Raw genomic sequence first — 57,671 nt, 5'->3', positions numbered from 1 at the left:
ATTTAAGTTAAATGCGATAGAGTTATATCAAACAAGTGAGATGTCCTATCGAGAAGTTGCCAGCACTTTAGAAATGAACAACCCTGCGCTTATTGCCAATTGGATGCGTAATTTCAGAGAAGCAGGTATTGAGGGGATCTCAAAAGAGAAAGGACGACCACTTACTTTGGCTAGAAAAAAAGAGAACAAAAAAGAAAATACAACAACTGAAGAACGCGATCGTATCAAGGCATTAGAAAAGCAAGTCCGATCCCTTCAAATTGAGAATGCCTTTTTAAAAGAGTTGAGGAAGCTGCGAAAACAGGAAGCCCAGCAAAGACGCAAGAATCAATCGCACGAATCATCGCCAGCCTCCGAGGATCATTCAAACTAGTTGAGCTTCTTGAAACATTGAAATTTCCTAAAGCAACCTATATGTATTGGCAGAAACGGTTTGACAGACCAAACCCAGACCAAGAAATTGAAGAAAAAATGCTTGAAATTCGCAAGGAGCATAAAGACTATGGCTGTCTGCGACTAAAAAAAGAATTAGAGAATCAAGGGATTCATGTCAATAAAAAGAAGATTCAACGTCTGATAAAAAAACTAGGTATCGAAGTAAAGTCTTACACTCGAAAATCTCGACGGTACAATTCTTATCGTGGGAAGGTTGGCACTGTCGCCAAAAATCGTATTCATCGTCGGTTTTATACAAATATCTGTCACCAAAAAATTACAACTGATACCACAGAGTTTAAGTATTATGAAGTAGACACCACAGGTGTCGTTCGTCAGAAAAAGCTGTATTTAGATCCTTTCATGGATTTCTACAATAGTGAAATTCTATCTTATCGGATTTCTGAAAAACCAAACGCACTAGCCATAATGGAAGGATTAGAAGAAGCAATCCAGATGACAAATGATTGTCCATTTCGTAGAACCTTCCATTCAGATCAAGGATGGGCCTATCAAATGAATGCTTATAAGAATAAATTGAAGCAGCATAAAATCTTCCAGAGTATGTCTCGTAAAGGGAATTGTTTAGATAACTCACCTATGGAAAACTTCTTTGGTTTATTAAAGCAAGAGATTTTTCATGGAGAAGTCTATCGGAGTTTAGATGAATTGAAAACAAAAATTGACCAATATATCTATTATTACAACCATAAACGCATCAAAAAGAAATTAAATTGGCGAAGTCCAGTTCAGTTTCGAGAAGCTGTAAAAACAGCTGTTTAACAGTTAATTTTATCGTACAAAAAAGGAGTGGATTTCTCCACTCCATAAAAGTCTAACTTTTTGGGGTCACTACAAAGATCACGAGGATCTTGTGGGTCTTTTCAATTAGGCTGTTTGCTCAGGCGCTTTTTTCAACAAACCGAATACGACTCCAGAAACGATCGCACCGATCAAGATGAATAGCAAGAACAAAATTGGTTTAGATAATAATAGGACAACGAAGATCCCACCATGTGGCGCCATCAATTGGATATCAAAGGCACCGACAAGTGCACCAGTCAGGGCAGAACCGACGATAAAGCTTGGGATCGCTCGCAGTGGATCTGCTGCTGCAAATGGAATCGCACCTTCTGTGACGAAGGACAGCCCCATGACGATATTTGTCAAACCTGCTTCTTTTTGGTCTTTTGTAAATTTATTTTTGAACAATAACGTTGCGACAAAGATTGCTAATGGAGGAACCATTCCGCCCGCCATTACAGATGCCATCACGACGCTACCACCTTCAGCAACGGTCGTTGCCAATGTTGCAGTACCAAAAACATAAGCGGCTTTGTTGATTGGGCCGCCTAGATCGGCTGCCATCATCGCTGCTAACAAAGCGCCAAGTAAAGCTGCGTTGGTACCACTTAAGCCAGTCAAGAAGCTGTTCAAACCGTCGTTGATAGCTTTCATTGGCACGTTGATCAGTAACATCAAGAAGCCAGTGATCAATAGGCCGAAAACAGGGTAGAAGAGGATCGTTTTGATTCCTTCTAATGATTTTGGTAAGCCTTTGAATAATGAACGTAAGAACTTGATGACGTAACCAGCTAAGAAACCGCCGATCAAGGCACCTAAGAAACCAGCACCACCTGTATTTGCTAACGCACCTGCTGCGAAACCGACGATCAATCCAGGTCGGTCACTGATACTTGAAGCGATAAATCCAGCTAAGACAGGTAGCATAAAACCAAATGCCGCGCTACCGATTTGATTGAACCAAGAAGCTGCTTGGTTGTAGTTTCCTAATTGACTCAAGGCATCTTGAGGGACACCCATGAACTGGTCCACCATGAAGGAAATAGCGATCATGATTCCACCGGCAATAACAAATGGCAGCATATGAGAAACACCATTCATCAAATCTTTATAGATTCGTTGACCGACTGAACCATCAGCAGAAGCGTCCTCTTTATCAGAAGCTTGGCCGCTACCATGAAAAACAGGAGCAGTTCCGCTCATTGCTTCATTGATTAATTGCTCGGTTTTACGGATCCCATCACTGACAGGACGGTTTACTAAATGTTTGCCGTCAAAGCGATCCATTTCTACTTTTTTATCAGCAGCTACGATTACACCAGTAGCTCGAGCGATATCAGCTTCTGTTAGGCGATTTTTGATTCCTTCTGAACCATTTGTTTCGACTTTGATGTCAACACCCAGCTCTTTGGCTTTCTTTTTCAAAGCATCTTCTGCCATGTAGGTATGGGCGATTCCTGTCGGGCAAGCTGTAACTGCGACGATATAGGGACGTTCGCTAGCGGGTGCTGCTTCTTGGTTTGCCGCTTCTTCTGCTAAAGCATCGGCTTCTTGCTGTGCCTCAGCTTCTGAGAAAAGGTGCTGTACTTGATCAGCAGTCGTCGCTGTTTTTAATTTAGCAACGAAATCCGGATCGATCAACAAGCGAGATAGCGCTGCTAATGCTTGTAAATGAGTATCATTTGCTCCTTCTGGTGCTGCGATCATAAAGAAGAGGTACGTTGGTTGTCCATCTAACGCCTCATAGTCAACACCCGCATTACTTTTTGCGAATAAGACCGTCGCTTCTTTGACCGCACTGTTTTTGGCATGAGGCATTGCGATGCCGTCACCTAGCCCTGTTGATGTTTGAGCTTCTCGGGCAAGAATTCCTTCTTTGTAGACCTCGATATCTGAAATTCGTCCGACAGCATATAATTTTGCTACCATTTCATCAATGGCACCTTTTTTGTCTGTTGCTTGTAAGTCCATGATCATGGCATCTTTCAGCATCAACTCATTGATTTTCATTTTTTCCATCCTCCTATAGATTCACTTGTTCAATTATGACTTCAGGTAGTAATTCTTCGATAAATGACGCCTCAGCTAAATCATCTGAAAACGCAGTGGCACTGCCACAAGCGACTCCCCATTTGAATGCTTCAACCACATCTTTGGTCTTTGCATAACGCCCAATGAATCCAGCAATCATGGAATCTCCAGCGCCGACTGAATTTTTCAAAGGTCGTTTCAACACATTGGATCGATAGATCTCATTGCCAGTAAAGAGCAGGGCGCCATCGCCGCCTAGAGAGACAATGACATTTTTAGCGCCATCCTTTAGCATTCTTTGACCATAAGGCAAAATATCTTCGATTGTTGAAAAAGAAGTTTCATAAAGTTCGGCTAATTCATGATTATTTGGTTTGATCAGCAAAGGCTGATCGGATAAAGCATCAAAAAGTTCCGCGCCGGTCGTATCAATGACAAATTCCGCACCCGCTTCTTTAACGATTTTGATCAATTCTTTATAAAAGTCGGTTGGAAGACCAGCTGGTTTACTTCCTGATAGGATGACGATGTCTTCGGCAGAAAGAGTGGCTAATTGGTGTTTCAATTCAGCAATTTCTTGCTGGCGAATGACTGGGCCAAGACCGTTGATTTCTGTTTCTTCGCCGGATTTTAGTTTGATATTGATTCGTGTGTCCGCAGCGACTTGGGTAAAGTTGCTGTTGATTTCCTCTTTGGTCAGCCACTCTTCAATAAAACGACCAGTAAATCCGCCAACGAAACCAAGGGCAGTCGAGGCGATGCCGATGCGTTTCAAAATCCGTGAGACATTGATTCCTTTGCCGCCAGGTAGTTTAAAGTCTTGTTTCATTCGATTAAGGGCGCCGATTTCCAAATGATCGACATGGACGATAAAGTCGATCGATGGATTGAGTGTTACTGTGTAAATCATTGTATTACCTCCATAATGGTTGTTTTTGCTCTGAATTTCGCTAAATAGTTTTTTGGGCAATAATCGGTGATGATCGTCGCACCTTCGATAAAGGCAACTTGAGCAAAAGTCGTTTGCTGAAATTTGGAATGGTCTAGCAAGACATAGGCTTGTTGACTGTGCTCTAAAGCGATCTGCTTGATCAGGGCTTCTTCAGGATCAGGTGTTGTGAATCCAGCCTCAGAATGAGCCCCGTTCATGCCCATAAAGCAACGATTAAAGCGTAGTTTTCGCAGTTGTTCACCAGCATTGATCCCTAACACAGCGTTCGTCGATATCTTAATGGTTCCCCCTAAAATCATGGTGTCGATCCCGTGATCGATCAATAGGGAAGCGTGTTTGACGGAGTTTGTGACCACCTTAAGGCCTGTGATAGCCGATAGGAAAGGAATCATTTCGAGGGTCGTTGTACCAGCATCTAAGTAAATGACTTCACCATTTTTGATCGTCTGGGCAGCTGCTCTTGCTATCTTTTGCTTTTCCGTTTGAAACTTCGCCGTTTTTTCTGACATGTTTGGTTCGAAGCCTAATTGCTGACTTTTCTTGGCTCCACCGTGAATTCTGACTAAAAATCCTTTGTCTTCCAACTCTTGCAGGTCTCGACGGATCGTTGATTCTGAAGCATCCAACAGTTGAATCAGTTCACTGACCTTGACGATCTCTTCTTGTTCCAATCGTGCCAAAATCGCTTGATGACGCTCCTCTGTAAGCATTTTCATCACCTCTTCACCTGCCATGATACCATATGATTCGTTCAAAATCAATCATAAACAGTAAAAAACATTCAAAATGAAAGCGTGAATAAATAGAATCGGTCATAAACGGTCATGATAACCGTCATTTTGATTTAATAGCTATCCTTATATTTGACAATTTTTACTATTATTTGGCTTAATTAAAGTAAGGGGGGATAAATAAATGAATAACAAAGTCATTTTACAAGGGTTCGAATGGGACCTGCCGGCAGATAGCCAGCACTGGAACAAATTGAAAGAAATGAGTAAAGAAATCAAAGAGTATGGATTTACCGCAATTTGGCTGCCGCCTGCCTATAAAGGGACAGCTGGGTCCGAAGACGTTGGGTATGGTGTCTATGATTATTATGATCTAGGCGAATTCGATCAAAAGGGGTCGGTGCCAACAAAATATGGGACAAAGGATGAATACCTAGAAGCCATCAAAGCACTGCAAGAACAAGGAATAGAGGTTTATGCCGACATCGTTTTCAATCACTTGATTGGTGCCGATGAAAAAGAAGTCGTTCCAGCGGTTAAATACAATACCGAAAACCGTAATGAACCGATCAGTGATGAGGAAGAAATCGAAGCTTGGACCAAGTTCACATTCCCAGGACGTCAGGGGACGTACAATGATTACGTTTGGACGTGGCATAATTTTTCTGGTGTCGATTATGATGACCGCAACAAAGACCACGGGATTTTTAACTTCGCTGATAAGGGCTGGGAAAACCAAGTGGATGATGAGATGGGCAATTACGACTACTTAATGGGTTGTGATTTGGACATGGAAAATCCCGAAACAGTGGAACAACTCAATAAATGGGGCCAATGGTACCAAGAACTGACCGGCGTTGACGGGTATCGACTAGATGCGGTCAAACACATTGAGTTTAACTATTACGCGGATTGGATCTTAAACCGACGCGAGGAAAAAGGCAAACCACTATTTGTTGTCGGAGAATATTGGTCAGGGGATCTGCCAAAATTAGAAGAGTATTTAGATTCTTCAGGAAATTTGATTTATTTATTTGATGTGCCATTGCACTACAATTTATATGAAGCATCTCACTCAAATGGCGAATACGATATGAGCCAAATTTTTGCAGGGACGTTGACCGCCGCTCGCGAAGATTATGCAGTGACTTTTGTGGATAATCATGACACGCAGGTTGGGCAAAGTTTACAATCTTGGATAGACGGATGGTTCAAAGTCCATGCCTATTCATTGATCCTTTTACGTAAAGCTGGCGTACCAGTAGTTTTCTGGGGGGATTTATTTGGGATTCCCGCGCAAGAAATCGCCCCTGTCGGGGATGCGCTGGTCCATATGCTGAAACTTCGGGAGAAGCTTGCATTCGGGAATCAAGTCGATTATTTCGATGATCCTAATTGCATTGGCTGGGTATTAACTGGCGATTATGAACATGAGCTTTCTGGATTAGCGGTCGTGATGACCAATGCCCAAGGAGCGGAAAAAGAAATGACTATCAGTGCGATCCATGGTGGAGAGACATTCGTGGATATATTGAGAAACAATGAAGCGAAAGTTGTTTTAGATGATACCGGAAAAGGTGTTTTCCCGGTCAATGATGGGCAAGTCTCGATTTATGTAAATGAAAAACTAGTGGAGAAGTACTTTAGTTAACCAAGATCTTCAACGAATAAAAAGGCTGGTAGGTTTACAGCCTTTTTATTATGTAAACAAATCAAGCCTGCTTTCTCTTGAAAAAATCGCATGAATCGTAAGGGAAAAAATCAAAGCGCTTTTAATTAAAAGTTTTCAAAGCGTTCGGTTTTCCCCTTTCCCGGATAATGCTATAATTGAGAAGATTGAGAAAGAAAGGATGTTTAAAATCATGTCATCCAAAAGTGAATTACTTGAACGCATGAACCCACGGCAAAAAGAAGCCGTTATTCATACGGAAGGACCGTTGCTGCTGATGGCAGGTGCAGGAAGCGGGAAGACCCGTGTCCTAACCCACCGAATCGCCTATTTAATAGAAGAAAAAAATGTGAATCCATGGAATATTTTAGCCATCACATTTACCAATAAAGCGGCACGTGAAATGAAGGAACGGGTCAGTCAACTATTAGGATCGGGTGGAGAAGACGTTTGGGTTTCAACCTTCCACTCGATGTGTGTCAGAATCTTGCGCAGGGACGTTGATCGTATTGGCTATTCGAAGAATTTTACCATCATTGACTCTTCTGAGCAAAATACACTGATGAAACGGGTATTAAAAGAATTGAATATCGATCCCAAAAAATATGATCCTCGTTCTATTTTGGGAACGATCTCTCATGCCAAGAACGAGCTGTTGACACCTGAAGCTTACCAAGCCATGGAAGGTAGTCTATTTGAGCAGATCGTAGGTCGTTGTTATGAAAAATATCAAAAAGAGCTGCGCAATAATCAATGCATGGACTTCGATGATTTAATCATGAATACGATCCGCCTCTTCCAAGACAATGAAGATGCGCTGCAATTTTATCAACGGAAATTCCACTATATCCATGTCGATGAATACCAAGATACCAACCACGCCCAATACACACTGGTCAATTTATTGGCCGCTCGTTTTCGAAATCTTTGTGTTGTTGGGGATGCGGACCAAAGTATTTACGGTTGGCGTGGTGCCAACATGCAAAATATTTTAGACTTTGAAAAGGACTATCCAGATGCCGCAACGATTTTGTTAGAGCAAAACTATCGTTCAACGCAAACGATTTTAAATGCGGCAAACCAAGTAATCAAAAATAACCGCAACCGTCCAGATAAAAATCTATGGACAGAAAATCATGATGGGGAAAAGATCACTTATTATCGCGGGGATAGTGAACGAGATGAAGCACGATTTATCGTCAGTGAAATGCAAAAACAAATTGCAGAAAAGAACCGTAAATTCGGTGATTTTGCGATATTGTATCGGACCAATGCCCAGTCACGGATCATTGAAGAAATGCTTTTAAAGGCCAACGTTCCTTATACGATGGTCGGCGGCAGAAAATTCTATGACCGCAAAGAAATCCGTGATATTTTGGCCTATTTATCGGCGATCGCCAATCCGCGAGATTCCATCAGCTTAGAGCGTATCATCAATGTACCAAAACGTGGGATCGGTGCGACATCCGTCGAGAAACTACGAGCGTTTGCGAATCTTCATGAATGGTCATTGTTAGAAGCAGCCATGAACGTCGAGTTAGCGAATATTTCTGGAAAGGCTGGCAAAGAATTAGGAAGCTTTGGGATGATGATGGATGGCTTCGCCCAGATGGTTCCTTACCTATCAGTAACCGAACTGACAAAAGAAATATTAGAAAAAACGGGTTATCGTCAAGAGTTAGTCAACCAGAATAATTTAGAAGCACAAGCTAGACTTGAAAACTTGGAAGAATTTTTATCGGTTACCCAAGAATTCGACAAACGATTTGAGGCGCAAAACGAAGACGATGCAGATGCACCAGATGAGAAGTTGAGTGTTTTCTTAAATGACTTAGCTTTATTGTCAGACGTCGATAGTTATGAAGAAGAAAGTAGTCAAGTGACTTTGATGACCTTGCATGCTGCAAAAGGACTAGAGTTTCCAGTGGTATTTTTGATTGGGTTGGAAGAAAATATCTTCCCGCTTTCTCGTGCCTTAATGGAAGAAAGCGAGCTCGAAGAAGAACGGCGCCTTGCTTACGTGGGAATCACTCGTGCCGAGGAAGAGCTCTTTATGACCAACGCTTTTTCCAGAACATTATACGGTCGGACCCAATACAATCGTCCGTCTCGGTTTATCGAAGAGATCGAACAAGATCTGCTGCAATCATTAGGCGAGCGTTCACAGCCGAAAGCTGCTGCACCGTTTCAACCAAAAGTGTTCAAACCGAGCTATACACAGCCGCGTCAAACGACTGTCGCTTCTAAACAACAGACTTCTGCAGCTGGTAATACATGGCAAGTTGGCGAGAAAGTTCAACATAAAAAATGGGGAATCGGTACCGTCGTTCGGACGACTGGCAGCGCGCAAGATGTTGAATTAGATGTGGCGTTCCCACAACAAGGAGTCAAACGATTGTTGGCGGCCTTTGCGCCGATTGAAAAAGTTGAAAAATAAGGAGGATATTAGGATGGATGTCCCTTCAAAAGAAATCCAATCACGAGCAGAAGAGCTGCGCACACAATTAAATCAGTATGCTTACGAATACTATGTAAAAGATCAGCCTTCCGTGGAAGATTATCTCTATGATCAGCTATATGCAGAACTGGTTGAAATTGAAACCAATTATCCGCAGCTAGTAACCGAAGACTCACCCACCCAACGAGTAGGCGGTATCATTTTACCTGGCTTTGAAAAGGTCACGCATGATATTCCGCTATATAGCCTGAACGATGTCTTTGACAAAGAAGGAATCGTGGCTTTTGATGCCCGTGTTCAAAAAGCACTGGGGAAAGCGGTAGATTATGTCTGCGAGTTAAAGATCGATGGATTGTCAATTTCCTTGAAATATGAAGAAGGGCGCTTTGTTCGTGGAGCAACTCGAGGAGATGGTACGGTAGGTGAAAACATTACAGAAAACCTAAAGACCGTCAAATCGATTCCACTGAAATTAAAAGAACCGATCTCGTTGGAAGTTCGCGGCGAATGCTATATGCCAAAGGCTTCGTTTTTGAAATTGAATCAACAGCGAGAAGAAGAAGGGGCGGAAGTTTTTGCCAATCCTAGAAACGCAGCGGCTGGAAGCTTGCGACAATTAGACACACGGATCGCAGCCCAAAGAAACTTAAGCACCTTCTTGTACACACTAGCTGACTTTGGACCAATTGAAGCCAATGATCAATTTTCAGCATTGAATGAACTGGATCAATTAGGCTTTCGTACAAATCACGAACGCAGAGTGTGCCACACCATCGATGAGGTTTGGGCATATATCGAAGAGTTTCATGACAAGCGCAGTGAGCTTCCCTATGAGATTGACGGCGTAGTCATCAAAGTCAATAATTTCAAAGATCAAGATGCGCTAGGCTTTACCGTAAAAGCACCCCGATGGGCGGCGGCATATAAGTTTCCACCGGAAGAAGCGGAAACAGTGATCGAAACGATCGAATGGACCGTGGGACGGACGGGTGTTGTGACACCGACCGCTGTTATGACCCCTGTTCGTGTTGCTGGAACGACGGTCAGCCGTGCCAGTCTCCATAATGTAGATTTCATTAAAATGAAAGACATCCGCATTGGCGATTCGGTCATCATCTATAAGGCGGGGGACATTATTCCAGAGGTTGCGAAAGTCTTGGAAGAAAAACGAACAGAAGCAAGTCAACCCTTTGAATCGCCTACACATTGTCCCGAATGTGGGAGTGAGCTGATCCATTTAGATGAAGAAGTTGCCTTGCGTTGTATCAATCCAAAGTGTCCAGCACAGATCAAAGAAGGACTAAGCCATTTCGTTTCACGGAATGCTATGAACATTGACGGTTTAGGGCCCCGTGTTTTAGAGCAAATGTTCGATAAATCCTTAGTTAAAGATGTGGCCGACTTGTACTTTTTAACAGAAGAACAATTGTTGACCCTTGATAAAATCAAAGAGAAATCAGCCAATAACCTGTTGCGGGCGATTCATCAAAGTAAAGGAAATTCGGTTGAACGTTTGATTTTTGGGCTAGGCATCCGTCATGTTGGTGCGAAAGCGGCTCGGATTTTAGCAGAACATTTCGGTGATCTGCGGGCGCTCAGCAAAGCCAAGGAAGAAGAAATCATTTCACTAGAAGCTATCGGCGCAACGATTGCTGAAAGTGTCGTCACGTATTTTGACAATCAAGAAGTTCACGACCTGTTAGATGAACTTGAAAGAGCGGGTGTCAACTTTGCTTATTTGGGGCTTAGAAATGAACAGTTGGAAGACGTCGAATCACCATTTAAAGAGAAAACCGTCGTTTTAACAGGAAAATTAAGTCACTTCACTCGTGAAGAAGCCAAGGAACGAATTGAAAATCTCGGTGGGAAGGTAACAGGCAGTGTATCGAAAAAGACCGATATCGTTGTTGCTGGGGAAGAAGCAGGCAGCAAACTGACCAAAGCACAATCCCTAGGTGTCACCGTTTGGGATGAAGCTCAAATGGTGGCTGCGATCGAAGGCAGTCATTCGGCAGATCAATAACCTTTAAGCATTGTCACAGACGAGAAGCAGTTGTTTTTTCTTGTCTAATTGAAATCATTTCTTCCCTTCACTACGAGGAAAGAAATGATTTCTGCTTTTATTTGCAATTATATTTGATAATTTTCAAATTCTATTTCATGATTTGTTAAAAAAATGATACAATACATTGGAAAAACGTAAACGTAGATTACGGATACGAGAAAGAGGAGGATTTTATGGCGATCAGCGAAGAACAAGTCAAACACGTTGCCAAACTAGCAAAACTTTCATTCTCAGACGATGAATTACATGAGTTTACCTCTCAGCTAGGGAAAATTATTGATATGGTTGAAACACTTGAAGAAGTGGACACCACAGGAGTACCATTCACATCGAATGTCGCAGAAACGATTAACGTGATGCGTGAAGATGTAACGACCGGCGGCTGGGACCGTGATGAATTAATGAAAAATGTTCCAGAATCCGAAGAAGGCTTTATCAAAGTGCCTGCAATCATTGATAATGGGGAGGCGGGTGCCTAATGACTGAATTATATAAAAAAAGCTTAGAAGAATTACACAGCTTATTAGTGTCAAAGGAAATTACTGCAACAGACTTAACGAGCGAAACCTTTGCTCGCATTAAAGAAACAGAGCCGAAAGTCGATGCGTTTCTAGCGTTGAATGAAGAAAAAGCGCAGGAATTGGCACAAGCCATCGATCAAAAAGGCATCACTGAAAGCAATGTGTTGGCGGGAATTCCAATCGGAATCAAAGACAACATCGTTACCAAAGATTTGCGGACAACAGCTGCTTCAAAAATCTTAGGTAATTTTGATCCAATTTACGATGCGACCGTTATGGACAAAGTTTATCAAGCAGACATGATTCCAGTTGGTAAGTTAAATATGGATGAATTTGCCATGGGCGCAAGTACCGAAACATCGTTCTTTAAGAAAACGAAAAACGCTTGGGACGAAACAAAAGTACCTGGTGGTTCATCAGGTGGCTCGGCGGCTGCCGTTGCAGCTGGACAAGTCCCCCTATCATTAGGTAGCGATACGGGTGGTTCGATTCGTCAACCAGCAGCTTTCAATGGGATCGTCGGGATGAAACCAACCTACGGACGGGTTTCTCGTTTTGGTCTGATCGCGTTTGCATCATCTTTAGATCAAATTGGTCCGATGACGCGTGGTGTGAAAGACAATGCCTTTGCATTAAATGCCATCAGTGGGTTTGATGCGAAAGATAGTACGTCAGCAGGCGCTGCTGTTCCTGATTTTACAGCAGGTTTGACGGGTGATATCAAAGGTATGAAAGTCGCTTTGCCAAAAGAATACTTAGGTGAAGGGATCCAAGCAGGCGTTCGAGAAGCAATCTTAAAAGCAGCGGACACTTTCCGTGCGTTAGGAGCGACTGTGGAAGAAGTCAGCTTGCCACACTCAAAATACGGGGTAGCCGTTTACTATATCATCGCTTCTTCTGAAGCAAGTTCTAATTTGCAACGTTTTGACGGTATTCGTTATGGTTTCCGTTCAGAAAATGTCAGCAATCTAGAAGATGTCTATGTCAATTCTCGCAGTGAAGGATTCGGGGAAGAAGTAAAACGCCGGATCATGTTAGGTACGTTTTCACTAAGTGCTGGCTACTACGATGCCTACTTCAAAAAAGCCGGTCAAGTACGGACGTTGATCAAACAAGATTTCGATAAGGTCTTCAGCCAATACGACTTGATCATTGGCCCAGCTTCCCCAACGGTAGCATTTGGTATTGGAGAAAACATCAATGATCCGATCACCATGTACTTGAATGATATTTTAACCATTCCTGTGAACTTAGCAGGACTGCCAGGGATGTCGATCCCAGCAGGTTTTTCTGAAGGACTGCCAGTCGGCTTGCAGATCATTGGGAAACATTTTGATGAAGCAACCATGTATAAAGCGGCTTATGCCTTTGAACAAGCAACTGATTTCCACACGAAAAAACCAGTGATTTTAGGAGGGGATAAGGCATGAACTTCGAAACAGTCATTGGGCTTGAAGTCCACGTAGAATTAAAAACAGAATCAAAGATTTTTTCTCCAGCACCTGCTCACTTTGGCGCTGAACCAAATAGCAACACGAATGTGATCGACTGGGGCTATCCAGGTGTTTTACCAGTAATGAACAAAGCGGCTATCGAATTTGGGATGAAAGCTGCGCTTGCGCTGAATTGTGAAATCTCAAAAGAAACGCATTTCGACCGCAAAAACTATTTCTATCCCGACAATCCAAAAGCGTATCAAATTTCGCAATTCGATCAACCGATCGGTCATGATGGGTGGATCGAGATCGAAGTGGAAGGCAAAAAGAAAAAGATTCGCATCGAGCGAGTTCATTTGGAAGAAGATGCTGGGAAAAACATGCACGGCAAAGGCGGTTATTCTTATGTTGATCTAAATCGTCAAGGAACCCCTTTAATCGAGATCGTTTCCGAAGCGGATATGCGTTCACCAGAAGAAGCATATGCGTATCTAGAAGCGTTGCGTTCAATCATCTTGTTTACAGAAGTATCCGATGTGAAGATGGAAGAAGGTTCCATGCGTTGTGATGCGAATATTTCGTTGCGACCTTACGGCCAAGAACAATTCGGAACAAAAACAGAACTGAAAAACTTAAACTCTATGTCCTTCGTGAAAAAAGGGTTGGCATTTGAAGAAAAACGCCAAGCCAAAGTATTGCTTTCTGGAGGCGAGATCCAACAAGAAACTCGACGTTTTGATGAAGCAACCAGCAAAACCTTATTGATGCGTGTCAAAGAAGGTTCTTCTGATTATCGTTACTTCCCAGAACCAGATATCCCACGGTTTGTGATCGATGATGAATGGATCGAACGTGTACGTCAAAGCTTGCCAGAAATGCCGCAAAAACGTCGTGCCCGTTACATCTCTGAATTGGGCTTACCAGAATATGATGCAATGGTCTTGACTTTATCAAAAGAAATGTCCGATTTCTTTGAAAAAACCATCGATGCTGGTGCTGATCCTAAACAAGCTTCTAACTGGTTGATGGGTGAAGTTTCAGCGTATCTGAACAGCGAGAAATTGGAACTGCCAGAAACGAAATTAACCCCAGACAATTTAGCGGGAATGATTCGTTTGATCGCCGATGGCACGATCAGTTCGAAGATTGCGAAAAAAGTCTTCAAAGAGTTGATCACAAACGGCGGTGACGCTGAAGAAGTCGTAAAAGCCAAAGGATTGATCCAATTATCAGATCCTGCGCAATTACTACCAATGATCAATGAAGTATTAGATAACAACCAACAATCCGTCGATGACTTCAAAAACGGAAAAGACCGCGCAGTCGGTTTCTTAGTTGGTCAAATCATGAAAGCAACCAAAGGACAAGCGAATCCAGGTGTTGTGAACAAGCTGTTGCAAGAAGAACTAGCAAAGCGATAAGAGGCAAGCGATGAAAAGAGCAAGAGTAATCTACAACCCGACATCTGGGAAAGAATTGATTCGAAAAAACTTAGCAGATATTTTAGATGTTTTGGAAACTGGCGGTTATGAGGCGAGTGCATTTGCCACGACCGCTGCGCCATTTTCCGCTCGTGATGAAGCAAGAAGAGCCGGCGAAGCTGGTTTTGATTTGGTGGTAGCTGCCGGTGGGGATGGCACGATCAATGAAGTCGTCAATGGGATCGCTCCTTTAGAAAAGCGACCAAAAATGGCGATCATTCCTGGAGGCACGACCAATGACTACGCACGAGCACTAAAGATTCCCCGTACGGATATCAAAGCAGCTGCGGAAGTGATTTTGAAGCAGCAGACAGTGAAAATGGATGTCGGAAAAACACCCAACACGTATTTTATCAACATTGCTGCTGGTGGGCACTTAACGGAATTGACCTACGATGTTCCTTCTGAACTGAAAAGTGTTTTTGGCTACTTAGCTTATCTAGCAAAAGGAGCGGAATTACTCCCTCGTGTCAAACCAATCAAAATGCATCTAAAGTATGAAGACGGAGAATACATTGGCGGAGCGTCGATGTTCTTTTTAGGGCTGACGAATTCTGTGGGGGGCTTTGAACAGATTGCGCCTGATGCAAAGCTTGACGATGGGAAATTTTCGTTGATCATTGTCAAAACGGCCAATATTTTTGAGATCGTCCACTTAGTTGCTTTAATGATGAATGGTGGAAAACACATCAACGATCGTCGTCTGATTTATACGAAAACATCTTTTCTTGAAGTAGACGCACCAGAACAGGTCAATCGTTTAATGATCAACCTTGATGGCGAATACGGCGGAGATGCTCCTATGCGCTTTGAAAACCTACACAATCATATTGAGTTTTTTGCAAATGTCGATCAAATCCCTGACGATGCGGTCGTTGGTGAGCAAAATTATCAAGAGATGAGCGAAGGTTTTATTAAAGAAGTCGAACGTCTTTCCGATGAGGACATCAATGGGGATGGCAAGATCGGCGACGAAACAAAGTAAACGATTTTTCTTTTCATGCGAGTTGAAAGAACAGGGACTTTTGGACCTGTTCTTTTTTTAAAACGTAATTGTGGAAAAGCAGGCACCGATTTTTTTTCGAATACTTGATAGAATAGCTTTTCTTAAATTTTAGTAAAGGACGTTTTTTATAAAGTGTTTCACGATATGCCTTTGTTTCACGAGATCGGGCGCGGATCATATAAATAAAACGAATAAAATTTCCAAAACACGAATGATAATCATCAAAAAGCGAACTTTTCGAATATATGCTCATTAAAGTTCGTTATTTCCGTATTTCTATCCAATCTATGGATGCAAAAGCGAATAAGAATATGCTATAATGGTGAAACGAAGAAATGGGGGGACCGGAATGGAGCAAATCGATTCTACAAAAGCGCTTGATCTGCTGAGAGATGACGCAGAACGAATCAAAAAGCTGATCCGAAACCAAGAAAATAGTTTATGTATCGCACAATGCAAAGCATTTGAAGAAGTGGTTGATACCCAGATGTATGGTCTATCACGACAAGTGGCATTTGCGATCCGCTTGGGGATCGTTGATAATCAAACAGGGCAGCAATTGATGGCGGATCTTGAAAAAGATTTGAACCAATTGTATAGCGAGGTCTACGAGGACCAGCGGACACCTGACATCGGCAAGGAGGCATAAACTTGCCAGAGAAAGTAAAGAAAAGACATTTATTAGATTATAGTATTTTGTTACCATATATTGTTATGTGTGTCACGGGCTTGATGATGGTTTATAGTTCCACATCTTATGTTGCGATGACCGCCACACAACCGACGACAGCTGCTTCTTACGTCATCAATCAAGCGATTTTCTGGTTGTTGAGTCTAGTAGCGATCACTGTCATGTATAAAATGAAAACGGATGTTTTTCGGAATAAAAAATTTGTCCAGATCGCCATGATCGTCATCTTGTTTTTATTGATCGCAGCCTTCTTTTTCCCAAGAAGAAACGGGGCCCATGGTTGGTTAACGATTGCGGGCTTTTCTATTCAACCAGCAGAGTATTTAAAATTTATTGTGATTTGGTTTTTATCGGTGACGCTATCTTATCGTCAAAAAGGCATCCAACAAGAGTTTTGGAAAACGGTTTGGCGTCCAATCGGAATCGTTTTCGTCTACACAGGGATCATGGCCTTTTATCCCGACTTAGGGAATGCTGTAATCGTTATGTTGCTGGCTTTTGTCGTGTTATTATCTAGTGGCCTGAATTACCTGTATACCTTGATATTAGGGGTGGCAGGAATTGTAGGTAGTACATTGATCGTCTTCTTAGTAAATCTAACTGGTGGTAAGCTTTTACCCGACTATGTCTATAGTCGCTTTTCATCCTTTTTGAACCCGTTTGCTGATGAATACAATACAGGTCATCAAATGGTTAATGGGTATTACGCAATGTTCAACGGTGGGCTGTTCGGGCGCGGGCTTGGAAATAGTATCCAAAAACGTGGTTTCTTAAACGAAGCGCACACCGATTATATATTTTCGATCGTTATGGAAGAATTAGGGCTGATTCCATCGATCATCATTTTAGGTGTTTTATTCTATATGGTGGGACGAATCTTTCTTGTCGGTATTCGTTCAAGAGATCCCTTTAATTCCATGATGTGTATAGGTATAGGGACATTATTTATGTCTCAGATTTTTATCAATTTAGGTGGAATCACTGGTTTGATCCCATTGACGGGAATCACGTTCCCATTTCTAAGTCAAGGTGGATCAAGCTTGCTGATGCTATCGATTTGTATCGGTTTTGTGTTAAATATCAGTGCCGAAGAAAAGAGGAAACAGGTTTATTTGAATTATTGATCAATTGAATGGAGTGGATTAGATGAAGAAAATTCTTGTTGCCAATCGTGGAGAAATCGCGATCCGTGTCTTCCGCGCATGTGCGGAACTTGGGATCAAAACTGTCGGAATTTATGCTGCGGAGGATGAATACTCCGTCCATCGCTTTAAAGCAGACGAAGCGTATTTAGTGGGGAAAGGCAAACGTCCGATCGATGCGTATTTAGACATTGAAGATATCATTCGCACGGCGAAAAAGGCCGGTGCCGAAGGAATCCATCCTGGATACGGCTTTTTATCAGAAAATCTGGGATTTGCTCAACGCTGTGAAGAAGAAGGTTTGATTTTCATCGGACCATCCACCCATCATTTAGATATTTTTGGCGACAAGATCAAAGCAAAAGCAGCAGCGATCGAGGCCGGGATTCAATCAATTCCTGGCTCTGACGGTCCAGTTGCATCGATCGATGACGTTTTAGCTTTTGCAAACGAACATGATTATCCAATCATGATCAAAGCAGCCCTTGGGGGCGGTGGGCGAGGCATGCGTGTCGCTCATGATGAAAAAGAAGCAAGAGACGGCTACGAACGTGCCAAAAGTGAAGCCAAAGCGGCATTTGGTAGCGATGAAGTCTACGTTGAAAAATACATTAGTAATCCAAAACATATTGAAGTCCAAATTTTAGGAGATACGCACGGAAACGTCGTTCACTTATTTGAACGTGATTGCTCGGTTCAGCGCCGCCACCAAAAAGTAGTCGAGGTGGCACCTTGTGTGTCAATGACTGATGAACAACGGGAAAAAATATGCCAAGCAGCCGTTCAACTAATGAAGCATGTCGGGTATATCAATGCTGGAACCGTGGAATTTTTAGTAGAGGGCGACAAATTCTACTTTATCGAAGTAAACCCACGGGTCCAAGTGGAACATACGATCACTGAAATGATCACTAATTTAGACATCGTGACGACACAAATTTTGATTGCACAAGGCAAAGACTTGCATAAAGAAATCGGAATTCCTGAACAAAAAGACATTCGCTTTGAGGGTGTTGCGATCCAATGTCGCGTGACGACAGAAGATCCAGCGAATAATTTTATGCCAGATACTGGTAAGATCGATACCTACCGCTCTCCGGGTGGATTTGGGGTTCGTTTAGATGTCGGAAATGCTTATGCTGGTGCAGTGGTAACCCCTTATTTCGACTCGCTACTAGTAAAAGTCTGTACGCATGCTGCTTCGTTCGACCAAGCAATTCAAAAAATGATGCGCTGTCTGAAAGAATTCCGAGTACGTGGTGTAAAAACAAACATTCTCTTTATGCGTAATGTTGTTTCTCATCCAGCCTTTCGTTCAGGGGAAGCCAAAACCACCTTTATCGACAATACGCCGGAATTATTCAATTTCCCTCGGATTCGTGACCGTGGAAACAAAACCATGAAGTATATCGGTGAAATCACGATCAATGGATTCCCGGGAATCGAAAAACAAAAGAAACCTTTCTACAATGAACCACGGATGCCACAACACATCCAAGCAACGCCTGATTTTGTCAGCGCCAAAAATATTTTAGATACGAAAGGTGCCGAGGGTGTCGTTGAATGGATCGGTCAACAAAAGAATGTCTTACTGACGGATACAACCTTCCGAGATGCCCATCAAAGTTTGTTGGCAACTCGTGTAAGAACCCATGACTTTAAGAAAATTGCCGCGATGACGGAAGCTGGCCTACCACAATTGTTCTCAAGTGAAATGTGGGGTGGAGCAACCTTTGACGTTGCGTACCGTTTCTTAACAGAAGATCCATGGGAAAGATTGCGGATGTTCAGGAAAAAAATGCCGAATACCCTGTTGCAAATGTTGTTTAGAGGTTCTAATGCCGTGGGGTACTCCAATTATCCAGACAATGTATTGGAAGAATTCATTAAAGAATCTGCAGAGCAAGGAATTGATGTGTTCCGAATCTTTGATAGTTTGAACTGGGTCCCACAAATGGAGAAAAGTATCCAAGCCGTTCGCGATACGGGGAAAATTGCAGAAGCGACGATTTGTTATACAGGGGATATCAATGATTCATCCCGCCAAAAATATTCGGTACAATATTACAAAGACATGGCAAAAGAATTGCAAAATCTTGGTGCCCATATTATTGCGATCAAGGATATGGCTGGATTATTAAAACCGCAAGCGGCTTATCGTTTGATCAGTGAGTTAAAAGATACGATCGATGTACCGATCCATCTGCACACGCATGATACCAGCGGGAATGGGATTATCACTTACTCAGCAGCTACCAAAGCTGGCGTTGATATCGTGGATGTCGCTATGTCAGCTATCAGTGGCGCAACGAGTCAGCCAAGTATGAGTAGTTTGTATTATGCTCTTTTAAACGGCGAGCGTTGCCCTGAGATCAATGTGGATAATATCCAACAATTGAATCACTATTGGGAAGATGTCCGTATGTACTACCATTCCTTTGAAAATGGCTTGAACGCCCCTCAAACGGAAGTGTACAAGCATGAGATGCCAGGAGGACAATATACCAATCTCCAGCAACAAGCCAAAGCCGTTGGTTTAGGCGAAAAATGGGATGAAATCAAAGAAATGTATCATGAAGTCAATATGATGTTTGGAGACATCGTGAAAGTGACACCTTCTTCGAAAGTCGTGGGCGATATGGCGCTCTTCATGGTACAAAATGGCTTGTCAGAAAAAGATATTTTTGAAAAAGGCGATACATTGAGTTTCCCAGAATCAGTGATCACCTTCTTCCAAGGGGAGTTAGGTCAGCCAGTCGGTGGTTTCCCGAAAGAATTGCAACGCATTATCTTAAAAGGACGCCCAGCCTTTACGGAACGTCCAGGAGCCTTTGCCAAACCAGTTGATTTTGCCGAAGTGAAACAAGAACTAGCTGAAAAAATCGGCTATGAACCAAAACACGAAGAAGTCTTGAGCTACTTGATGTATCCGCAAGTCTTCCTTGATTATCGAAAAGCGTATGAGCAGTTTGCCGATGTAAAAGTCCTTGATACACCAACCTTCTTTAATGGTATGCGCTTAGGCGAAACGATCAATGTCGAATTAGAAAAAGGCAAAATCTTGATCATTCGTCTCGATGAAATCGGTGAACCAGATATCGAAGGCAATCGGACCCTCTTCTTTAACTTAAACGGTCAACGACGAGAAATCGTTGTGAAAGATAGTTCGATCATCAGTTCTGTTCAAACAAAACGCAAAGCAGAGCCAACGAACAAAGAACAAATCGGTGCGTCCATGAGTGGTTCAGTTTTAGAAGTATTAGTCAAAAAAGGTGACCGAGTAGCACGTGGACAGACGTTGATGGTCACTGAAGCGATGAAGATGGAAACTTCCGTCGAAGCTCGCTTTTCTGGTGTAGTTGAGCATGTTTACGTGACCGATGGGGAACCAATCCAGTCAGGAGACCTTCTGATTGAAGTCAAAGAAAAATAAGGAGTCGATCAGCAGATGAAGCGAAGGGGATTATTATTTTGCGGCTTATTTGTCCTAGCCCTGATAATCGTGTATTTGCAGCCAGTATTCATGCAAAACGCTTCAGATTCAAGAATGACGATCGAAAACCCAATCAAAGCACCAACGACCATGAATTACGAACCAATCGCAGCCCAAGGATTAGCTGAATTGATTGGGGAGCCTGTTTCTGATTTTGAAGAAATCTACGGGCTTCCAGTTCAAACGTATCGCTCGGGCTACGAGTTTGAAATTCGGGTCTACAATCAATTAGACGATCAGCAATATGTTGAGATCAATACTGATGGTGAGAGTGTGCAGGCAATCAAAGTGATCGGCGCCGGGGGATCTTCCCTAGCGCCCTTTACAATGGGCATGACCTTGACTGACTTGACTGAGCTGACCATGATTTATCCAAATTTTACCTTGACACAAAATGATCGCACCATCAGTTTTGAATTGATGGAAGAAGATATGAACTACCGACCCTTAGTAGCGTTTGATAATGGGACATTTGCTGTTTTATTCTTTGATCAAGAGACGGCTCAACTGCAGGCGATCACTTATTTGGATCAGACGACCCTGCTTAAGTTAGCGCCCTATCCCTTGACAGAAGGAGAACGACCGCTGTTTCAAGTTTCGCAAACGATTGACCAAGCACAAGCTGATCTTGAAAAAGAGACGTTAGCCTTTGTCATTATTGATAAGCTTCGTAATCAAATCGGTTTGGAAAGCTTTGTACAAGATACCCAGACGCATCAAGATGCGGTCGGACTTTTAGCGGATTTGACGAATAATCTATCGGATCATTTGACCTCTCAACGCATCCATTCCTATCAACGTGCTCTTTCTTCGGAAAAAACGAGTAATTTTGTTTTGACGAACGATGAGTGGCAGGAGTTATTAGCAGCGAAGGAGTTAGAGGCTTCTGCTTCGATTTTTGAAGCGCCTGTCTATGATCCAACCTTTACTATTTTATCTTGGTTCAGTAACCCAAGATTTACTGAACGTTTGACCCATGAACAATCAGAAAAGATAGGAATTGCTTTTTCTGAAGCAAATATGGTAGTCTTAGTGCAAGAAGATGTAGAAGGGACCGAGGATAGTACATCAGATGATTTACGATGAAGCCTTTTTCGAGATTGAAGATCAAATCGATTCACTTGTAACGGCAATCAAAGCGAGTGAAACGTGTAGAAACTATCAAATAGCGAAACAAACCATGCATCAAGATCCTGTTGCTCAGGAATTGATGCGAGCGTTTTTAGAAAAAAAGCTGGATTTTGAAAGAATTGAAGCGTACGGCGCATATGCCCCTGATTTCAAAGAGAAAAAGCGTGCGATGCGCACAGCTAAGCGACAGCTGGATCTCAATGAGCAAGTGAGCGAGTACCGCTGGAGTGAAACGCAGCTGCAGCGTTTGCTGGATGAACTGACCGTAGCGATTTCTACGTGTTTTTCACCAACTGTCAAAGTGGATGCTGGAAGTCCTTTTTTTCAATCAAAATCAAGTTGTGGAGGAAATTGTCATGCACGAAGATAAAACGCCTTTTACGATGCAGAAGCGTCGAGGATTGATCGTATGGGTCTACAGCCTACGTCAACTAAAAAATTTGCGTCGTTTTGGCTTCGTTCATTATGTGTCACGCAAAATGAAATACGTGGTCATGTATTTGAACGAAGAAGAATACGAAAGCAAAAAAACAAAAATCGAGCAGTTTCACTTTGTTCGACAAGTTGAAGCTTCCTATCGACCAGATGTCGAAATGGATTTTGCTGAAAAAATTGGTACATCAGCAGCCTATCCAGTGAAAGATGAAGGGTTTGATATCGAAGAAAAAAATACGATGATTCGATTGGCAGAAAACGTGTAATAGAAAAGTGGGGGTGCCTTGAGTCACCGCCATTTTTTTATTGCTATTTATAGAAACAGTGCTATATTTGTATTTACGAAGATCTTGGAGGGAAAAACGCATGCGTGTAGTAGCCGGAGAATATGGTGGCCGCAGATTAAAAAGTCTTGCTGGAGATAACACTCGCCCCACGACAGACAAAGTAAAAGGGGCGATCTTTAACATGTTAGGGCAATATTTAGATGGAGGAGTTGTACTGGATCTGTTTAGTGGGAGCGGGGGCTTAGCGATCGAAGCGGTCTCTCGTGGTGCGGAGCATGCCGTTTGTGTCGACCGTAGTTTTCCAGCTATCAAAGTGATCCGTGAAAATATTGCAATAACCAAAGAACCAGAAAAGTTCACGGTACTAAAAATGGATGCCAATCAAGCCTTACGCCAGTTTGCAGCTGAGGGACAAAGTTTTGACTATCTATTTTTAGATCCACCTTACGCAAAGCAAGAGATCCTGCAACAGCTAGAAGCTATGCTGAAGGATGAATTGATTCGTCCGTTTGCTTATGTGGTTTGCGAAACAGATAAGTCCATCGTCTTGCCAGAAAAGATTGGTTCTTTGCATTTGATGCGCGCCCAAACCTATGGCATATCTGCGGTGACGATCTATAGAAATGAGGGATAACATGAAAAAGATTGCTTTATTTCCAGGAAGTTTTGATCCGCTGACGTCAGGTCATGTGGATCTGATTGAGCGAGGCGCAACGCTTTTTGATGAACTGATCGTGGGTGTTTTTACAAATACCAATAAAAAAAGTTTTTTTACAAGTGAAGAAAAAGTTCATCTAATTGAAGAAGCCCTCGCTCATATTCCAAACGTCAAGATTCTGGCGCAAGAAACGGAGCTGACGGTCACGATCGCGAAAAAACTAGGCGCACAGTTTCTGCTTAGAGGCATTCGCAGTGTGAAAGATTATGAGTATGAGCGGGACATCATGGAAATGAATCATCACTTAGAACCTTCCCTAGAGACCGTCTTTCTTTTAGCAGATGCAAAGCATAGTTTCATCAGCTCCAGTTTGTTGAAAGAAATCTTAACCTTTAACGGCGATGTGGCGGAATATTTACCACAAAATATCTACGATGCTATAGTAAAGAAGCGTGATACCAATGAATCTTAAATCAACGATCAAATATGTTCTCTTGTTTGTTTTAGCACTGATCATCGCAGCCTGTGCCTTTTTGCCGATTCCTTATTATATCGAGCAACCTGGTGCAACGATCGATTTAAAAGAATTGATTACCGTCAATCAAAAAGAAGACACCTCAGCTGGCTCCTTTTCTTTAACCAGTGTCGGGATTCGACAGGCTACCGTGTTTACGGCGATTGGAACAAAATTCAATGAATTTCAAGACTTGATCAGTGAGGAAGAACTTTTAGGCGGTGCGACAGATGAGGAGTACAATCGCATCCAGCGCTATTATATGGAATCCTCGCAAAATAGTGCGATTGAGCAAGCATTAAAGCTGGCAGACTTGCCTTATGAAATGACCTATAAAGGGGTCTATGTCATGGGGATCGATCCAAATTCCAGTTTTGCGGGGAAAATATCCGTTGGAGATACCGTCACCGCTGTCAATGGCAAAGAATTTAAAAGTAGCCAAGACTTTATCGACTATGTACAAAGTCAAACCATTGGTGATGAGATCACCGTAACTTACTTGCAAGATGGTGAAGAAAAAGAAGCAACAGGCAAATTAATTGAACTGGAAAGCAATCAAAAAGCAGGTATCGGTATCTCACTCGTCGATCATACAGAGATCACTTCTGATGAAGAGATCGTGATCGATTCTGGCAATATCGGTGGGCCTTCAGCTGGGTTGATGTTCACCCTTGAAATCTATGAACAGCTAACTGGAGATAACTTGCGTAAAGGCCATAATATTGCTGGAACCGGAACGATCTCAGCTGATGGGACGGTTGGTCGAATCGGTGGGATTGACAAAAAAGTAGCGAGTGCCAGCGAAAGTGGAGCAGAAATCTTTTTTGCTCCGGACGATGAAATCACTGATGAAGAGCGTGAAATAGATCCTTCCATTAAAACGAATTACGAAGAGGCAGTGGCAGCAGCGAAGAAGTTAGACACAGACATGAAAATCGTTCCGATCGCCAATGTTCAAGATGCATTGGACTACCTAGCAACACTAAAAGAAGCAAATTAAAACGGCACTTGCCGTTTTTTTTATTGTCTAAAGAATACAGTAGGCTCAAAGAAAAGGTTATGCTATACTTTTAGATAAGGAGTGTGAATCTAGTGGAATTAAAAAGACAACAACCGATCGTTGAAGCATATCATTTTGATATGAAACCGAAAGACAAAGAAATGGAAACAAAATTGAATGTCGGCTTTGCGCCGTTAAAAGTCAAAGATGAAGAATATATGGAAAAAAACAGTATTATTGGTGCCCGCTTAGAATTCCAATTGGTGTTCCCTGATTACGTTTTGTCAGGACGTGTCGGACAAGTCAATCATATTTTGAATCGCAAAGTCAATTCTGGAGAGGATTTGACGAAAGCCGAAACTGATCGCTTGGTTGAGCCCTTGTTTGATATCGTCAAACGCTTGACTTATGAAGTAACAGAGATCGTGACCGACAAACCAGGTTTACAATTGAACTTTAATACCAATTCGAACGCTGCGCAAGAAGCGAAGGAAGCAGACGAATAACGAGAAATAGGAGGGATGCCCATTGTTTTCCAATCAAATGCAAGTGATGCTATACGTCGACGATGTGACGAAAGCAGTTGAGTTTTGGCAAGAACTAGGGTTTGTGACCATTGAACAACAAACCGTTGATGGAACATCCGTCGTTGAAATCGCGCCATCAAAAGAGGCGGAGGCACATTTTGTCTTATATGACCGTGAGTTTATCGAAACACATTCACCTGAAGTCGCTTTGAATTCCCCATCGATCATGTTTTTTGCAGAAGATATTACGACACTTTATAAGAAGCTTTTAGAGATGGAAGCAGAAGTGGGTGAATTGATTCAGATGGAAGAACAACTGGTTTTCAATTTTGCCGATCCGGATGGCAATTATTTTGCTGTTTCAGGAAAATAGCTTTTGTCGATCGTAACCAATCATTCGTCCTTTTGAACCCGACTTTATGTTGTCGTACTGTTCAGGACAAATGGTTGGTTTTTTCGTTTTATTGCAAGACATTTTACAGGCAAAGGTCTAAAATTGATAACAAGAGAATCAATTGCCTTTAAGGAGGAAATGACTATGCAAAACTATCTATATGCAATCAGTGATATTCATGGAATGGCCGATCTGTTTAAAAAACTTCTTACCGATTATGACCCTAAGCTCCATCAGCTGCTTTTGATTGGAGACTTAAATGATCGGGGGCCGAAGTCAAAAGAGTGTTTTTTTCTGGGAAAAAAGTTAGTCGAAGAATACCAAGCGATTTATTTACGCGGCAATCACGAGGAGTATTTTCTGCAATTTCTAAATGCCCCTGAGGATTGGTTTGCCGCTTACGTACGCAATGGCGGCAAAGAAACGATTGAAAGTCTTTTGCATACAGGCGCTACTGAGGAGTATTCGCCGACGGAAATCGCCTTAATGATCCGCAGTAGCTATCGAGACTTAATAGAGTTTTTGATGGGGCGACCGCTTTATTACGAATGGGGAAAGTATCTCTTTGTTCATGCGGGCGTGGATTTAAGTAAAAAAGATTGGCGTAAGACCGCAGACCATGATTTTATCTGGATTCGCGAGCCATTTCATAAAGGAAAAAACCGTACAGGAAAAACGATCGTTTTTGGCCATACCATCACGCCCATGCTGCATGGAGATATGCAGACGACGGATCTATGGCAACAAGACGACAAAATCGGCATCGATGGCGGGGCAGTATTTGGTGGATCGGTGCATGGCGTGATTTTTGATGACAAAGGGATCGTTCAGGACATCGAATACCAAAATTTAGCAGGTCCTTGGCAACCAGACTTTTAAAAGTCTTTTTGAGAAAAGACAAAAGCAGCCATAACAAGAGTCGCGAAAGCAACATTGTTTTCGTGCAATCTTGTTCGCTCAATGGCTGTCTTTTTTATGTTAAAATAGCCAAAGCAACAAAGGAAAGGTGAGAACAAATGGCAGAAATGAATCAAGAGGTACTTGATTTAGTAAAACAAGAATTAACCGCTTTTACCCAAAAACAAATCAGTACGGTGTTGCAGTTATTGCAAGAAGGAAATACCGTCCCCTTTATTGCCCGCTACCGTAAAGAAATGACGAATGGACTTGACGAAGTTCAGATTCGAGAAATTGAAGAGCGATACCAGTACTTAGAAAACTTAGAGAAGCGCAAGCAAGAGGTTTTGCGTTTGATAGAAGAACAAGAAAAGCTAACGCCTGAACTATCTCAGGCGATTTTAGCTGCAACAAAAATGCAGGCCGTCGAAGACCTGTATCGTCCTTATAAACAAAAACGACGCACCAAAGCGACGATCGCCAAAGAGAACGGCTTGGAACCATTTGCTCAGTGGCTGTTAAGCTTCCCAAAAGCAGGTGACGTTCAAGAAAAAGCGGCCGAATTTATCAGTGATGCTGTTCCTACTGTAGAAGATGCCTTAGCAGGCGCGCACGAGATCATTGCAGAAAGCGTTGGTGATACTGCAGAGTTTCGTAGTTGGATCCGCAGCTATTACACAAACAAAGGACTGTATCAAAGCACGGTCAAAAATGCTGAAAAAGATGAAAAAGGCGTTTATGAAATGTATTACGATTTCCAGCATCCTATCAATAAGATGGTATCCCACCGAATTTTAGCCACTAATCGTGGGGAACAAGAAGACATCTTGAAGGTTGCACTTGTGGCAGATGAAGAAAAAATCATGGATTACCTACGTCGCAAATTGATCACGAATAGGGATTCACCCGCAGCCGGTTTTGTTGAAGCTGCAGCTGCTGATGCGCTGAAACGGTTTATTTCACCAGCCATCGAACGAGAGATCCGCAATGAATTGACAGAAAAAGCTGACGAACAAGCAATTGCGATTTTTGGAGAAAATCTTCGCAATCTGTTGCTGCAGCCGCCATTGAAGGGCAAAGTCGTTTTAGGTTTTGATCCAGCGTATCGTACAGGCTGTAAACTAGCCGTCATTGATGAGACTGGAAAAGTACTAGCGATCGAAGTGATCTATCCTCATAAACCAGCGCCTATGAATAAGCGAGAAGCTGCCGGACCAGCGTTTCGTCGCTTATTACAAACCTATAAAGTCGAGATGGTCGCAATCGGTAATGGGACTGCGAGTCGGGAATCAGAGCAATTCGTCGCTGAACAATTAAAATTGATCGATCAAGAAGTATATTATGTGATCGTGAATGAGGCAGGCGCTTCTGTTTATTCTGCCAGTCCGATCGCTCGTCAAGAATTCCCTGATCTGCAAGTGGAAGAACGCAGCGCCATCAGTATTGGTCGCCGTCTGCAAGATCCCTTGGCAGAATTAGTCAAAATTGATCCACAATCCGTGGGCGTCGGACAATACCAGCATGACGTTTCGCAAAAACGCCTCGCTGAACAATTGGATTTTGTTGTTGAGACTGTTGTCAACCAAGTTGGCGTTGACGTCAATACCGCAAGTGCGGCACTCTTGCAGCATGTAGCTGGTTTAAATAAAACCACTGCTCAAAATATCGTGACTTATCGAGAAGAAAATGGTGTATTTACGCAGCGGAATCAACTGAAAAAAGTCCCTCGCTTAGGACCAAAAGCTTATGAACAGGCGATCGGCTTTATGCGGATACCTGGCGGAAAAGTCATTTTGGACAATACCGGGATCCATCCAGAAAGTTATGACACTGCCAAAGAAATTTTGGCGATCGCGGGTATTTCTTTAGCGGAGCTAGGGAAAGAGCAAATGGAAGAAAATAAAGCGAAACTTGCCCAACTACGCCCAGCGGAGCTTTCCGCAAAATTGTCAGTCGGTAAAGAAACCATCACGGATATCCTAAAGGCGTTAATGCAGCCTGGACGCGATATGCGTGATGAAATGCCAGCGCCATTATTGCGCAAAGATGTGCTGAGTATGGAGGACCTAAAACCGGGAATGGAACTGAAGGGAACGGTTCGAAATGTGATCGACTTTGGTGCTTTCGTCGATATCGGTGTCAAACAAGATGGACTGGTGCATTTGTCGAAGCTGAGCCGTTCGTTTGTAAAGCATCCGAAAGACGTTGTTTCCGTCGGTGATGTCGTAACCGTTTGGATCGAGCAAGTAGATGTCAAAAAAGGCCGTATCAGTTTAACCATGGTCGATCCGGGAAATGCAAAATGACCCAACAAGAATTGCAGCATTTGGTGGAAGAGCTGTCGCTGTCTGTTTTCAACAAACCATTCACGCATCGAGCGGTGTTTAATTCTCGCTTAAAAACAACCGGTGGCCGCTACCATCTAAGTGATCACCACTTGGATTTCAATCCAACCATGCTCACAGAACACGGGATGGAGGTTTTTATCGGCATTATCAAGCATGAATTGTGTCATTATCATTTGCACTTAGCAGGTCTTGGTCACCGTCACCAAGATCCTGCCTTTAAAGCATTGCTGGCAAGAACGGGAGGCTTGCGTTATGCACCTCCTGCCAAAAGGACAGCCAAACATCGCTATCGATGCCAAAATTGCGGCTGCGAGATTCGGCGGCAGCGACGTGTGGATATCAAAAAATATGTTTGTGGAAAATGTCGTGGACGTTTGCTAGAAATAGGAAATGATGAGAAAAGTCAAGTCGAAAAATAAAACTCGTTGCTATTTTTTTCATTTTGTATGATAATGTAGGTCGTGTGACAACCTGATATTTGTCAATACACGCGTTTTTTTACGACGCGGATTTGAGAAAAGAGGATTATAATAATGGAAAATCAAAACAAAATACATCATTTTGTTGGAATCAAAGGTTCCGGTATGAGTTCATTGGCTTTGATTCTGCACGAAAAAGGCTACCAAGTACAAGGCTCTGATGTGGAAGAATATTTCTTCACTCAACGTGATCTAGAAAAAGCAGCGATCAAATTGTTGCCTTTCGATAAAGCAAACATTCAACCAGAAATGGTCATTATCCAAGGGAATGCTTTCCCTGACACCCACGAAGAAATCGTACGGGCAAAAGAACTTGGTATAGAAGTTACTCGTTATCATGACTTTATTGGCCAATTCATTCAGCCCTATACGAGTATTGCGGTGACCGGTTCTCACGGGAAAACCAGTACGACAGGATTGCTTTCTCATGTCTTAAGCGGCATCCGTCCAACAAGTTTCTTGATTGGCGATGGGACTGGTCATGGGGAACCTGATGCGGAATTCTTTTCATTTGAAGCCTGTGAATACCGTCGTCATTTCTTAGCGTATTCACCGGATTATGCAATCATGACCAACATCGATTTTGATCACCCAGACTACTTCCACTCGATCGAGGATGTCTTCTCAGCCTTTCAATCGATGGCAAGTCAAGTGAAAAAAGGCATCTTTGCTTTTGGTGATGATGAATACTTGCGTAAACTTGAAGCCGATGTCCCAATCTACTATTACGGCGTCAACGATAACGACGATGTCCAAGCAAAAAATATTGAACGCACCACCCAAGGTTCAGAGTTCGACGTCTTTATCCATGGTGAAAATATTGGCCATTTTGTCTTGCCAGCGTTTGGTCAGCACAACATCAACAACGCATTAAGTGTGATCGCTGTGGCTTACAAAGAAGGATTGGATATGAAAGAAGTTGCTGCTGAGATGATTTCATTTCCTGGAGTGAAACGCCGCTTTAGCGAAAAAATCGTGGCGGATATGACGATCGTGGACGACTACGCCCACCATCCTGCAGAAATCAAAGCAACGATCGATGGCGCTCGTCAAAAATATCCAGAGAAAGAAATTATTGCTGTCTTCCAGCCACATACCTTTACCCGCACGATCGCTTTGATGGATGAATTTGCGGAAGCATTGGATCTTGCAGACCATGTCTATCTATGTGACATTTTTGGATCTGCTCGTGAATCACGAGGAGATGTTAAAATTGAAGATCTAGGCAAGAAAATCCAAAAAGGTGGAACTGTGATCAAAGAAGAGAACGTATCTCCGCTATTGGATCATCAAAATGCTGTCGTGATTTTCATGGGAGCAGGCGATGTGCAAAAATTTGAGACAGCCTATGAAAAACTATTAAGCAATACAACTCGTAACGTATTGTAATCAAAGACTCTTGTGGCGTGTTTGCTGCAAGAGTTTTTTACATCTGAAGTTTTTGCAAAAGCAGCACCGCGAACTTGCACTTTTGTCGGCATCTGATAGAATATACTCAGATGAAACTATTCTTTTTGGAGGAATTAAATTTTGAATATAGGGAAACCGCGAAAAATAGGAAAAAGTATTGAAGATATCGAGGAAGGCGATTCGTTATCCTTAACAGAATCGATCGAAGACAATCAACTGCTGTTATATTTAGGGCTGACTAATGATGCCAATCCTTTGTATATACAACATGACTACACACAAAAAACTGAGTACCAGCGTCCCATCGTACCATCCATTATGTTGATGGGGATCATTACCAGTGCCGTATCGAAACATTTGCCTGGTCCTGGCTCTCATGTAGTCAATTTTTCGGTAAACTTTATTGAACCTGTATATCATTATGAAACGTTGACCTTTGAATTCGAAGTGATCAAAGTGGATAAAATGAAAGACGTGGTAACTATTTCAGTTGAAGCGATCAACACAGAAGATCATCGTATTTTAGATGCTGTGGTCATGGTCCAGCCGCCAAAAGCAGTAGCAGAAAATGAGGAGGAACAACAAGATGAATAATTTAAATAATGAAACCGTCCAAGCCCAAGGCTTAAATCGCTTTTATTCAAAAGTGTATTTATTCTTCGGCGTTGGGCTTGCGATCAGTGCGATCTCAGCCTATATATTTGGGGAAGTCTTTCAAGCGCAAACCCTGCAATTTATCAGCAACTTTCCGCTAGGATTTACTGGTCTTTGGATCTTACAGATCATTCTAGTTATTGTATTAGGGGTGAAGGCGCAGAAAAATCCGTCCTTGACCGTTGCTGGCTTTTTAGTCTATTCGCTCTTGAATGGATTGACCTTGTCTGTGACACTGATGATCTATGACTTTGGATCGATCGTGGGAGCATTTGTTTCAGCAGCTGTCACTTTTGGTGTCATGTCAGCATTTGGGATCATGACCAAACGGGATCTAAGTGTAGTTGGTCGTATCGGCTATGGTCTGTTGCTCGGGATCATCATCTCGACGCTCTTGAATGTATTTATTTTACGCAGTCAACCGGTTGACTTTTTCTTATCGATCGTGACCGTCTTTGTCTTTATGGGGATCACCGCCTATGACAATCAGCAAATCCGCAATGTATACTTCGCAACGAATGGTGGCGCAAATACAGGAGTGGCCGTTTTTATGGCATTACAACTGTATTTGGACTTTATCAACTTATTCCTTGCGTTATTGCGAATCTTTGGAAAAAACAACTAAAAAAAGTGCGAGGAAACTCGCCTTTTTTTTTGTATAAAATGAGAGAGAAAACAAAGCAATTCATCGCTTTTGTGCCCGTTCTTTGATAGAATAAAGAGGAACTTTTTGAGAAAAGGAGTAATCAAATGCCAAAAAATAAATTACTACTCGTTGATGGAAATAGTGTGGCTTTTCGCGCGTTTTTTGCGTTGCATAATTCATTAGAACGGTTTAAAAATGCCAATGGGCTGCACACAAATGCCATCTATGCGTTTCATACTATGTTTGAAAATGTGATGGCAAAAGAACAGCCAACACATGTTTTAGTGGCTTTTGATGCTGGAAAAACCACCTTCAGGACAGCGATGTATGAAGACTATAAAGGCGGACGTTCAAAAACCCCTGGGGAATTTAAAGAACAAATGCCTTACATTCGCGAATTGATCAACGCGTTAGGTGTTCAATATTACGAATTAGATAATTACGAAGCCGATGATATCATTGGCACATTGGCAAATAAAGTCGACAAAGAGCTGTTTGACGTTGTCGTTTTATCTGGCGATCGCGATTTGACCCAGCTGGCAACGGAGCACGTGAAAGTTGACATTACGGTCAAAGGAGTTAGCGAAATTGAAAGTTATACACCCGCTCATGTGGCTGAAAAATATGACGGCCTAACGCCCTTACAAATCATCGACATGAAAGGACTAGCTGGTGATGCTTCCGATAATATTCCTGGTGTCACCAAAATTGGTGAGAAGACAGCCATCAAGCTATTGAAGGAATATGGCTCCGTTGAGGGGATCTATGAACACATCGATGAAATGAAAAAAAGCAAGATGAAAGAAAACTTGATCAATGACCGTGAGATCGCCTTTCTTTCAAAACAGTTAGCAACCATCGATGTGGATGCGCCCATTGAGGTCGATGTCGACAAACTGAAATATGAAGGCAAAGATTTAGAGAAATTGGTGCCATTCTACCAAGAAATGAACTTTAATAGCTTCTTAGAGAAGTTGCAGATTACAGCTGAACCAGTTGAGATGGAAGACATTTTATTTTCGGTCGTTGAAGAAGTAACAGAAGATATGTTCCAAGGAGACACGGCATTGTATGTCGAGATGATGGGGGATAACTATCATTTGGAAGACATCGTCGGTGTTGCTTGGGGCAATCAAGAAAAAATTTATGTCAGCAATCGTGAAGAATTGTTTGAAAGTCCATTCTTTACCAATTGGTTAAAAGACGAGGAACGTAAAAAATTCGTCTATGATGCCAAACGCACGTATGTGGCATTAAACCGATACACGACAGCACCAAAAGGAATCGCTTTTGATGTTTTATTGGCAGCTTATCTTTTAGACACGAATGATACGAATAATGACATCGCAGGTGTTGCCGCTCACTATGGCTATGATGCGATCCAATCGGATGAAGCGATTTATGGAAAAGGTGCGAAAAAAGGTCTGCCAGCGGATGAGGAAGACTTCTTTGCTCATTTAGCCCGTAAAGTAGCAGCGATTACGAACCTAACACCAAAGCTTACGGAAGAATTGGCAGCGAAGAATCAAACAGCGCTATTTGAAGAAATGGAATTGCCTTTATCAATGATTTTAGCTGATATGGAGATTACTGGAATCAAAGTTGATGCGTCTCGCTTGCATCAGATGAAGGGCGAATTTGCGCAACGGTTGCATGAAATTGAAGAAAAAATCTACGCCGAAGCTGGTGAAACCTTCAACTTAAACTCACCGAAACAACTGGGTGTGATCTTATTTGAAAAAATGGGCTTACCAGTCATCAAAAAAACCAAGACTGGCTATTCGACAGCCGTCGATGTGTTAGAACAACTAAAAGAGCAAGCACCGATCGTTGAAGACATTTTGACTTATCGTCAAATCGCTAAGATCCAATCAACCTATGTAGAAGGCTTATTAAAAGTGATCCAAGGGGATGGCAAAGTCCATACACGATATGTACAAACCTTGACCCAAACTGGTCGTTTAAGTTCTGTCGATCCGAACTTGCAAAACATTCCGATTCGTTTAGAAGAAGGTCGAAAGATCCGTGAAGCCTTTGTGCCGCGAGAAGCTGATTGGGTGATCTATTCTTCTGACTACTCTCAAATCGAATTACGAGTGTTGGCACATATCTCAGATGATACCCATTTGAAAGAAGCCTTTATCGAAGGTCAAGATATCCACTCAAGCACAGCGATGCGAGTCTTTGGTATCGAAAAAGCAGAAGATGTGACACCAAATATGCGTCGTCAAGCCAAAGCGGTCAACTTCGGTATCGTTTATGGTATTTCCGATTATGGCTTATCCCAGAATCTAGGAATCACCAGAAAAGCCGCCCAACAATACATTGATACGTATTTTGAAAAATATCCTGGTGTGAAAACGTATATGGAGGATGTGGTTCGTGAGGCGAAGGACAAAGGGTACGTTGAAACCTTGTATCATCGCCGTCGTTACCTACCTGATATCAATTCGCGCAATTTCAATATTCGGACTTTTGCTGAAAGAACCGCCATCAATACACCGATCCAAGGCAGTGCGGCGGATATCTTAAAGATTGCCATGATCGATTTGGCGAAACGTTTGAAAGAAGAAAAATTAGCAGCAACGATGCTGCTGCAAGTACACGATGAACTAGTCTTTGAAGTACCTGAATCTGAATTGCCTCGTCTTGACGCTTTAGTGAAAGAAGTGATGGAGCAAGCCGTTGCATTGCATGTCCCTTTACTGACAGACAGCAATTGGGGCAAAACATGGTACGATGCAAAATAAATGAGGTGAACAGAGGTGCCTGAATTACCAGAAGTTGAAACGGTCCGCAAAGGACTTGAAAAACTTGTTTTAAATAAAACGATCGAATCGGTCGAGATCCTTTGGCCACGAATCATCGAAAGTCCTGAAGTGCCGATCTTTTCGGCACTGTTGAAAGGGCAACGTTTTGAAAGATTTGAACGACGTGGAAAATTTTTGATTTTTAAATTGACAGATTATGATCTGATCTCTCATCTACGAATGGAAGGCAAGTACGAGTATTTTGAGTCAGAACCGATTGTCGATAAACATACACATGTCATTTTCCATTTTACGGATGGCAGTCAGTTAAATTACCAGGATGTAAGAAAATTTGGTCGTATGACTTTAGTGGATAAAGACCAAAGCGCAGCCTATAAAGGCATCATGCAATTAGGTCCTGAGCCTAAGCCTGAATTGTTTTTATTGGAAGCATTTGAGCAAGGATTGAAGCGGTCTAAAAAAGCCATCAAACCCCTTTTGTTAGATCAAAAACTTGTGACTGGTTTGGGCAATATTTATGTAGATGAGGCGCTATGGCAAGCGAAGATCCATCCTGAACAACCAGCAGATTCCCTCACCCCAGCAGAAGCCAACGTGTTGCATCAAGCGATCATCGATGTCTTGGAACGCGCCGTTGAAGCAGGGGGGACAACCATTCGGACCTATCTCAATGCATTGGGCGAAGCAGGAAAATTCCAAATGTCATTAAATGTCTATGGCCAAACGGGCAATCCGTGCGGGCGATGCGGGACACCAATCGTCAAGACCAAGGTTGCCCAACGGGGGACGCACTTTTGTCCTCAGTGCCAAAAATTGCATGTGAGGTCCAGCAAATGAGTTTTGTCTTAGGGGTCACTGGCGGGATCGCCACTGGGAAAAGTACCGCAGTCGCGCATTTTCGCTCACTGGGCTTACCGATTATTGATGCCGATATCATCGCCAGAGAAGTCGTTGAACCGAATACGGAGGGCTTGCAGGCGGTGACACAAGCCTTTGGTCCGCAGATTTTGAGCGATGACGGACACCTGGATCGGCAAACCCTCGGTGCCCTGATATTTAATGATCCAGAAAAACGTCGCTTGCTGAATCAGACGCTGTCGCCATTTATTCGACAAGAGATTTTGTCTCAGATCGAAGAAAAAAGGCAGCAAGTGCCCTTGTTGATCGTTGACATTCCTTTGCTTTATGAAGCCGACTACGACCAATACATGGATCAAACCGCAGTCGTTTATGTGCCAGAAGCGCTTCAAAAAGAGCGGTTGATGGCACGTAATCAACTGAGTGAGCAAGAAGCGCAACAACGAATCGACAGTCAGCTTTCCATTGAGAAAAAGAAACAACGGGCAGATATTGTCTTTGATAATCAAGGAACGATAGCCCAACTCAATCAGCAGATCGATGATTGGTTAGCATCCTTAAACAAATAGATAAGACAGCAGGTTCCCTTCAGTAAAAGGGAACCTGCTATTTTATCTTTCAATAGCAAACCTAGCCCTATCATTTCCCAAAACAACTGGCGCTGAAACATGTCGGAAACTGTTTGGTTTGGAAAGTAAGACGATCGTGTATGAATGGTTAAATATCAAAGTACCAGCCCTGATTTATTTTGGGGTCACGATCACGCGATTGCTGGAAAAGGGGTGAAGAATGATCGGCTGATCATAAAAAGAGGTGAGAACCTCCTCAGTAAAAATCGTCTCTCGTTGACCAGCGGCGTGGACTTTGCCGTTTTTTAACATCAGCAAATGAGTGAAAATCGGTAGTAGCTCTTCCGTATGATGGGTAACGTAAAGAAGAGTCGGCGTATTCGGCAGATGTGAAAAAGCCTGCAGACGGGTTAGCAGTTCTTCTCGCGCAAATAAATCAAGGCCCGTACAAGGTTCGTCCAAAATGAGGATCTCTGGTTGTGCCATCATGGCACGTGCGATCATGACAAATTGTTTTTCCCCTTGCGAAAGGACATGATAGGAACGATGGATCAGATGCGACAAACCTAAGTCAGCCAAAAGCTCTTTTGCTTGGATCAGCTGCTCTTCTTCGTAGGACTCATAAAGACCAATACTGGAATAAAGCCCCGAAAGAACGATTTCTTCGGCAAGATAGCGACCATAAAACTTGCTTTGCAGCGCTGAACTGACCCAACCAATGCGCCGTTGAAGATCGGGCACAGACGTTTTTCCGTAACGCTCACCTAAGACCGTTCGTTGACCAGAAGAAGGCCATAAACTTCCCGTGATCATTTGGAGTAATAAACTTTTGCCAGCACCATTCAGACCTAAAATCGCCCAATGCTCACTTTTTTTCACTTGCCAATTGATCGCTTTTAATAAATAGTTCTTGTCGCGAACGAAAGAAACCTGTTGGAAATCGAGGATTGTCATCTATTGTCGAACCTTAGACAGGTTCTTCACCTCCAGTTGTAAGAAAATTCAGAAAATAATCGCTCATATTATAGCATAAAGAAAAACATTTTGCTGACTGTTTGGTATCGTATTCATATCTTTTGTCAGAAATCAGAATGCTTGTTATGATGAAAGTATACAGGAGGGATGATAACTATGGGTACTTTTAAAGATGAAAAAGATGTGATCGTTGGCAAAGCCAAAGAAAAAATCGGTGAGTGGACCAACAATGAAGAACTTGCCCACTCTGGAAAAGAACAAGCACAAGAAGGTCAAATCAAGAAAGAGCACGATCAAAAACGAGTCAATGAACTAGATGATCAAAATGATGAGCGTGATGCCCGCAATGATCGAACCACCCCTGAAAATGTCAGCAGCGAAGAACTATTGCGAGCTGAAAATCCCGATGCGAATAAAATTTCTTCGAATGATCGACGGGATGCAGACCAGCTGAAGCATTACACAGGAATTGAAGATAAATTATAAACGACCATGGATGCCTTCGTCTTCTAGACGAGGCATTTTTTGTTAATGAGACCAAAGAGAGGTTGAAAGACAACCACCTGCACAGTTGACAATTTCTCAACCTCTCATTATAATCCATTAAGATCGCATGGAAAGCAGCAAAGATATTGGGAGGTGGTCATCAAATGCTTATTTATGCATTGTGTACGACTGTCAAGAAAGTAGAACAGCCGCAATAGGAAACGGAAAATTAGAAAGAAGGCTTTTTTATGATCGAACCTTACCAATTTCATTCAATTAAACATCAAGTATACCAATTAGTACGAACATATCAATCGGTCAATGATCCTCGAACGATCAAAACGGTTGAAACGATGACAAAAGACGCCATAGAACAATTTTTTCCTGAAGAAGAAACAGCACCACGAGAAATTTTAGCTGCTTTCTTTCAACCGGGGATGACGATCAGTCGCAGCAATGAGCTATTAACAGAGCTCAAAGAGTACGTCCGACCCTTTCAGGTACCGACAACAAAACAAATTGAAAAAATGTTTCGGAAAGTAAAAAAACTGAAAATACCTGATTTTGCTTCCGTTGATTTAAAAGAGACCACCTATCTTTCTTGGGATGATATCGGTAGTCAAAGCAAGTTTATGATCATTGCCACTGAGCAGGGCTTTACAGGACTTCACGGTCATGTCTCAACCGAGGTCAAGAAAGGAATCTGTCCCTTATGCCAGCATGAAGGGAATGTCTCGATGTTTCTTTCTCTGACAAAAAGCAATGGCGATGGAACGTATACCAAACGGGGGAACTATATTTGCCGGGATAGCCAACGGTGCAATCAGCAGATGGAACAGCCAGCAAATTTGCATGACTTTGTTTCTTTGCTGCAAATGAAAGATAAATAACGAAATGAAACGGCAGAAAAATTTCTGTCGTTTTTTCAAATTCAAAAAAACAGTAGTTATAACATTATTTAAATTTTGTATTAAATGAACAGAATAAACCACTTTGGCTATTGTACCAACGGATTTCATGTTATAATTAATCATAGAAACCGATGACTTTACGTAAATACGTAAGCGCATAAGAGAGAAAATGAGGTGGAACTATGCAATGTCCAAAATGTCATCATAACAATTCTAGGGTAGTTGATAGTCGACAAGCCGATGATGGACGTGTGATTCGCCGCCGTCGTGAATGCGAAAATTGCGGCTATCGCTTTACAACATTTGAACGTATCGAAGAGGCACCCCTACTTGTCATTAAGAAGAATGGTGCCCGTGAAGAATTCAATCGCGAAAAAATCCTACGGGGTTTGATTCGTTCTGCTGAAAAACGACCAGTGACAATGGATCAAATGGAAACGATTGTCGATCATGTGGAAAGTCGTGTTCGTGCTCTTGGTGAAAATGAAATTTCTACAACACAGATTGGTGAGTATGTGATGGAAGATTTAGTTGATTTAGACGAGATCGCTTATATCCGTTTTGCCAGTGTCTATCGCCAGTTTAAAGACATGTCAGTTTTCTTGAAAGAACTACAAGACATCGTCGAAAAAGCGAAAGAACCACAAGAATAGAGGGGGACAACAAGTGGGCAATAGTTTACCGAATCAATCGTACAAAGTGTTCAAAAGCCGTCCACTTACACAGGAAGGGAAAGACGCCCTCATTTATTTGTATCAACCAATTATTGAAAGTGATGCTTTAGCGTTGTATTTGACACTCGCAAGCGATGTCCAAGCCCAAAGCTTTTCTGGCGAGGAGTCGATGACGACCGTGCATCTAGATATCTTGAATGCCATGAATGCGGGAATGCCTCGCTTCATAAAAGCCAAGCAAAACTTAGAGGGCATCGGCTTGCTAAAGTCTTATGAGAAAGCAGATGCTCAAAACGGGAGCTCGTATCTGTATTGGTTGCAAGAACCGGTCCATCCAGCAGCGTTTTTTCAAGATGAATTGTATGCTTATCTGTTGTTGGAAAGAGTCGGGGAGCGTAAATTTGATCAGCTGGTCAAGCTGTATCAACCAAAGCAGTGTTCCTTGACCGATTATCAGGAAGTGACGCAATCCTTCTCAGCCGCCTATGGGTTAAATACCGCACGTTTTGCTTCACATGAAGAAACGTTACAGGCAGTCAGTGATTCTTTTCAAGAAACCAAAGCGAACTTGGTGCTTGACGAAAAGCAGTTGGATTGGGACTTTCTTTTATATGAAGCGCAGCGTCGGTATATCCGTGCCGCTAATTTCACGCCAAGTTTTCGACAAAAGTTAGTTCTATACCATTCTTTATATGGCTATGATGTGTTGGAATTGTTGGATTTGATGGCGGACAATGTTTCTTTGACAACAGGCGAGGTCGACCAGAAGAAGCTGGAACAAGCTATCATGAAGAAATCACGGCAAACATTCACGAAAACATCAAAAAGAGAAGATCCCCAAGCGGAAAGTCAGTTGCGCCGCTTCAATACCTTAAAACAGAATGGTTTTTCAGAAAATGATGTCTTATTGATTCAAGAAAGTGAGAACAATGCACCGATCGCTTTTCTCAAGGCGATCAAAGCGGAGAAGAACAGTTTCATGACGGATTCAGAACAATGGCTGATCAAGAGCCTTGTCGAACGGTCACCATTGCCAAATAGTGTGATCAATGTTCTGGTTCATTATGTCTTGGTGGTCCAAAACAATGCCGCTTTGTCAGGGAATTATGTGAACAATATCGCCGCCCAGTGGTCAGAATTAAAAATTGGCACGGCAGAAGATGCCATCAAACATGTTCGGAGCCTTGTTCGAAGTGCCAAGGAAAAACGCAGCCGACCACAAACCAGCGGCAAAAAAATCATTCGCGAAGAAAAGCTGCCTTCTTGGGCTGAAAAACCAGTGGAAGAGACAGCCTTAACGCCAGAGCGACAAGCAGAATTAGATAAAAAACTGCAAAACTACTTGCATAAGAAAGCTGGTGACAAGTAATGGAAGATGTAGGGAAAAACTTAGGAAAACTATTGGATAAACGCAATTACCGTGATCAGTTTTCAGCAATGATGGCAGAAGTTTTACAAGATCCTGATGTCAAAGCATTTATTGCCGAAAATGAAGAGGTATTGACCGAAGCAGATATTAAAAAAAGCTATGCGAAACTGTATGAGTTCGTCCAAGAAAAGCGGAAATTCCGCATCAATGATCCATCCATGATCGCACCGGGCTATGAGCCGCGCTTAGCGTTAAATTTTCATTTTATTGACGTCACCTATGTACCAACGAAAGAACTACTGGCATATCAGAAACAAGAAGAGATCCGCAGTCGCATCAAAGCGATGGATATGCCTAAAGATATACAAGAAGCAAGTTTTGCAGATTATCAGCAAACGCCTGGCCGAATGGAGGCCATCGCAGCTGCCGTTGATTTTATTAGTGAGTTGACAGCCAATCCACAGGAGTTTCATAAAGGACTATACTTTGTGGGGAGTTTTGGGATCGGAAAAACCTATCTGCTTGGAGCGATCGCCAGAGATTTAGCGGAGGCTGGCTACACGACGACATTGGTTCACTTCCCGACATTTGCAGTAGAGATGAAACAAGCAATCGGCAAAGATCAGGTGGGGGATAAGCTGAATGCAGTGAAAAAAGCCCCAATCTTAATGATGGACGATATCGGTGCGGATGCGATGAGCAGTTGGATTCGTGATGAAGTCTTCGGTGTGATTCTACAATACCGAATGCAAGAGCAACTCCCGACGTTCTTTACCTCGAATTTTACTATGCATGAGTTGGAGCAGCATCTTTCAGTAACGCAACGCGGCGAATCCGAACCATTGAAAGCCAAACGTATTATGGAGCGTATTCGTTACTTGACACAAGAGATCCAAATGACGGGCAAAAATCGACGAAATGATGCCTAAAAAAACCATTACTGGAGGAAGAAGATGATGAAAAAACAAGTGATTCTAGGCTTGTCCTTAGCAGCAGTGTTGCTGTTAACGGCTTGTGGCAGTCCCGAAAACAACAATGCATCAAGTGGCGATAACACGCCTTCTGAATCAAGTGAGAATGCTAGTTCCGTTGCCAATAGTTCTTCAGAGAGCGAAACAGCGACGGTTTTTACTGGTATTATCCAAGAAGATGCCCGAGCAGGTTCGGATGATACCTTTCAATTATTTTTGAAAGACGTAGCGGCAGTTGAAGATGAGGATCAAGTCGTCCAAAGTTTTCAAAATGATGGGGTCATTCTCCATGTCCCTGTCGAGGCCTATTCGGGAGAGATCGAGGAGTTAGTTGAAGGAGACAAGGTCCAAGTGTCGCTGCAAGGTGTCCCGATCATGACGATGTCGATCCCACCGCAAATTCCCGGTAACTCGATTCAAAAGGTTGAATTAGTGAACGATTAATGCAATGTGCGCCTTGGCAATGGCACCACAGTCAAGACGCACATTTTTTTCTATTTATGGAAAGCGTGTTATACTACGAAAGAAGGAGTGACAATATGAACGAACATGCATTATCGGATCGTTTGGCTTGCGTGGGCGAACAAATTCCCGACCAAGCACGTATCGCCGACATCGGCTCCGACCATGCTTATTTACCTGTGGCATTGATGCTGCAGAACAAAATCACTTATGCTGTAGCTGGAGAAGTCGTTCAAGGACCTTATGATTCTGCCAGTAAACAAGTACGTAAAAACGGGCTAACAGAGAAGATCGTGGTGCGCTTAGCAGACGGATTGGACGCTATTCAGCCAGCAGATAAGATCGACACGGTTGTTGTTGCTGGAATGGGGGGGACTTTGATTCGCTCTATTTTAGAAGAAGGCAGCAGAAAAAATCGCTTAGCGGGGGTCAAGCGTTTGGTCTTACAACCGAATGTTGGCGAAAGGACCTTGCGGGAATGGCTCGTTGATCATAATTTTACGATCACTCATGAAGTGCTGTTAGAAGAAAATGACAAAAATTATGAAATCATCGTTGCGGAAACTGGAAAAGCGACATACACGAACCGGCAATTATTTTTTGGTCCCTTTTTATTAAAAGAAAAAAATCCAGTTTTTTATAAAAAATGGCAGCATGAATTGAAGCAGCGTCAACGAGTGGTCAAAGAGTTAGAGAAAGCCAAAGAACCACCTGCTGAGAAAATGAATGAATTGAAAGAACAAATCGAATGGATCAAGGAGGTACTGGCATGATTTCTGGTCAAGAATTTATCAAACGCTTTGAAGCATACTGCCCGTTATGGTTGGCAGAAGAAGGCGATCCAGTTGGTCTGCATGTTGGTACATTAAACAAACCCCTCGAGCGAGTCATGATGACCCTTGATGTCCGTCCAGAAGTGGTAACCGAAGCCATCGAGAAAAAGATCGACTTGATCATCGCGAAACATCCACCGATCTTTCGCCCTTTGAACCGCTTGCTGACCGATGATCCGCAACAAAAGATGTTGATGGATCTCGTCAAGCATGATATCGCCGTTTACGCCGCCCACACCAATATGGATATTATTGAAGACGGTTTGAATGATTGGTTTTGTGAACTGCTAGAAGTTGAACCAGATACGTACTTGAAGCAAACCCATCAAGTAAAAATGAAGAAGTTAGCTGTATTTACACCTGTTGAATCGGCACCAGCATTGCGAAAGGCATTAGGAAAAGCTGGTGCTGGTCAGCAAGGCAATTACCAAAACACCAGCTATTCATTGATTGGCACCGGTCGCTTTACGCCACAACAAGCAGCGCATCCTGCCATCGGTGAGATCGGAAAAGAAGAACAGGTGCAAGAAGCGAAAATCGAAGTCATTTTTCCAGAAACGATCGAGAAAAAGGTCCTTTCGGCAATGATCGCTGCTCATCCTTACGAAGAGCCAGCTTATGATCTGTATGCCTTAGACAATTTGCCGAAGACCTATGGAATCGGACGCGTTGGCAACCTCGCTGAGCCTCTTTCCATTGATCAGTTTGTCGCACGTGTCAAAGAGCGGTTTGGTTTGACTGCTTTACGGGTTGTCAGTTTTCCTAATGCACCTGAAAAAATTCAGCGAATCGCCATTTGTGGCGGCAGTGGTCAATCGTTTTATTCGGATGCCTTACGCCATCAAGCGGATTTGTACATCACTGGCGATATCAGTTACCATTTCGCCCATGACATGCAAGCCAATGGGTTGATCGCGATCGATCCAGGGCACAACATCGAAAAGGAATGTATTCCTCGGTTTATTGAGAAATTCAATCAGTGGAAAGCAGAAGAGAACTGGGCTGTGACCTTTGTTCCTTCCACCACTTCAACAAATCCATTTGACTATAGATAGGAGAATCTTTTATGTACGAAAATTTATTGCCTCGCTTTTTAAAATATGTCAAAACAGAAACTCGCTCAGATGCGACAAGCACCACAACACCTTCCACCCAAACACAAGTCGCGTTTGCTAAAGAACTGCAAAAAGAACTTGAAGAACTAGGGTTAAGCGATGTTCATTACAATGAATCCAATGGTTTCGTAATCGCAACATTACCAAGTAATGTCGAACATGACGTGCGCTCCATCGGTTTTATCGCCCATATGGATACCGCCGATTTTAATGCAGAAAATGTTGATCCGCAGATCATCGAAAATTACGATGGCGAATCGACCATTAAATTAGATAAAGAAGGAAAATACACATTAAACACAAAAGATTTTCCGAATTTAAAAAATTATGCTGGCGAAACCTTGATCACTACTGATGGTACCACTTTATTAGGTTCTGATGATAAGTCAGGTATTGCAGAAATCATGACAGCCATGGAAATTTTACTGAAAACCCCAACGATCAAGCATGGGGAAATCAAAGTCGCATTTGGCCCTGATGAAGAAATTGGTGTTGGTGCCGATAAATTCGATGTGGAAGATTTCAATGTTGATTTTGCCTATACAATGGATGGCGGTCCAGTAGGAGAATTGCAATACGAAACCTTCAATGCGGCGCAAGCTGAAATTACGATCCAAGGAAAGAATGTCCACCCTGGAACTGCTAAAGACACCATGATCAACGCCTTGCAACTAGCAGTCGATTTTCAAAATGCGCTACCTGCTGATGAAGTTCCTGAGAAAACCGAAGGGACAGAAGGGTTCTTCCATTTGATGAGCCTTAGTGGTTCAGTAGAAGAAGCGAAAATGGCATACATTATTCGAGATCATGACCGGAGTCGTTTCGAAGAAAGAAAAGCACAATTATTAGCGGTTCAAGAAAGCTTGAATGCCCGCTTTGATGAACCACGAGTGCACGTACATCTATATGATCAATACTACAACATGAAAGAAATCATCGAAAAAGATATGAGCATCATTGATTTAGCGAAAGATGCGATGAAAGCAGTTGGAATCACACCGATGACAGAACCTGTCCGTGGTGGTACGGATGGCTCGAAAATCTCCTATCTAGGGATTCCAACCCCGAATATCTTTGCTGGTGGAGAAAATATGCATGGACGTTATGAGTTCGTCTCACTACAATCAATGATGAAAGCGACCGATGTGATCGTGAAAATCGCCGAACTGAATGCGCAAGCATAGCAGCAGCTTCTTCATTGAAAGAAAAGAACAACTTTAGGGCTGGGAACTCTTCACGCAGGTCTTGCGTAAGGCCCGGCCTTTTATTAGGATGTGAATAGGATGAAAATTCTCGTATTATACAACGATACAGCGGGGAAAAGTGAAGCAAAAGAAACAGCAGAAAAATTCCAAGCCTATGTGAACGAACAAGGCGATGAGCATCAAGTGTTTTTACAAGCATCAAATCCCGATGTTGACCCTGAGGATGTTAAAGAGGCAGCCAAGAAACATGTGGTCGATACGATTGTTATTATTGGTGGGGATGGAACGATCCATCATGGGCTGCAAACATTCAAAGAAAAGCTGGATGAGCTGAAGATCGGGATCATTCCTGGAGGAACGGTAAATAACTTCGCTCGAATGTTAGGTATTCCAGTCAAGCTAGAAGAAGCGTTTGAGAATATTTTAACAGGGGTTGAACGTCCGATCGATTATGGGATGGTCAATGATCAAGTAATGATCTCGACGATGACCATTGGTCTTTTAGCAGATACTGCAGCAGCAACTTCCCAAGAAGAAAAACAACAATACGGTCCGTTGGCGTTTATGAAACGGTTCATTCATCTGTTGATCAAAAAGAAACAATACAAATTGGAAGTCATCGCTGACGAACGGAAATGGCAGGGGAAAAGTCAATTACTGACGATCGTCATGTCGAATTCAGCAGGTGGGTTTAAGAACTTTGATGAAGAAGCAAAACCTGACGATGGCTTGTTCCATGTTATTCTTTTGCCAAAATTGAACATTTTACGGTTTATTTTGTATTTGCCAAGAATTATTCGTGGTAGAATTGCCAAAGTACCAAGTGTTGAATATTTCACTGCCGCAAAGGTCTCGATCAAGGCGAAAGAAAAAACGGTTCATACTCGGACCGACGGCGATCCAACGGATGATCTGCCAATCGAGATGAAAGTCATCAAGCATGGGTTGACGATGTTGGTACCTGAGGAAGCACAAGAATCAAAATAATGGTCCCTACGATCAATCATATGGAGGAAATGGATGGATGCACTGATTTACAATCCATTGTGGTTTTATTTAATTGCAGTCAATCTTTATCTTTTCTGTCTGATGGGTTATGATAAATATCAGGCAGTAAAACAAGGTTGGCGGGTTCCCGAAGCAAATCTCCTTTTTATGGGGGCGATTGGCGGCGGATTAGGCGGTTTGATCGCGCAACGCGTGTTTCGCCATAAAACAAGAAAGAAGAAGTTTTATTTCTTTTTTGCTTTCGGCACCGTTTTTGCTATCCTGCTGATGGTCTTTTTTGCATAAATTCGGTTTAACAAGCAAGGAGTTAATATGAAAACTAAAGTGAAGTTCGCCCTTAATTTACTTTTACTAGTAGGCATTCTGGGTGTGATGTATTTTTTTGTCCGTAACTCGATGATGGAAATTTTAGCGGGGCTAAGAGAGACCAGCTTTCTCGTCGTCTTACTGGTTATGGGGCTTGGCACATTGTACCTAGTGATTGAAGGACGAACAGTCAAAGAGATCGCAGTGACTTTTCAACCGGAATTCACCACCAAGGCGGGGTTTCTGACCGTCTGTTACAGTGGGTTTTATCGGATCGTGACGTTTGGCGCGGGCACCTTGATCTCAGAGGTGAATTTTTATCGTAAAAATGGCTTGCAGTTGTCACAAGGGGTTGGGGTCACCACCTTACACATGGTGATGTATAAGTTTGCCATATTGACTTATGCGATTGCTGGGTTGATCATTCAATTCTCGTTATTCTATGACAATGCGCCGAATATGATTTGGGTGATATTGGCAGGGATCGTACTCGTCTTTTTGATCATAGCCGCTTTATTGGCACTTTCTGTCAGTATCAACATTCAAGTCTTTTTTGTGATCGTCAGCAATAAGCTGTTCAAAAGTGCGACATTAAGAGGGATCGTTGACAAATGCAACACTCAGATCTATTCTTTGCGAGAAACGGTCAATGCAATCATTACCGACCGCACCGCTTTCTTACGCATCTACCTTTGGAATCTTTTGAAGATGCTGCCTTGGTACGTGATCCCTTATGTGATTCTTGTCGTGCAGCACCCAGAGATCGATTTCTTGTTGACGTTATCCTTCATCAGCTTTGCCGTCGTCTTGTCCGGGGTGATTCCAACACCGGCAGGGATCGGTTCCTTTGAATTTATTTATATGCTGCTTTTTGGTCCATTAGTCGGCACAGTCGATGCAGCATCTTCTATGCTGCTGTATCGCTTAGCGACATTCATTTGGCCCTTCATTATTGGCTTTGCATATGTAATGAAAGAAAAGCGCAAAGACATTAGCCAAGAGCTGACAGAGCTTAGAAAAGAAAAAGTGGAAAGTTAAAAAAACGCTTATCTTCGAGTAGAGGATAAGCGTTTTTTTTAGTCTTTCAAATCAATGATCCGATCAACAAAGGATTCATAGAATTCAGCTTCATGGGAAACGATCAGAACGGTTCCAGGAAAAGCTGCCAGGGTTTCTTCCAAATTGTTTTTCGTGTCTTGATCGATATGGTTGGTCGGTTCATCAAGAATCAAAAAGTTGCTTTTGATCAACATCATTTCAGCTAACTTCACTTTTGTCTGCTCGCCACCACTTAATAATTTCAATTCCTCTTGAGCAAGCTGGCTAGGTAATCCCGCACGAGAAAGTTGTCGTCGCAATTCTTTGTTGGTTGCCTTTGGGAAAAGATCCTCGAGGTATTGCAGAGGCGTCTGTAACGGATACTCCCAGTCAAGATCTTGAGAAAAGTAATTAAACTTTGTATGCTGTGGGTAAGAAACGGTTCCTTCAATTGCAGGGATCACACCAAGTATTGTTTTGATCAACGTCGATTTACCGATCCCATTAAATCCCCGAATTGCAATTTTTTCGCCATAGCGGATCGTTAGGTTGATTGGCGATAGTAAAGGCTTTTGGTCGTAACCGATCACTAGATTGGTCGTTTCTAATGCCAAGGTCGTAACGATCGGTGCCAAATCAAATCCTAGATGTGGTTTAGGGACATCTTGGGGTGGGGTCAAACGTTCGATTTTTGCCAATTGTTTTTCACGACTCTTTGCCATTGTTGAACGAGAACCAGCTTTGTATTTACGGATATAGCTTTCGGTTTTCTTGATATGCTCTTGTTGTGCTTCGTATTGCTTCATATAACTTTCATTTTGCAGCGTTTTTAGCTTTAATGCTTTGTCTAAATTCCCCGTATACTTAGAAAGCTTGCCAAATTCGATATCAATGATATGGGTCGTGATTTCATTCAAGAATTGACGATCATGAGAAACGACTAAGTAGGTACCATTAAAGTCCTGTAAAAACTCAACCAGCCATTTGATATGCTCATCATCTAAGTGGTTGGTCGGTTCATCTAAAATCAGCATGTCAGGTTTTTCTAGCAGCATTTTTGCTAAGATCAATTTTGAGCGTTGACCACCACTTAAGGATGCAAGGGGGGTATCCATGCCGAGAACCGAAATACCTAATCCTTCTGCTAAATCATCGATCAATGTATCCATTTGGTAGAAATTTCCTTGATCCAATTGATTTTGCAATTCGCCGGCTTTTTCTAAAAGCTTATCGTCAAGACTTTCGCCATAAGCAGTATAAAGATCGGCGATCTGTTGTTCTTTTTCGAAGTCTTCTGCAAAGGCAGAGCGCAAAAAATCACGGATCGATTGCGTTTCATCAACATTGACGTATTGATCCAAATAGCCCATTTTCAAATTTTTCGGAAATTGAACAAAGCCATCGTCTGGGAGAATTTCTCCTGTAATGATTTTGATTAAAGTACTTTTGCCAGCGCCGTTGCGTCCAATCAACCCGACTTTTTCCCCACGGTTGATTTGAACGGAAACATCTTCGTAAAGCAATTTGTCGCCAAATTGTTGGCTAATATTCGTTAATGTTAACATCGTTTCCTCCATATAAAAAAGCTGTAAACAGTAGACGTTACAGCTAAGTAGATAATCTTACTGAATAACTATCGCCAAAGAGCGATCAAAAGGATCAGGAAAATCGATTGTTCCTGACCAATCAGGACCTAGCATACCATTGCGGCTTCCTATCTGTCAATTTTCATGAAAGAATACTGAAAAAAATCTTGATCTTCGAGGGAAATCTTTTGACCATTACTGACCAATATTGTATAATAGAAGAGTAGAAAAAAGGATGCTGCTTGCAGCGTACTAATTTTTCTGACTACCATTTTGGGAGGGAAAAGTATGAACCCAGAAAAAATGACGACTACATTACAGAGTGCCATCGCGGAAGCACAGCAGATTGCCATGACGCGTCACCACCAAGAAATCGATATTCCGCATTTATGGAAGATTTTATTGCAAGCCAATCAATTCGGCCGCAATTTTTATACGGATACAGGCCTTGATATCGATGCATTTGAAAAGGAAGTCGACCAGCTACTAGATGAACTGCCTTCGGTTGAAGGAGGAAATGTTCGTTATGGTCAATCCATGAGTCAAAATCTGTTTCATCTTTTGTCTGAGGCAGATCAATTAAAAAATGAATTTCAAGACGAGTATCTTTCCACAGAAATCGTCCTTTATGCGTTGATGAAATTGAAAAATCATCCATTGACGGTGTATTTAAAGAAACAAGGAATCACCGCGAAAGAAATCAAGCAAACGATCGAAACATTAAGAGGAGGGGATCGTGTGACCTCACAAAATCAAGAAGAACAATACAAAGCATTAGAAAAATACGGCGTTGACTTGGTCCAACAAGTCCGCAGCGGAAAAATGGACCCCATTATCGGACGAGACGAAGAAATTCGCGACGTGATTCGCATCCTTTCTCGGAAAACAAAAAACAATCCCGTTTTGATTGGTGAACCGGGGGTTGGTAAAACAGCCATTGTTGAAGGATTGGCTCAACGGATCGTGCGAAAAGACGTCCCAGAAAACCTAAAAGACAAAACGATCTTTTCTCTGGATATGGGTGCCTTGATCGCAGGTGCCAAGTTCCGAGGTGAATTTGAAGAGCGTTTGAAAGCCGTCTTACAAGAAGTGAAAAAAGCCGATGGACGGATCATTCTCTTTATTGATGAGATCCACAATATTGTAGGTGCTGGTAAGACGGAAGGCAGCATGGATGCTGGAAACTTACTAAAACCAATGCTGGCACGGGGAGAATTGCATACGATTGGCGCAACCACCCTTGATGAATACCGTCAATACATGGAAAAGGACAAAGCCTTGGAACGTCGTTTCCAAAAAGTGCTGGTACAGGAACCAACCGTTCAAGATACGATTTCGATTTTACGTGGCTTGAAAGAACGATTCGAGATCCATCATGGCGTCAATATCCATGACAATGCGCTTGTTGCTGCTGCGACCTTATCTGATCGGTATATCACGGACCGCTTTTTACCAGACAAAGCCATCGATTTGATCGACGAAGCAAGTGCCACGATTCGGGTAGAAATGAATTCGATGCCTACCGAGCTCGATCAGGTCACTCGACGTTTGATGCAATTGGAGATCGAAGAAGCCGCACTGAAAAAAGAATCTGATGATGCATCGAAAAAACGTTTAGGCATTTTACAAGAAGAATTGGCGGAATTGCGTGAAGAAGTCAATACCATGAAAATGCAGTGGGAAACGGAAAAAGAAGAAGTCAATGCAGTTTCAAATAAACGGGCAGAGATCGATAAAGCCAAGCATGAGTTGGAAGATGCTGAAAATAACTATGATTTGGAACGGGCAGCTGTTCTTCGTCATGGGACGATTCCCCAACTGGAAAAAGAACTCGCTGAATTGGAAGAAAAAAACCAAGACGAAGGCATTCGGATGGTTCAAGAGTCAGTGACAGAAAATGAGATCGCCTTAGTCGTGGGCCGCTTGACAGGAATCCCTGTTGCGAAATTAGTGGAGGGCGAACGAGAAAAACTGTTGAAATTAAATGAGACCTTGCATCAACGAGTGATTGGACAAGACGAGGCAGTCGATGCCGTCAGTGACGCAGTCATTCGTTCCCGAGCTGGTCTGCAAGATCCAAATCGACCATTAGGTTCCTTCTTGTTCTTAGGACCGACCGGCGTCGGTAAGACCGAATTAGCGAAAGCGTTAGCGGTCAACCTCTTTGACTCTGAAGAGCATATGGTTCGGATCGATATGAGCGAATACATGGAAAAACATTCGGTGTCTCGTTTGGTCGGTGCCCCTCCAGGCTATGTTGGATTTGAAGAAGGCGGACAATTGACCGAAGCCGTTCGACGCAATCCATACACGATCGTCTTATTGGATGAGATCGAAAAAGCCCATCCAGATGTCTTCAATATCTTATTGCAAGTGCTTGATGATGGCCGTTTGACAGACTCAAAAGGACGCGTCGTTGATTTCAAAAATACCGTCTTGATCATGACTAGCAACATTGGCTCTCAAGTCTTGCTAGATGGCGTGACTGCAGAAGGGACGATCCCAGAAACTGTTGCAGAAACTGTCCGTAATCTCTTGAGAGGCCATTTCAAACCAGAATTCTTAAATCGGATCGACGATACGATTTTATTCACACCGCTTAGTCTAAGCGATGTGACAGGCATCGTCGACAAGATCATCGCACAGCTTTCACAACGACTGGAAGTCCAAGATATACTGTTGACGATCACTGAAGAAGCCAAACGCTGGATCGCTGAAAATGCTTATGAGCCAGCGTATGGTGCGCGACCTCTCCGTCGGTTTATCACAAGAGAAGTCGAAACCCCATTGGCAAAAGAAATCGTTGCTGGCAGAGTCTTACCAAAGACCCAAGTCACGATCGAATTATTGAACGATCAGCTGGTTTTTGAAAATACGCCAATGACCGAGTAATAAAAAGAGAACAAATGAATAAATACAAAACGATGGTTGCCATTTCATTGGCAGCCATCGTTTTTTTGTCTCTCAACATATGACAAAAAAGTTCTCCTTGCTTGTTGTTTGGAGGAAATTCGCACTTCGATTATACTGTTCTTATGGAGTAGGAGAGGAATGAAAAGATGAATACTTTTTTTGAAACGTTGAATGAGCGAAAAGGGGAATTGCTGACAGCTGTCTTTGAACATTTGTCATTGTCCATCATTGCGCTGCTCGTGGCGATCGTTATTGCTGTTCCTTTAGCTATTTGGCTGGTTAATCATAAACGGGCAGCGGAAGTCGGCCTACAAATAACGAGTGTGTTACAGACGATTCCATCACTGGCACTGTTAGGTTTATTGATCCCATTCGTGGGGATCGGAACGCCACCTGCATTGATCGCACTAGTTATTTATGCGTTATTGCCGATCTTTCAAAATACCTATATTGGCCTTTCGGAGATCGATCCATCAATCGAAGAAGCTGCTGCGGCATTTGGTATGTCTCGGATGCGCCGATTGATCAAAGTCGAGTTGCCGATTGCTTTGCCTGTCATAATTTCTGGGATTCGCACGGCGCTGGTCTTGATCATCGGAACAGCGACCTTAGCCGCTTTGATTGGCGCTGGCGGGTTAGGTTCCTTTATTTTGTTAGGGATCGATCGAAATGCGCCTGAGTTAACGTTGATTGGTGCGATCGGGTCTGCCTTGTTGGCGATTGTTTTCAGTACCCTGATCCGTTACCTGCAACATTTAAAACCGCGCTATACCTTGATCACGTTGGCAGCAATCATCTTGCTGATTGGTGGGGTTTCCTTTTCACAAAGCGGATTTTTCGCTCCCAAAACCATTACCATCGCAGGAAAACTAGGATCTGAACCAGATATCTTGATCAACATGTACAAAGAATTGATTGAACAAGAAGACCCTGATGCCCAAGTTGAACTAGAGCCAAATTTTGGAAAAACCTCTTTCTTATTCAGCGCATTGGACAATGGTCAAGTTGATATATATCCAGAGTTTACTGGTACCGTGTTGGAGAGCTTAGTTGAGGTACCAGAAGAGCTTGCGAGTCAAAACCTTGACTCCGACGAAACCTATACCGAAGCAGTCAATCTATTGAAGGATCAGTTTGAGATGACCTTGCTTCAGCCGATGGCGTATCAAAATACCTATGCATTGGCTGTCAAAAAAGAATTTGCTGAGGAAAATGGACTAACCACGATCTCTGATTTGAAGAAAATCGAAAATCAAATCAAAGCTGGCTTCACCCTCGAATTCATTGATCGGACGGACGGATATGCGGGGATCCAAGAACTTTATGGGCTAGATTTTCCAAGTGTCCAAAGTATGGAACCAGCATTGCGTTACCAAGCCATCAATAATGGTGATATCAATCTACTGGATGCCTATTCCACGGACAGTGAATTGCGTCAATATGGCTTAGTTATTCTAGAAGACGATCAGGAACTATTTCCACCTTATCAAGGAGCGCCTTTGATGAAAGAAGCCTTTGCCAAGGAACATCCAGAAGTCGTCCGTGCATTGGAAAAGTTGGCAGGGAAAATCACCGAAGAACAAATGAGTGAAATGAATTATCAGGTCAATGTCGAAGGAAAAAATCCAGCAGAAGTCGCACGTACCTTCCTGATAGACGAAGGATTAATTAAGGAGGGACAAGAATGACACCAATTATTGAATTTAAAAACGTCAGTAAAAAGTTTGATCAAAAACTAGTGATCGATCAATTAGATCTGAGTATCAATAAAGGAGAAATCTTTGTTTTGGTCGGTCCTTCTGGGAGTGGGAAAACGACGACTTTGAAGATGATCAACGCGTTGTCAGAACCGACAGATGGTGATATTTACTTCAAAGAAAAACGCATCAAAGAATACAATATTCAAAAGATGCGTTGGCAAATGGGTTATGTTCTCCAACAAATCGCTCTGTTTCCGACGATGGATGTCAAACAAAATATCGAAGTGATCCCAGAGATGTTAGGGTGGTCAAAAAAAGATCGCTCAGAAGCCGTGGATCGTTTGCTGACACAGGTCAAACTTGACCCAGAGCAATACCGTCATCGAATGCCGAAAGAATTGTCTGGTGGAGAACAGCAACGGATCGGGATCTTGCGCGCGTTAGCTGCCAATCCCGAAATCATTCTGATGGACGAACCCTTTAGTGCCCTTGATCCAATTTCTCGTAATTCCTTACAGGAGCTAGTCCTCGATCTGCACCAAGAGCTTGGGACAACGATTATTTTTGTCACGCATAACATGAAAGAAGCGGTAAAATTAGGGACGCGCATCGCTGTGATGAATCAAGGGAAGATCGTTCAATGCGATACACCAGAAGTCATTGTTTCACAACCGAAGACCGCTTTTGTGAAAAGCTTCTTTGAAGAAACCGGGGAAGATGAAGCGAAACTGGTCACAGCAGGAGATTTGATACGGATGAACTTTTTCAGCAATGACATCAATCAAGCTGACCCGAAAATTGCAGCATCTACGCCATTAAATGAGTTGTATACTTTATTTGCGAGTCATGAGACGTTGGTGATCGAAGAAAATCACCAACTGATAGGGAGTCTACGTCGAAAAGATGTGTTTGCTTTCTTGAGTCGTGATCGAACGTAAACGATTCTTTTCTCAACGAGAAATATCATAAATTTTTTAAAATCGATGATTTCTCTTGCTCAAAGCAAAAATTCCACGTAAGATTGAGGAAGATATCTTTTGTCAAAATGGCAGAACAAGCTTTCGCCGATGACAAAAGATGCAGTAAAGGAGCGAAAGAGCAGCTATGGTAAAAATCCTCAAAGAAAATTGGTTACTGCTTTTCTTTATCGTCGCCGTGGTTCTCATCCGTCTGTTTGTCCTGACCCCAGTTCAAGTCAGTGGCCATTCTATGGACCCAACGTTGGCAGATAAACAGCGTTTGATTGCATCAAAAATCTCCTCCTATGACCGACAAGACATCGTTATATGTGTTGAACCAGATGATCCAAGTAAAATCGCTGTCAAGCGGTTGATTGGTTTACCCGGTGATACCATCGAGATGAAAGATGATGTCCTAACGATCAATGGAGAAGTATACGAAGAACCTTATTTAGATGAGTTTAAAGAGAAATTTGCAGACGATCAATTACAAGACGAATATTCTTATCGCGAAATGTTTCAGCAAATCGCCGCTGGTGCGGAACAGTTTACGGAAGATTTCTCAGTAACGGTGCCTGAAGGCAGCTATTTTGTGATGGGAGACAATCGTTTGATCTCTAGAGACAGTCGCAGTTTCGGGGTTGTAACGGAAGATCAAATGGAAGGGAAAGTGCTGCTGCGCTTTTGGCCATTGAATCAAATCAAACTATTTTAATTAAAAGAAAAAACATTCTTGCCAGTGCAGCGAAAACGATCGCAACTGACAAGAATGTTTTTTAGATGACCCAAGCGACAAATGCAACCATTGAAAAGAACATTGTCCAAACCGCAATAATAGCTGATGCAATAAAAATAATTTTGATTGATAAAGGTTGGACAAATTTTCGAGCATCTTTAGAGAACGCATAGGTGATCGATGAAAAAATCAAGCAGCATAAAATAAAAAACACTGTTAGAACCATAAGCCTCTCCTTTACTGACGCAACGTCAAATGAATAATGTAATTATAACAGACCATGGTTTTTTGGGGAAATAAAAATGATTAAACGAGGGAATTTTTTTGTGGATGTAATCGTTTTATAGGGAAGTGTAAGAAAGGTCAAACCTTGATAGACAGGGAATCTATAAAAATAAGATGTGTTATTTAAGTATTTTTATAAATTTTTCTTTATGAATAAAAGAACAAAAGAAAAAAGCTTGTTGAAAAACGATGGTTTCAACAAGCTTTTAAAGGTCGTTTATGATAATTTTTTAATCCGATAACTTTCAAAGTAATCAGGTTTGCCTCGACCTTGCACATACGCGATCACGCCCATTAAGGCAGCACCAATCGTGTTGGTCAGTAAATCACCCATCGTATCCATCAATGCTTCACGACCGATAAACGGAGTACCATCTAAGGTTGCATAACGTTGGAGGTTCATTCCACCAACAGAATCGCAGATAAACTCCCAAAACTCCCAGAAGATACCACACAAGCCAGCAAAAGCAAAGCCCATCAGTAAGAATAACCAGGGAGAGACGTTTGAAACTTTGACTTCTTTCAGTAGCAGACAGATCAATCCATAGCCGACAGCCGTCAAGACCATTGGACTTACCGCATGCAGAATTTTATCCCAGAAAGCAATGGTTTCGATCAAATGTAAGATCGTCCCCATAAATACAGAGATCAGCAAGAAAAACCAATAAAAGTAGACAGTGGCGTTTGGTAGCTGGATTTTCAAGAACTTTTTACTCATTTCTGGGACGAAGATCAATAAAATCCCAAGCAAGGCTTGGGCGAGGAAAATCAATCCTTGTGTTTGCGGATAGACACCACGGAAAAATTCCCACAAAGAAAAACAAAACACGAGAATACCAAAAATAGTGAATACCTTTTGCAGTCGCTGATAATTTTGCCCCATTTAGTTGTCCTCCGAAAGATAGTCGGCTAAGCCAGCTAAAAGGGCTGCTTCAGAGGAGTAAATTTCCCCGTTTAGCTTGATCAAACCCACCGTATAAAGATTGACATAGTGGAACTGATTTTCCGCAACGGTTTGTAATGCTGCCAGCTTTTGCTGATTGTCGGCACCTTGTTGGCGACTATCCGTATAAAGCCCTAAAACAGGAATGCCTTTAGCATAAGCGACACCGATCTCAGAGGCAACCCCAGCATCGATGGTCAAACCATCCAGCAATGCGATCATCAAATCACTTTCCAGCACTTTTTCGGTATCTGCCAAAGCGATCATTTTGCTATCCGCATAGGCGGATTTATCATTGATCGCGGCATTTTCTTGAGGTAAATAAATCTCCAGCTGCGGATACTGCTGACGAATCGACGCAACAAGTTCGGCGTTGTAGCGCAGGTCACTAGCAGCAAACAGGGGAGCAGCAAAATATAGTTTCATTCAAAAACACTCCTTAATCATTCATAGTTGTACATTTTGTTGATTCGTTGTTTAGAAATAATCGCTGAAATAGGCTTCCATATCAGGGATGATCGATTCCAGTAATGCCAGTGTTTCTGAATCGGTATTTAGCCGTTCCACACGCTCTAAGTAAGCTGGGCGGCGGTAATTCATCAACAGACAAGACAATGTCTGAATATCCAGCTGGACCGCTTTTCCGATGGCTTCTCTTGAAACCACGATCTCCCCGTGATTGTATTGGACACCGAAGATCCCG

Annotated in this window: 54 protein-coding genes (2 of these 54 running past the window's edge); 45 read left to right on the top strand and 9 right to left on the bottom strand. The window is 42.5% G+C overall.

Annotated elements, in window-relative coordinates; translation table 11 throughout:
• Positions 1-373: the 3' portion of a helix-turn-helix domain-containing protein gene (locus tag A5883_RS19805; RefSeq protein ID WP_015509615.1), read on the top strand. 194 nt of this gene lie to the left of the window's left edge; only the last 373 of its 567 coding nucleotides appear in the window; its start codon lies beyond the left edge, outside the window; its stop codon occupies positions 371-373.
• Complete coding sequence (locus A5883_RS19800) at positions 331-1,218, top strand: IS3 family transposase (protein ID WP_317756472.1); 888 nt, start codon at positions 331-333, stop codon at positions 1,216-1,218. Before A5883_RS19805 ends, A5883_RS19800 begins: the two co-directional genes overlap by 43 nt.
• Positions 1,219-1,323: 105 nt before the next feature.
• Here A5883_RS19800 and A5883_RS07805 read toward each other — a convergent pair whose 3' ends face one another.
• Genes A5883_RS07805 through A5883_RS07795 form a run of 3 tightly spaced genes read right to left on the bottom strand, consistent with a single transcriptional unit; the run spans position 1,324 to position 4,932 of the window.
• Positions 1,324-3,249, bottom strand: coding sequence for a PTS fructose transporter subunit IIABC (locus A5883_RS07805; RefSeq protein WP_034857806.1), 1,926 nt, complete (start codon positions 3,247-3,249; stop codon positions 1,324-1,326).
• A gap of 13 nt (positions 3,250-3,262) precedes the next feature.
• Positions 3,263-4,180: a 1-phosphofructokinase gene (gene pfkB, locus A5883_RS07800; RefSeq protein WP_015509619.1), complete on the bottom strand. Its 918-nt coding sequence runs from the start codon at positions 4,178-4,180 to the stop codon at positions 3,263-3,265.
• The gene (locus A5883_RS07795; protein ID WP_005225973.1) at positions 4,177-4,932 is read right to left on the bottom strand and encodes a DeoR/GlpR family DNA-binding transcription regulator; all 756 of its coding nucleotides are present in this window, start codon (positions 4,930-4,932) and stop codon (positions 4,177-4,179) included. Before A5883_RS07795 ends, pfkB begins: the two co-directional genes overlap by 4 nt.
• A gap of 205 nt (positions 4,933-5,137) precedes the next feature.
• Between A5883_RS07795 and A5883_RS07790 the strand changes: the two genes are divergently transcribed.
• From A5883_RS07790 to coaE, 27 genes are all read left to right on the top strand, one after another.
• Entirely contained in the window at positions 5,138-6,604 is a 1,467-nt protein-coding gene (locus tag A5883_RS07790; RefSeq protein WP_015509620.1) for an alpha-amylase, read from the top strand.
• 211 nt (positions 6,605-6,815) lie between these two features.
• Positions 6,816-9,059: a DNA helicase PcrA gene (pcrA, locus tag A5883_RS07785; RefSeq protein ID WP_034857801.1), complete on the top strand. Its 2,244-nt coding sequence runs from the start codon at positions 6,816-6,818 to the stop codon at positions 9,057-9,059.
• A 13-nt stretch (positions 9,060-9,072) separates the two neighbouring features.
• Positions 9,073-11,103 carry an NAD-dependent DNA ligase LigA gene (gene ligA / locus A5883_RS07780; RefSeq protein ID WP_081117063.1) on the top strand — a complete coding sequence of 677 codons (2,031 nt, stop codon included), beginning with the start codon at positions 9,073-9,075 and terminating at the stop codon, positions 11,101-11,103.
• 215 nt (positions 11,104-11,318) lie between these two features.
• Complete coding sequence (gene gatC, locus A5883_RS07775; RefSeq protein WP_005225977.1) at positions 11,319-11,624, top strand: Asp-tRNA(Asn)/Glu-tRNA(Gln) amidotransferase subunit GatC; 306 nt, start codon at positions 11,319-11,321, stop codon at positions 11,622-11,624.
• Positions 11,624-13,096 carry an Asp-tRNA(Asn)/Glu-tRNA(Gln) amidotransferase subunit GatA gene (gene gatA, locus A5883_RS07770; RefSeq protein ID WP_010748184.1) on the top strand — a complete coding sequence of 491 codons (1,473 nt, stop codon included), beginning with the start codon at positions 11,624-11,626 and terminating at the stop codon, positions 13,094-13,096. Before gatC ends, gatA begins: the two co-directional genes overlap by 1 nt.
• Positions 13,093-14,523, top strand: a complete 1,431-nt coding sequence (gene gatB / locus A5883_RS07765) for an Asp-tRNA(Asn)/Glu-tRNA(Gln) amidotransferase subunit GatB (protein ID WP_005225979.1) — start codon at positions 13,093-13,095, stop codon at positions 14,521-14,523. The genes gatA and gatB overlap by 4 nt, the downstream gene beginning before the upstream one ends.
• Before the next feature lie 10 nt (positions 14,524-14,533).
• Positions 14,534-15,568, top strand: coding sequence for a diacylglycerol kinase (locus tag A5883_RS07760; protein WP_010748185.1), 1,035 nt, complete (start codon positions 14,534-14,536; stop codon positions 15,566-15,568).
• A 370-nt stretch (positions 15,569-15,938) separates the two neighbouring features.
• Positions 15,939-16,238 (top strand): YlaN family protein, encoded by a 300-nt coding sequence (locus tag A5883_RS07755; RefSeq protein WP_010748186.1) that lies wholly within the window; start codon positions 15,939-15,941, stop codon positions 16,236-16,238.
• A 2-nt stretch (positions 16,239-16,240) separates the two neighbouring features.
• On the top strand, positions 16,241-17,404 hold the full coding sequence (locus A5883_RS07750) for an FtsW/RodA/SpoVE family cell cycle protein (RefSeq protein ID WP_086338268.1): 1,164 nt from the start codon (positions 16,241-16,243) through the stop codon (positions 17,402-17,404).
• Between the two features lie 22 nt (positions 17,405-17,426).
• Complete coding sequence (locus A5883_RS07745) at positions 17,427-20,855, top strand: pyruvate carboxylase (RefSeq protein WP_086338267.1); 3,429 nt, start codon at positions 17,427-17,429, stop codon at positions 20,853-20,855.
• Between the two features lie 15 nt (positions 20,856-20,870).
• Positions 20,871-22,001: a CAP-associated domain-containing protein gene (locus A5883_RS07740; protein ID WP_086338266.1), complete on the top strand. Its 1,131-nt coding sequence runs from the start codon at positions 20,871-20,873 to the stop codon at positions 21,999-22,001.
• A complete protein-coding gene (locus tag A5883_RS07735) occupies positions 21,988-22,416 on the top strand; it encodes a YlbF family regulator (protein ID WP_086338265.1) in 429 nt (142 codons plus the stop codon). The genes A5883_RS07740 and A5883_RS07735 overlap by 14 nt, the downstream gene beginning before the upstream one ends.
• Positions 22,403-22,747 carry a YlbG family protein gene (locus tag A5883_RS07730; RefSeq protein WP_005225986.1) on the top strand — a complete coding sequence of 115 codons (345 nt, stop codon included), beginning with the start codon at positions 22,403-22,405 and terminating at the stop codon, positions 22,745-22,747. The genes A5883_RS07735 and A5883_RS07730 overlap by 14 nt, the downstream gene beginning before the upstream one ends.
• Positions 22,748-22,847: 100 nt before the next feature.
• Entirely contained in the window at positions 22,848-23,402 is a 555-nt protein-coding gene (rsmD, locus tag A5883_RS07725) for a 16S rRNA (guanine(966)-N(2))-methyltransferase RsmD (protein WP_005225987.1), read from the top strand.
• A 1-nt stretch (position 23,403) separates the two neighbouring features.
• Positions 23,404-23,898 (top strand): pantetheine-phosphate adenylyltransferase, encoded by a 495-nt coding sequence (gene coaD, locus A5883_RS07720; protein WP_005231326.1) that lies wholly within the window; start codon positions 23,404-23,406, stop codon positions 23,896-23,898.
• Positions 23,888-24,940, top strand: coding sequence for a SepM family pheromone-processing serine protease (locus A5883_RS07715; protein ID WP_005235759.1), 1,053 nt, complete (start codon positions 23,888-23,890; stop codon positions 24,938-24,940). Before coaD ends, A5883_RS07715 begins: the two co-directional genes overlap by 11 nt.
• 92 nt (positions 24,941-25,032) lie before the next feature.
• Positions 25,033-25,446 (top strand): DUF1149 family protein, encoded by a 414-nt coding sequence (locus tag A5883_RS07710; RefSeq protein WP_005225990.1) that lies wholly within the window; start codon positions 25,033-25,035, stop codon positions 25,444-25,446.
• 22 nt (positions 25,447-25,468) lie between these two features.
• Positions 25,469-25,840: a VOC family protein gene (locus tag A5883_RS07705; RefSeq protein ID WP_086338264.1), complete on the top strand. Its 372-nt coding sequence runs from the start codon at positions 25,469-25,471 to the stop codon at positions 25,838-25,840.
• Between the two features lie 165 nt (positions 25,841-26,005).
• Positions 26,006-26,740 carry a metallophosphoesterase family protein gene (locus tag A5883_RS07700; protein WP_086338263.1) on the top strand — a complete coding sequence of 245 codons (735 nt, stop codon included), beginning with the start codon at positions 26,006-26,008 and terminating at the stop codon, positions 26,738-26,740.
• A 137-nt stretch (positions 26,741-26,877) separates the two neighbouring features.
• On the top strand, positions 26,878-29,064 hold the full coding sequence (locus A5883_RS07695; protein WP_086338262.1) for a Tex family protein: 2,187 nt from the start codon (positions 26,878-26,880) through the stop codon (positions 29,062-29,064).
• Positions 29,061-29,525, top strand: coding sequence for a SprT family protein (locus A5883_RS07690; protein WP_005225994.1), 465 nt, complete (start codon positions 29,061-29,063; stop codon positions 29,523-29,525). Before A5883_RS07695 ends, A5883_RS07690 begins: the two co-directional genes overlap by 4 nt.
• Before the next feature lie 114 nt (positions 29,526-29,639).
• Positions 29,640-30,974 (top strand): UDP-N-acetylmuramate--L-alanine ligase, encoded by a 1,335-nt coding sequence (gene murC / locus A5883_RS07685; protein WP_086338261.1) that lies wholly within the window; start codon positions 29,640-29,642, stop codon positions 30,972-30,974.
• A 141-nt stretch (positions 30,975-31,115) separates the two neighbouring features.
• Positions 31,116-31,589: a MaoC family dehydratase gene (locus A5883_RS07680; protein WP_005225996.1), complete on the top strand. Its 474-nt coding sequence runs from the start codon at positions 31,116-31,118 to the stop codon at positions 31,587-31,589.
• Positions 31,582-32,274, top strand: a complete 693-nt coding sequence (locus A5883_RS07675) for a Bax inhibitor-1/YccA family protein (protein WP_005231333.1) — start codon at positions 31,582-31,584, stop codon at positions 32,272-32,274. The genes A5883_RS07680 and A5883_RS07675 overlap by 8 nt, the downstream gene beginning before the upstream one ends.
• A gap of 125 nt (positions 32,275-32,399) precedes the next feature.
• A complete protein-coding gene (gene polA, locus A5883_RS07670; RefSeq protein WP_086338260.1) occupies positions 32,400-35,045 on the top strand; it encodes a DNA polymerase I in 2,646 nt (881 codons plus the stop codon).
• Between the two features lie 15 nt (positions 35,046-35,060).
• Positions 35,061-35,903: a DNA-formamidopyrimidine glycosylase gene (gene mutM, locus A5883_RS07665; protein WP_086338259.1), complete on the top strand. Its 843-nt coding sequence runs from the start codon at positions 35,061-35,063 to the stop codon at positions 35,901-35,903.
• A complete protein-coding gene (gene coaE, locus A5883_RS07660; RefSeq protein WP_086338258.1) occupies positions 35,900-36,493 on the top strand; it encodes a dephospho-CoA kinase in 594 nt (197 codons plus the stop codon). Before mutM ends, coaE begins: the two co-directional genes overlap by 4 nt.
• A 174-nt stretch (positions 36,494-36,667) precedes the next feature.
• Here the strand turns inward: coaE and A5883_RS07655 are convergent, their stop codons facing one another.
• Positions 36,668-37,447, bottom strand: a complete 780-nt coding sequence (locus A5883_RS07655) for an ABC transporter ATP-binding protein (RefSeq protein WP_086338257.1) — start codon at positions 37,445-37,447, stop codon at positions 36,668-36,670.
• 168 nt (positions 37,448-37,615) lie between these two features.
• Here A5883_RS07655 and A5883_RS07650 point away from each other — a divergent pair, with 168 nt between their 5' ends.
• The 12 genes from A5883_RS07650 (at position 37,616) to A5883_RS07595 (ending at position 47,846) form a co-directional block, all read left to right on the top strand.
• Positions 37,616-37,954, top strand: a complete 339-nt coding sequence (locus A5883_RS07650) for a hypothetical protein (protein ID WP_016609515.1) — start codon at positions 37,616-37,618, stop codon at positions 37,952-37,954.
• A gap of 248 nt (positions 37,955-38,202) precedes the next feature.
• The gene (locus A5883_RS07645; RefSeq protein WP_015509634.1) at positions 38,203-38,844 is read left to right on the top strand and encodes a FusB/FusC family EF-G-binding protein; all 642 of its coding nucleotides are present in this window, start codon (positions 38,203-38,205) and stop codon (positions 38,842-38,844) included.
• A gap of 203 nt (positions 38,845-39,047) precedes the next feature.
• Entirely contained in the window at positions 39,048-39,518 is a 471-nt protein-coding gene (nrdR, locus tag A5883_RS07640; protein ID WP_005226004.1) for a transcriptional regulator NrdR, read from the top strand.
• Positions 39,519-39,531: 13 nt separating this feature from the next.
• Entirely contained in the window at positions 39,532-40,908 is a 1,377-nt protein-coding gene (locus A5883_RS07635) for a replication initiation and membrane attachment family protein (RefSeq protein ID WP_086338256.1), read from the top strand.
• A complete protein-coding gene (dnaI, locus tag A5883_RS07630) occupies positions 40,908-41,837 on the top strand; it encodes a primosomal protein DnaI (RefSeq protein WP_086292327.1) in 930 nt (309 codons plus the stop codon). The genes A5883_RS07635 and dnaI overlap by 1 nt, the downstream gene beginning before the upstream one ends.
• A gap of 24 nt (positions 41,838-41,861) precedes the next feature.
• On the top strand, positions 41,862-42,323 hold the full coding sequence (locus A5883_RS07625; RefSeq protein WP_086338255.1) for a hypothetical protein: 462 nt from the start codon (positions 41,862-41,864) through the stop codon (positions 42,321-42,323).
• A gap of 95 nt (positions 42,324-42,418) precedes the next feature.
• Positions 42,419-43,114: a tRNA (adenine(22)-N(1))-methyltransferase gene (locus A5883_RS07620; protein WP_086338254.1), complete on the top strand. Its 696-nt coding sequence runs from the start codon at positions 42,419-42,421 to the stop codon at positions 43,112-43,114.
• The gene (locus A5883_RS07615; RefSeq protein ID WP_303393668.1) at positions 43,111-44,229 is read left to right on the top strand and encodes a Nif3-like dinuclear metal center hexameric protein; all 1,119 of its coding nucleotides are present in this window, start codon (positions 43,111-43,113) and stop codon (positions 44,227-44,229) included. The genes A5883_RS07620 and A5883_RS07615 overlap by 4 nt, the downstream gene beginning before the upstream one ends.
• Before the next feature lie 11 nt (positions 44,230-44,240).
• Positions 44,241-45,473 (top strand): peptidase T, encoded by a 1,233-nt coding sequence (gene pepT, locus A5883_RS07610; protein WP_086338252.1) that lies wholly within the window; start codon positions 44,241-44,243, stop codon positions 45,471-45,473.
• 99 nt (positions 45,474-45,572) lie between these two features.
• A complete protein-coding gene (locus tag A5883_RS07605) occupies positions 45,573-46,481 on the top strand; it encodes a diacylglycerol/lipid kinase family protein (RefSeq protein ID WP_086338251.1) in 909 nt (302 codons plus the stop codon).
• Positions 46,482-46,514: 33 nt separating this feature from the next.
• Complete coding sequence (locus A5883_RS07600; protein ID WP_010748207.1) at positions 46,515-46,787, top strand: DUF1294 domain-containing protein; 273 nt, start codon at positions 46,515-46,517, stop codon at positions 46,785-46,787.
• A gap of 27 nt (positions 46,788-46,814) precedes the next feature.
• Complete coding sequence (locus A5883_RS07595; protein WP_005231344.1) at positions 46,815-47,846, top strand: lysylphosphatidylglycerol synthase transmembrane domain-containing protein; 1,032 nt, start codon at positions 46,815-46,817, stop codon at positions 47,844-47,846.
• 38 nt (positions 47,847-47,884) lie between these two features.
• On the opposite strand, the gene A5883_RS07590 is transcribed toward A5883_RS07595, so the two are convergent.
• The gene (locus A5883_RS07590) at positions 47,885-49,411 is read right to left on the bottom strand and encodes an ABC-F family ATP-binding cassette domain-containing protein (RefSeq protein WP_086338250.1); all 1,527 of its coding nucleotides are present in this window, start codon (positions 49,409-49,411) and stop codon (positions 47,885-47,887) included.
• Between the two features lie 309 nt (positions 49,412-49,720).
• Between A5883_RS07590 and clpB the strand changes: the two genes are divergently transcribed.
• From clpB to lepB, 4 genes are all read left to right on the top strand, one after another.
• Positions 49,721-52,324 carry an ATP-dependent chaperone ClpB gene (gene clpB / locus A5883_RS07585; RefSeq protein ID WP_086338249.1) on the top strand — a complete coding sequence of 868 codons (2,604 nt, stop codon included), beginning with the start codon at positions 49,721-49,723 and terminating at the stop codon, positions 52,322-52,324.
• A gap of 167 nt (positions 52,325-52,491) precedes the next feature.
• Positions 52,492-54,033 carry an ABC transporter permease/substrate-binding protein gene (locus A5883_RS07580; RefSeq protein ID WP_010748212.1) on the top strand — a complete coding sequence of 514 codons (1,542 nt, stop codon included), beginning with the start codon at positions 52,492-52,494 and terminating at the stop codon, positions 54,031-54,033.
• On the top strand, positions 54,030-54,983 hold the full coding sequence (locus A5883_RS07575) for an ABC transporter ATP-binding protein (protein WP_005226017.1): 954 nt from the start codon (positions 54,030-54,032) through the stop codon (positions 54,981-54,983). The genes A5883_RS07580 and A5883_RS07575 overlap by 4 nt, the downstream gene beginning before the upstream one ends.
• Before the next feature lie 166 nt (positions 54,984-55,149).
• Entirely contained in the window at positions 55,150-55,719 is a 570-nt protein-coding gene (lepB, locus tag A5883_RS07570) for a signal peptidase I (protein WP_081117043.1), read from the top strand.
• Between the two features lie 61 nt (positions 55,720-55,780).
• Here the strand turns inward: lepB and A5883_RS07565 are convergent, their stop codons facing one another.
• The 4 genes from A5883_RS07565 to A5883_RS07550 all read right to left on the bottom strand — a co-directional run.
• Entirely contained in the window at positions 55,781-55,966 is a 186-nt protein-coding gene (locus tag A5883_RS07565) for a hypothetical protein (protein WP_005226019.1), read from the bottom strand.
• A gap of 276 nt (positions 55,967-56,242) precedes the next feature.
• Positions 56,243-56,908 (bottom strand): hypothetical protein, encoded by a 666-nt coding sequence (locus A5883_RS07560; protein WP_005226020.1) that lies wholly within the window; start codon positions 56,906-56,908, stop codon positions 56,243-56,245.
• Positions 56,909-57,394: a nucleoside 2-deoxyribosyltransferase gene (locus A5883_RS07555; RefSeq protein WP_010748216.1), complete on the bottom strand. Its 486-nt coding sequence runs from the start codon at positions 57,392-57,394 to the stop codon at positions 56,909-56,911.
• A gap of 51 nt (positions 57,395-57,445) precedes the next feature.
• A protein-coding gene (locus A5883_RS07550) for a GNAT family N-acetyltransferase (RefSeq protein ID WP_005226022.1) crosses the window boundary here: on the bottom strand, positions 57,446-57,671 show its end. The gene runs 989 nt beyond the window's last position; 226 of the gene's 1,215 nt are visible here — the last part of the coding sequence; its start codon lies beyond the right edge, outside the window — the gene reads right to left on this strand; the stop codon is at positions 57,446-57,448.

The organism is Enterococcus sp. 5B3_DIV0040 (genome assembly GCF_002140755.1).
GTDB lineage: Bacteria > Bacillota > Bacilli > Lactobacillales > Enterococcaceae > Enterococcus_D > Enterococcus_D casseliflavus.
The sequence above is the reverse complement of the archived record's forward strand: the minus strand, read 5'-3'. Positions and strand labels throughout refer to the sequence as shown.

Bases quoted from the DNA above. Each gene is read 5' to 3' on its own strand.
- clpB (WP_086338249.1), top strand. From the start codon at position 49,721: ATGAACCCAGAAAAAATGACGACTACATTACAGAGTGCCATCGCGGAA.
- A5883_RS07590 (WP_086338250.1), bottom strand. From the start codon at position 49,411: ATGTTAACATTAACGAATATTAGCCAACAATTTGGCGACAAATTGCTT.
- A5883_RS07735 (WP_086338265.1), top strand. From the start codon at position 21,988: ATGATTTACGATGAAGCCTTTTTCGAGATTGAAGATCAAATCGATTCA.
- coaD (WP_005231326.1), top strand. From the start codon at position 23,404: ATGAAAAAGATTGCTTTATTTCCAGGAAGTTTTGATCCGCTGACGTCA.
- polA (WP_086338260.1), top strand. From the start codon at position 32,400: ATGCCAAAAAATAAATTACTACTCGTTGATGGAAATAGTGTGGCTTTT.
- A5883_RS07690 (WP_005225994.1), top strand. From the start codon at position 29,061: ATGACCCAACAAGAATTGCAGCATTTGGTGGAAGAGCTGTCGCTGTCT.
- A5883_RS07795 (WP_005225973.1), bottom strand. From the start codon at position 4,932: ATGCTTACAGAGGAGCGTCATCAAGCGATTTTGGCACGATTGGAACAA.
- A5883_RS07700 (WP_086338263.1), top strand. From the start codon at position 26,006: ATGCAAAACTATCTATATGCAATCAGTGATATTCATGGAATGGCCGAT.
- A5883_RS07790 (WP_015509620.1), top strand. From the start codon at position 5,138: ATGAATAACAAAGTCATTTTACAAGGGTTCGAATGGGACCTGCCGGCA.
- A5883_RS07595 (WP_005231344.1), top strand. From the start codon at position 46,815: ATGAAAACTAAAGTGAAGTTCGCCCTTAATTTACTTTTACTAGTAGGC.
- A5883_RS07695 (WP_086338262.1), top strand. From the start codon at position 26,878: ATGGCAGAAATGAATCAAGAGGTACTTGATTTAGTAAAACAAGAATTA.
- rsmD (WP_005225987.1), top strand. From the start codon at position 22,848: ATGCGTGTAGTAGCCGGAGAATATGGTGGCCGCAGATTAAAAAGTCTT.
- A5883_RS07745 (WP_086338267.1), top strand. From the start codon at position 17,427: ATGAAGAAAATTCTTGTTGCCAATCGTGGAGAAATCGCGATCCGTGTC.
- A5883_RS07615 (WP_303393668.1), top strand. From the start codon at position 43,111: ATGATTTCTGGTCAAGAATTTATCAAACGCTTTGAAGCATACTGCCCG.
- A5883_RS07555 (WP_010748216.1), bottom strand. From the start codon at position 57,394: ATGAAACTATATTTTGCTGCTCCCCTGTTTGCTGCTAGTGACCTGCGC.
- ligA (WP_081117063.1), top strand. From the start codon at position 9,073: ATGGATGTCCCTTCAAAAGAAATCCAATCACGAGCAGAAGAGCTGCGC.
- lepB (WP_081117043.1), top strand. From the start codon at position 55,150: ATGGTAAAAATCCTCAAAGAAAATTGGTTACTGCTTTTCTTTATCGTC.
- A5883_RS07655 (WP_086338257.1), bottom strand. From the start codon at position 37,447: ATGACAATCCTCGATTTCCAACAGGTTTCTTTCGTTCGCGACAAGAAC.
- coaE (WP_086338258.1), top strand. From the start codon at position 35,900: ATGAGTTTTGTCTTAGGGGTCACTGGCGGGATCGCCACTGGGAAAAGT.
- gatC (WP_005225977.1), top strand. From the start codon at position 11,319: ATGGCGATCAGCGAAGAACAAGTCAAACACGTTGCCAAACTAGCAAAA.
- A5883_RS07620 (WP_086338254.1), top strand. From the start codon at position 42,419: ATGAACGAACATGCATTATCGGATCGTTTGGCTTGCGTGGGCGAACAA.
- A5883_RS07580 (WP_010748212.1), top strand. From the start codon at position 52,492: ATGAATACTTTTTTTGAAACGTTGAATGAGCGAAAAGGGGAATTGCTG.
- pfkB (WP_015509619.1), bottom strand. From the start codon at position 4,180: ATGATTTACACAGTAACACTCAATCCATCGATCGACTTTATCGTCCAT.
- dnaI (WP_086292327.1), top strand. From the start codon at position 40,908: ATGGAAGATGTAGGGAAAAACTTAGGAAAACTATTGGATAAACGCAAT.
- gatB (WP_005225979.1), top strand. From the start codon at position 13,093: ATGAACTTCGAAACAGTCATTGGGCTTGAAGTCCACGTAGAATTAAAA.
- nrdR (WP_005226004.1), top strand. From the start codon at position 39,048: ATGCAATGTCCAAAATGTCATCATAACAATTCTAGGGTAGTTGATAGT.
- A5883_RS07740 (WP_086338266.1), top strand. From the start codon at position 20,871: ATGAAGCGAAGGGGATTATTATTTTGCGGCTTATTTGTCCTAGCCCTG.
- A5883_RS07805 (WP_034857806.1), bottom strand. From the start codon at position 3,249: ATGAAAATCAATGAGTTGATGCTGAAAGATGCCATGATCATGGACTTA.
- A5883_RS07715 (WP_005235759.1), top strand. From the start codon at position 23,888: ATGAATCTTAAATCAACGATCAAATATGTTCTCTTGTTTGTTTTAGCA.
- A5883_RS07560 (WP_005226020.1), bottom strand. From the start codon at position 56,908: ATGGGGCAAAATTATCAGCGACTGCAAAAGGTATTCACTATTTTTGGT.
- gatA (WP_010748184.1), top strand. From the start codon at position 11,624: ATGACTGAATTATATAAAAAAAGCTTAGAAGAATTACACAGCTTATTA.
- pcrA (WP_034857801.1), top strand. From the start codon at position 6,816: ATGTCATCCAAAAGTGAATTACTTGAACGCATGAACCCACGGCAAAAA.
- A5883_RS07675 (WP_005231333.1), top strand. From the start codon at position 31,582: ATGAATAATTTAAATAATGAAACCGTCCAAGCCCAAGGCTTAAATCGC.
- A5883_RS07625 (WP_086338255.1), top strand. From the start codon at position 41,862: ATGATGAAAAAACAAGTGATTCTAGGCTTGTCCTTAGCAGCAGTGTTG.
- pepT (WP_086338252.1), top strand. From the start codon at position 44,241: ATGTACGAAAATTTATTGCCTCGCTTTTTAAAATATGTCAAAACAGAA.
- A5883_RS07600 (WP_010748207.1), top strand. From the start codon at position 46,515: ATGGATGCACTGATTTACAATCCATTGTGGTTTTATTTAATTGCAGTC.
- A5883_RS07645 (WP_015509634.1), top strand. From the start codon at position 38,203: ATGATCGAACCTTACCAATTTCATTCAATTAAACATCAAGTATACCAA.
- A5883_RS07760 (WP_010748185.1), top strand. From the start codon at position 14,534: ATGAAAAGAGCAAGAGTAATCTACAACCCGACATCTGGGAAAGAATTG.
- A5883_RS07605 (WP_086338251.1), top strand. From the start codon at position 45,573: ATGAAAATTCTCGTATTATACAACGATACAGCGGGGAAAAGTGAAGCA.
- A5883_RS07650 (WP_016609515.1), top strand. From the start codon at position 37,616: ATGATAACTATGGGTACTTTTAAAGATGAAAAAGATGTGATCGTTGGC.
- A5883_RS07755 (WP_010748186.1), top strand. From the start codon at position 15,939: ATGGAGCAAATCGATTCTACAAAAGCGCTTGATCTGCTGAGAGATGAC.
- murC (WP_086338261.1), top strand. From the start codon at position 29,640: ATGGAAAATCAAAACAAAATACATCATTTTGTTGGAATCAAAGGTTCC.
- A5883_RS07565 (WP_005226019.1), bottom strand. From the start codon at position 55,966: ATGGTTCTAACAGTGTTTTTTATTTTATGCTGCTTGATTTTTTCATCG.
- A5883_RS07575 (WP_005226017.1), top strand. From the start codon at position 54,030: ATGACACCAATTATTGAATTTAAAAACGTCAGTAAAAAGTTTGATCAA.
- A5883_RS07730 (WP_005225986.1), top strand. From the start codon at position 22,403: ATGCACGAAGATAAAACGCCTTTTACGATGCAGAAGCGTCGAGGATTG.